Annotated in this window: 59 protein-coding genes and 1 pseudogene (1 of these 60 cut by a window edge); 30 read left to right on the forward strand and 30 right to left on the reverse strand. The window is 63.3% G+C overall.

The annotated features are described in order from the left end of the window. Positions 1-209: 209 nt before the first annotated feature. Complete coding sequence (locus NKH97_RS29630; RefSeq protein ID WP_023809698.1) at positions 210-809, reverse strand: LysE family translocator; 600 nt, start codon at positions 807-809, stop codon at positions 210-212. A gap of 96 nt (positions 810-905) precedes the next feature. Between NKH97_RS29630 and NKH97_RS29635 the strand changes: the two genes are divergently transcribed. After that, positions 906-1775, forward strand: a complete 870-nt coding sequence (locus tag NKH97_RS29635) for a LysR family transcriptional regulator (protein ID WP_352775852.1) — start codon at positions 906-908, stop codon at positions 1773-1775. 71 nt (positions 1776-1846) lie between these two features. Here NKH97_RS29635 and NKH97_RS29640 read toward each other — a convergent pair whose 3' ends face one another. The 3 genes from NKH97_RS29640 to NKH97_RS29650 form a co-directional block, all read right to left on the reverse strand. After that, on the reverse strand, positions 1847-2497 hold the full coding sequence (locus NKH97_RS29640; protein WP_352775848.1) for a dihydrofolate reductase family protein: 651 nt from the start codon (positions 2495-2497) through the stop codon (positions 1847-1849). A gap of 108 nt (positions 2498-2605) precedes the next feature. Next, positions 2606-3448: a protein-L-isoaspartate O-methyltransferase family protein gene (locus tag NKH97_RS29645; protein WP_023809695.1), complete on the reverse strand. Its 843-nt coding sequence runs from the start codon at positions 3446-3448 to the stop codon at positions 2606-2608. A gap of 87 nt (positions 3449-3535) precedes the next feature. Beyond that, the gene (locus NKH97_RS29650) at positions 3536-4900 is read right to left on the reverse strand and encodes an Nramp family divalent metal transporter (protein WP_352556103.1); all 1365 of its coding nucleotides are present in this window, start codon (positions 4898-4900) and stop codon (positions 3536-3538) included. A gap of 234 nt (positions 4901-5134) precedes the next feature. On the opposite strand from NKH97_RS29650, the gene mntR reads away from it, so the two are divergent. Both mntR and NKH97_RS29660 read left to right on the forward strand, forming a co-directional pair. Continuing rightward, on the forward strand, positions 5135-5587 hold the full coding sequence (gene mntR, locus NKH97_RS29655) for a manganese-binding transcriptional regulator MntR (protein WP_352775845.1): 453 nt from the start codon (positions 5135-5137) through the stop codon (positions 5585-5587). A 94-nt stretch (positions 5588-5681) separates the two neighbouring features. Next, on the forward strand, positions 5682-5870 hold the full coding sequence (locus NKH97_RS29660) for a hypothetical protein (RefSeq protein ID WP_352440442.1): 189 nt from the start codon (positions 5682-5684) through the stop codon (positions 5868-5870). 83 nt (positions 5871-5953) lie between these two features. On the opposite strand, the gene NKH97_RS29665 is transcribed toward NKH97_RS29660, so the two are convergent. Continuing rightward, positions 5954-8023, reverse strand: coding sequence for a hypothetical protein (locus NKH97_RS29665; protein WP_352799399.1), 2070 nt, complete (start codon positions 8021-8023; stop codon positions 5954-5956). 218 nt (positions 8024-8241) lie between these two features. Here NKH97_RS29665 and ypfJ point away from each other — a divergent pair, with 218 nt between their 5' ends. The 3 genes from ypfJ (at position 8242) to NKH97_RS33360 (ending at position 11274) form a co-directional block, all read left to right on the forward strand. Further along, a complete protein-coding gene (gene ypfJ, locus NKH97_RS29670; protein ID WP_023809690.1) occupies positions 8242-9162 on the forward strand; it encodes a KPN_02809 family neutral zinc metallopeptidase in 921 nt (306 codons plus the stop codon). Positions 9163-9316: 154 nt separating this feature from the next. Further along, complete coding sequence (locus NKH97_RS29675) at positions 9317-10453, forward strand: TCR/Tet family MFS transporter (protein WP_352775838.1); 1137 nt, start codon at positions 9317-9319, stop codon at positions 10451-10453. A 23-nt stretch (positions 10454-10476) separates the two neighbouring features. Continuing rightward, positions 10477-11274, forward strand: coding sequence for an aldo/keto reductase (locus NKH97_RS33360; RefSeq protein ID WP_502897103.1), 798 nt, complete (start codon positions 10477-10479; stop codon positions 11272-11274). Between the two features lie 47 nt (positions 11275-11321). Here the strand turns inward: NKH97_RS33360 and NKH97_RS29690 are convergent, their stop codons facing one another. The 3 genes from NKH97_RS29690 to carA all read right to left on the reverse strand — a co-directional run bounded on the left by NKH97_RS29690 (position 11322) and on the right by carA (position 13254). Next, a complete protein-coding gene (locus tag NKH97_RS29690) occupies positions 11322-11702 on the reverse strand; it encodes a helix-turn-helix domain-containing protein (protein WP_023809687.1) in 381 nt (126 codons plus the stop codon). Between the two features lie 14 nt (positions 11703-11716). Next, a complete protein-coding gene (locus tag NKH97_RS29695; protein ID WP_023809686.1) occupies positions 11717-11968 on the reverse strand; it encodes a type II toxin-antitoxin system RelE family toxin in 252 nt (83 codons plus the stop codon). Between the two features lie 68 nt (positions 11969-12036). Then, the gene (carA, locus tag NKH97_RS29700) at positions 12037-13254 is read right to left on the reverse strand and encodes a glutamine-hydrolyzing carbamoyl-phosphate synthase small subunit (protein ID WP_031212679.1); all 1218 of its coding nucleotides are present in this window, start codon (positions 13252-13254) and stop codon (positions 12037-12039) included. Between the two features lie 278 nt (positions 13255-13532). Here carA and NKH97_RS29705 point away from each other — a divergent pair, with 278 nt between their 5' ends. Further along, positions 13533-13982, forward strand: coding sequence for a GatB/YqeY domain-containing protein (locus NKH97_RS29705; protein WP_023809684.1), 450 nt, complete (start codon positions 13533-13535; stop codon positions 13980-13982). Positions 13983-14110: 128 nt separating this feature from the next. After that, positions 14111-14425 carry a hypothetical protein gene (locus tag NKH97_RS29710; protein ID WP_352555724.1) on the forward strand — a complete coding sequence of 105 codons (315 nt, stop codon included), beginning with the start codon at positions 14111-14113 and terminating at the stop codon, positions 14423-14425. 109 nt (positions 14426-14534) lie between these two features. Here the strand turns inward: NKH97_RS29710 and NKH97_RS29715 are convergent, their stop codons facing one another. Then, a complete protein-coding gene (locus NKH97_RS29715; protein WP_352799402.1) occupies positions 14535-15440 on the reverse strand; it encodes a LysR family transcriptional regulator in 906 nt (301 codons plus the stop codon). Between the two features lie 102 nt (positions 15441-15542). Between NKH97_RS29715 and pcaD the strand changes: the two genes are divergently transcribed. Continuing rightward, a complete protein-coding gene (gene pcaD, locus NKH97_RS29720) occupies positions 15543-16334 on the forward strand; it encodes a 3-oxoadipate enol-lactonase (RefSeq protein WP_023809681.1) in 792 nt (263 codons plus the stop codon). A 262-nt stretch (positions 16335-16596) separates the two neighbouring features. Next, entirely contained in the window at positions 16597-16842 is a 246-nt protein-coding gene (locus tag NKH97_RS29725; protein WP_023809680.1) for a hypothetical protein, read from the forward strand. 317 nt (positions 16843-17159) lie between these two features. On the opposite strand, the pseudogene NKH97_RS29735 reads toward NKH97_RS29725, so the two are convergent. Continuing rightward, positions 17160-17599, reverse strand: a pseudogene (locus tag NKH97_RS29735) (DUF2267 domain-containing protein). Between the two features lie 189 nt (positions 17600-17788). Between NKH97_RS29735 and NKH97_RS29740 the strand changes: the two are divergent. After that, entirely contained in the window at positions 17789-18466 is a 678-nt protein-coding gene (locus NKH97_RS29740; protein WP_352799403.1) for a hypothetical protein, read from the forward strand. A gap of 87 nt (positions 18467-18553) precedes the next feature. Here the strand turns inward: NKH97_RS29740 and NKH97_RS29745 are convergent, their stop codons facing one another. Next, positions 18554-19471: an NADP-dependent oxidoreductase gene (locus NKH97_RS29745; protein ID WP_128305495.1), complete on the reverse strand. Its 918-nt coding sequence runs from the start codon at positions 19469-19471 to the stop codon at positions 18554-18556. A 483-nt stretch (positions 19472-19954) separates the two neighbouring features. Continuing rightward, on the reverse strand, positions 19955-20938 hold the full coding sequence (locus tag NKH97_RS29750; RefSeq protein ID WP_023809678.1) for a hypothetical protein: 984 nt from the start codon (positions 20936-20938) through the stop codon (positions 19955-19957). A 401-nt stretch (positions 20939-21339) separates the two neighbouring features. On the opposite strand from NKH97_RS29750, the gene NKH97_RS29755 reads away from it, so the two are divergent. Then, entirely contained in the window at positions 21340-22071 is a 732-nt protein-coding gene (locus NKH97_RS29755) for a DNA helicase (RefSeq protein ID WP_352613102.1), read from the forward strand. A 19-nt stretch (positions 22072-22090) separates the two neighbouring features. Here NKH97_RS29755 and NKH97_RS29760 read toward each other — a convergent pair whose 3' ends face one another. Beyond that, a complete protein-coding gene (locus NKH97_RS29760; protein ID WP_352613104.1) occupies positions 22091-23044 on the reverse strand; it encodes a hydrogen peroxide-inducible genes activator in 954 nt (317 codons plus the stop codon). Positions 23045-23307: 263 nt separating this feature from the next. Between NKH97_RS29760 and katG the strand changes: the two genes are divergently transcribed. Next, positions 23308-25506 (forward strand): catalase/peroxidase HPI, encoded by a 2199-nt coding sequence (gene katG, locus NKH97_RS29765; RefSeq protein WP_023809675.1) that lies wholly within the window; start codon positions 23308-23310, stop codon positions 25504-25506. Between the two features lie 181 nt (positions 25507-25687). After that, positions 25688-26245, forward strand: coding sequence for a GNAT family N-acetyltransferase (locus NKH97_RS29770; protein ID WP_352613108.1), 558 nt, complete (start codon positions 25688-25690; stop codon positions 26243-26245). An 8-nt stretch (positions 26246-26253) separates the two neighbouring features. Here NKH97_RS29770 and NKH97_RS29775 read toward each other — a convergent pair whose 3' ends face one another. Continuing rightward, positions 26254-26670: a MerR family transcriptional regulator gene (locus NKH97_RS29775; protein WP_023809674.1), complete on the reverse strand. Its 417-nt coding sequence runs from the start codon at positions 26668-26670 to the stop codon at positions 26254-26256. Positions 26671-26776: 106 nt separating this feature from the next. On the opposite strand from NKH97_RS29775, the gene NKH97_RS29780 reads away from it, so the two are divergent. Continuing rightward, the gene (locus NKH97_RS29780) at positions 26777-28951 is read left to right on the forward strand and encodes a heavy metal translocating P-type ATPase (protein ID WP_352613110.1); all 2175 of its coding nucleotides are present in this window, start codon (positions 26777-26779) and stop codon (positions 28949-28951) included. 6 nt (positions 28952-28957) lie between these two features. On the opposite strand, the gene NKH97_RS29785 is transcribed toward NKH97_RS29780, so the two are convergent. Together NKH97_RS29785 and NKH97_RS29790 are read right to left on the reverse strand one after the other, a co-directional pair. Further along, positions 28958-30142 (reverse strand): MFS transporter, encoded by a 1185-nt coding sequence (locus NKH97_RS29785; RefSeq protein ID WP_352613112.1) that lies wholly within the window; start codon positions 30140-30142, stop codon positions 28958-28960. Positions 30143-30285: 143 nt separating this feature from the next. After that, positions 30286-31950 (reverse strand): Na/Pi cotransporter family protein, encoded by a 1665-nt coding sequence (locus tag NKH97_RS29790; protein ID WP_023809671.1) that lies wholly within the window; start codon positions 31948-31950, stop codon positions 30286-30288. A 387-nt stretch (positions 31951-32337) separates the two neighbouring features. Here NKH97_RS29790 and NKH97_RS29795 point away from each other — a divergent pair, with 387 nt between their 5' ends. The 4 genes from NKH97_RS29795 (at position 32338) to NKH97_RS29810 (ending at position 37708) form a co-directional block, all read left to right on the forward strand. Continuing rightward, positions 32338-32718 carry an RcnB family protein gene (locus NKH97_RS29795; RefSeq protein ID WP_352613114.1) on the forward strand — a complete coding sequence of 127 codons (381 nt, stop codon included), beginning with the start codon at positions 32338-32340 and terminating at the stop codon, positions 32716-32718. A 136-nt stretch (positions 32719-32854) separates the two neighbouring features. After that, the gene (gene dnaG, locus NKH97_RS29800) at positions 32855-34789 is read left to right on the forward strand and encodes a DNA primase (protein ID WP_352775822.1); all 1935 of its coding nucleotides are present in this window, start codon (positions 32855-32857) and stop codon (positions 34787-34789) included. 422 nt (positions 34790-35211) lie between these two features. Then, complete coding sequence (gene rpoD, locus NKH97_RS29805) at positions 35212-37233, forward strand: RNA polymerase sigma factor RpoD (protein ID WP_023809668.1); 2022 nt, start codon at positions 35212-35214, stop codon at positions 37231-37233. A gap of 181 nt (positions 37234-37414) precedes the next feature. Further along, positions 37415-37708, forward strand: a complete 294-nt coding sequence (locus tag NKH97_RS29810; protein WP_352555748.1) for a GYD domain-containing protein — start codon at positions 37415-37417, stop codon at positions 37706-37708. Here NKH97_RS29810 and NKH97_RS33365 read toward each other — a convergent pair. After that, positions 37673-38098, reverse strand: a complete 426-nt coding sequence (locus NKH97_RS33365; protein WP_502897102.1) for a hypothetical protein — start codon at positions 38096-38098, stop codon at positions 37673-37675. The two genes, NKH97_RS29810 and NKH97_RS33365, sit on opposite strands and share 36 nt — an antisense overlap. 11 nt (positions 38099-38109) lie before the next feature. On the opposite strand from NKH97_RS33365, the gene NKH97_RS29820 reads away from it, so the two are divergent. Both NKH97_RS29820 and NKH97_RS29825 read left to right on the forward strand, forming a co-directional pair. Continuing rightward, on the forward strand, positions 38110-39177 hold the full coding sequence (locus NKH97_RS29820; protein WP_352799410.1) for a DMT family transporter: 1068 nt from the start codon (positions 38110-38112) through the stop codon (positions 39175-39177). After that, positions 39178-39546 carry a thiol-disulfide oxidoreductase DCC family protein gene (locus tag NKH97_RS29825; RefSeq protein WP_352799412.1) on the forward strand — a complete coding sequence of 123 codons (369 nt, stop codon included), beginning with the start codon at positions 39178-39180 and terminating at the stop codon, positions 39544-39546. A 66-nt stretch (positions 39547-39612) separates the two neighbouring features. Here the strand turns inward: NKH97_RS29825 and NKH97_RS29830 are convergent, their stop codons facing one another. Further along, complete coding sequence (locus tag NKH97_RS29830) at positions 39613-39870, reverse strand: DUF2798 domain-containing protein (protein WP_023809663.1); 258 nt, start codon at positions 39868-39870, stop codon at positions 39613-39615. Positions 39871-40141: 271 nt separating this feature from the next. On the opposite strand from NKH97_RS29830, the gene NKH97_RS29835 reads away from it, so the two are divergent. Continuing rightward, a complete protein-coding gene (locus NKH97_RS29835; RefSeq protein WP_352799414.1) occupies positions 40142-40843 on the forward strand; it encodes a PadR family transcriptional regulator in 702 nt (233 codons plus the stop codon). 112 nt (positions 40844-40955) lie between these two features. Continuing rightward, entirely contained in the window at positions 40956-41255 is a 300-nt protein-coding gene (locus NKH97_RS29840; RefSeq protein WP_127297413.1) for an HlyU family transcriptional regulator, read from the forward strand. Positions 41256-41647: 392 nt separating this feature from the next. Here NKH97_RS29840 and NKH97_RS29845 read toward each other — a convergent pair whose 3' ends face one another. From NKH97_RS29845 to NKH97_RS29865, 5 genes are all read right to left on the reverse strand, one after another. After that, positions 41648-42271 (reverse strand): outer-membrane lipoprotein carrier protein LolA, encoded by a 624-nt coding sequence (locus tag NKH97_RS29845; protein WP_352799416.1) that lies wholly within the window; start codon positions 42269-42271, stop codon positions 41648-41650. A 49-nt stretch (positions 42272-42320) separates the two neighbouring features. Next, on the reverse strand, positions 42321-42584 hold the full coding sequence (locus NKH97_RS29850; protein ID WP_127297410.1) for a YMGG-like glycine zipper-containing protein: 264 nt from the start codon (positions 42582-42584) through the stop codon (positions 42321-42323). Between the two features lie 116 nt (positions 42585-42700). Continuing rightward, positions 42701-43387 (reverse strand): hypothetical protein, encoded by a 687-nt coding sequence (locus NKH97_RS29855; protein WP_352613118.1) that lies wholly within the window; start codon positions 43385-43387, stop codon positions 42701-42703. A gap of 21 nt (positions 43388-43408) precedes the next feature. Then, complete coding sequence (locus tag NKH97_RS29860) at positions 43409-44611, reverse strand: MFS transporter (RefSeq protein WP_023809657.1); 1203 nt, start codon at positions 44609-44611, stop codon at positions 43409-43411. Positions 44612-44737: 126 nt separating this feature from the next. Beyond that, entirely contained in the window at positions 44738-45196 is a 459-nt protein-coding gene (locus NKH97_RS29865) for an Lrp/AsnC family transcriptional regulator (RefSeq protein ID WP_352799419.1), read from the reverse strand. Between the two features lie 173 nt (positions 45197-45369). Here NKH97_RS29865 and NKH97_RS29870 point away from each other — a divergent pair, with 173 nt between their 5' ends. After that, positions 45370-46104: an AzlC family ABC transporter permease gene (locus NKH97_RS29870; RefSeq protein ID WP_023809656.1), complete on the forward strand. Its 735-nt coding sequence runs from the start codon at positions 45370-45372 to the stop codon at positions 46102-46104. After that, on the forward strand, positions 46101-46400 hold the full coding sequence (locus NKH97_RS29875) for an AzlD family protein (protein WP_023809655.1): 300 nt from the start codon (positions 46101-46103) through the stop codon (positions 46398-46400). The genes NKH97_RS29870 and NKH97_RS29875 overlap by 4 nt, the downstream gene beginning before the upstream one ends. Positions 46401-46455: 55 nt before the next feature. Here the strand turns inward: NKH97_RS29875 and NKH97_RS29880 are convergent, their stop codons facing one another. Next, entirely contained in the window at positions 46456-47091 is a 636-nt protein-coding gene (locus NKH97_RS29880) for an FMN-dependent NADH-azoreductase (RefSeq protein WP_023809654.1), read from the reverse strand. Positions 47092-47202: 111 nt separating this feature from the next. Between NKH97_RS29880 and NKH97_RS29885 the strand changes: the two genes are divergently transcribed. Further along, complete coding sequence (locus tag NKH97_RS29885) at positions 47203-48153, forward strand: LysR family transcriptional regulator (protein ID WP_023809653.1); 951 nt, start codon at positions 47203-47205, stop codon at positions 48151-48153. Here the strand turns inward: NKH97_RS29885 and NKH97_RS29890 are convergent. Beyond that, the gene (locus NKH97_RS29890; RefSeq protein WP_023809652.1) at positions 48092-48712 is read right to left on the reverse strand and encodes a TetR/AcrR family transcriptional regulator; all 621 of its coding nucleotides are present in this window, start codon (positions 48710-48712) and stop codon (positions 48092-48094) included. The two genes, NKH97_RS29885 and NKH97_RS29890, sit on opposite strands and share 62 nt — an antisense overlap. Before the next feature lie 66 nt (positions 48713-48778). Between NKH97_RS29890 and NKH97_RS29895 the strand changes: the two genes are divergently transcribed. Beyond that, positions 48779-49204 (forward strand): VOC family protein, encoded by a 426-nt coding sequence (locus tag NKH97_RS29895; RefSeq protein WP_352799422.1) that lies wholly within the window; start codon positions 48779-48781, stop codon positions 49202-49204. Between the two features lie 6 nt (positions 49205-49210). Here NKH97_RS29895 and NKH97_RS29900 read toward each other — a convergent pair whose 3' ends face one another. Further along, on the reverse strand, positions 49211-50161 hold the full coding sequence (locus NKH97_RS29900; RefSeq protein ID WP_023809650.1) for a S1C family serine protease: 951 nt from the start codon (positions 50159-50161) through the stop codon (positions 49211-49213). Positions 50162-50329: 168 nt separating this feature from the next. Here NKH97_RS29900 and NKH97_RS29905 point away from each other — a divergent pair, with 168 nt between their 5' ends. Both NKH97_RS29905 and NKH97_RS29910 read left to right on the forward strand, forming a co-directional pair. After that, complete coding sequence (locus NKH97_RS29905; RefSeq protein ID WP_023809649.1) at positions 50330-51202, forward strand: S1C family serine protease; 873 nt, start codon at positions 50330-50332, stop codon at positions 51200-51202. Between the two features lie 8 nt (positions 51203-51210). After that, complete coding sequence (locus NKH97_RS29910) at positions 51211-51846, forward strand: helix-turn-helix transcriptional regulator (protein WP_023809648.1); 636 nt, start codon at positions 51211-51213, stop codon at positions 51844-51846. A gap of 6 nt (positions 51847-51852) precedes the next feature. Here NKH97_RS29910 and NKH97_RS29915 read toward each other — a convergent pair whose 3' ends face one another. Together NKH97_RS29915 and NKH97_RS29920 are read right to left on the reverse strand one after the other, a co-directional pair. Next, a complete protein-coding gene (locus NKH97_RS29915) occupies positions 51853-52242 on the reverse strand; it encodes a type II toxin-antitoxin system VapC family toxin (protein ID WP_023809647.1) in 390 nt (129 codons plus the stop codon). Beyond that, on the reverse strand, positions 52239-52505 hold the full coding sequence (locus tag NKH97_RS29920) for a type II toxin-antitoxin system VapB family antitoxin (protein WP_023809646.1): 267 nt from the start codon (positions 52503-52505) through the stop codon (positions 52239-52241). Before NKH97_RS29920 ends, NKH97_RS29915 begins: the two co-directional genes overlap by 4 nt. A 179-nt stretch (positions 52506-52684) precedes the next feature. Here NKH97_RS29920 and NKH97_RS29925 point away from each other — a divergent pair, with 179 nt between their 5' ends. Continuing rightward, complete coding sequence (locus tag NKH97_RS29925; RefSeq protein ID WP_023809645.1) at positions 52685-53551, forward strand: SDR family oxidoreductase; 867 nt, start codon at positions 52685-52687, stop codon at positions 53549-53551. 124 nt (positions 53552-53675) lie between these two features. Here the strand turns inward: NKH97_RS29925 and NKH97_RS29930 are convergent, their stop codons facing one another. Both NKH97_RS29930 and NKH97_RS29935 read right to left on the reverse strand, forming a co-directional pair. Beyond that, complete coding sequence (locus NKH97_RS29930) at positions 53676-54191, reverse strand: TIGR00645 family protein (RefSeq protein WP_352799426.1); 516 nt, start codon at positions 54189-54191, stop codon at positions 53676-53678. A gap of 305 nt (positions 54192-54496) precedes the next feature. Then, positions 54497-55021: part of an OmpA family protein coding region (locus tag NKH97_RS29935; RefSeq protein ID WP_352799428.1), annotated on the reverse strand (this coding region is incomplete at its 5' end). The annotated region continues 1163 nt past the right edge of the window; the window shows 525 of its 1688 annotated nt.

The raw sequence follows: 55021 nt of genomic DNA on the forward strand, positions 1-55021 counted from the left end.
GACCTTGGCTCAATCGCTCTAATCCCACGAAATCTCTCTCGTGTAGATACAAGGTGGCTCGGCGAAGCCGAGACGGAGAGGGGGACTGGCTCGACGGAGATCAAGTTTCAAGAAGTATCCGCCCTACGAAGCCCCCTCTCCGACCGCTTCGCGGCCACCTCTCCCCCGCGTTGCGGGGGCGAGGAACCCAGGTTCTGCAAGGCCGCGCTTTACGCCGTCCGCCACATCGGAATGATCGAGGCGGCCAGCACCAGCGCCAGCACGATGTTGAGCGCGCGCCATTGCCATTCGGTCTTGAGCAGCCGCGCCAGCACCATTCCGGCCACGCACCACAGCGACAGCGAGGCGGCCGCCGCGAGGCCGAAAGTGGCGCCGAGCAGCAGCGCGAGCTGCATCGGCCCGCTGGCCAGCGCCGCGAACGAGGCCGCGGCGCCCAGCCCCATCGCCCAGCCCTTCGGGTTCATCCATTGAATGCCGGCGCCGCCGAGAAAGCTGTTCGGCCTGGCCATGCTCACATCCAGATTGGGCGGTCCGCTGCGGCCGATCTTGATCGCCAGCCAGAGGAGATAGAGCGAGCCGATGACCTTCATGGCCAGTTGCAGCGAAGGCATGGCAAGCAGCAGACCGGCGAGCCCGGCGGCGGCGGCACCCGTCACCGTGGCGAGGCCGGCGGCGCTGCCGACCAGCAGAGGCACGGAACGGCGAAACCCGAACTGGGCGCCGGACGCCGTAGACAGGGTTGTGGCGATGCCGGGCGTGGTGGTGGCGACGATGGCAAACAGGATGAGCGGGAGAATGGGCTCGAGCATGCGGCGTCCTCTGTCAGGGCTGCGATCGTAGCTGCGCGCGAACTTCAGTAAATGCAATGTTTGCCATGGTCGGCATTAGGATGGATAATGCCAGCCATGATCCGAAATCTCGACATGGCGCTGATCCGCACCTTCATCACCGTCGCCGACAAGGCCAGCATGACGGCGGCGGCCAATGCGCTGCACCTGACGCAAGGTGCTGTCAGCCAGCAGGTCAAGCGGCTGGAGGAGGCGCTCGGCTCCTGCCTCTTCGAGCGCGACCGGCGCGGCTTGCGGCTGACGCGCGCCGGTGAACAGCTGTTCGGCAGGGGCAAGCGGTTGCTGGCCTTGAATGACGAGATCTGGGCGGAGATGGCTGGGACACCGGTGGCCGGCCAGGTGCGGCTCGGCGTGCCCTACGACCTTGTCGGCACCTTGCTGGCGCCGGTGCTGAAGACCTATGCCGAGACCTATCCGCAGGTCGAGATATCGCTGGTCTGCGCCTCGTCGCCGGAATTGGCTGCTGCCCTTGCGGCCGGGACCATCGAACTTGCGGTGATCGAGGAACGCGTCGGCCCGTCGGCGGGCGAGTGCCTTGCCATCGACCGGCTGGTCTGGGTCGGCGCCAAGGGCGGCGTTGCCCGCGCCAAGCGGCCGCTGCCGGTGTCGATCGTCGCCGACACCTGCGCCTTCCGCCCGGCGGTGCTGGCGGCGCTCGGTGAGCATGGGCTGGAGTGGCGCACCGTGTTCGAAAACGGCAACATCGACGCGACGACGGCGACGGTGCGCTCCGACCTCGCCGTCACCGCCTGGCTAGCCTCCACGGTTCCGGCGGATCTCGACATATTGCCACCGGAGTCCGGCCTGCCGCCACTGCCGAATTTTGCCATCAACCTGCATCTGCCGAGGCATGGGGTAGGGCCGGCGGCGCAGGAATTCGCACGCCATATCCGCGATGGGCTGGCACGACGGCCGGTGGCGGCTTGAGAGACTTCTCAGAACTTGGGTTCCTCTACCCCGTCGATCGGGGGAGAGGAAAGGGTGCAAAGGCCGTCCTGCTACTTCCAGTTCTTGCGCCGTTCGAGCTCGGCGTCGGACGGCTCCCCTGTGACAAACGACCCAACCTTGATCTCGCCTGATCGTTCGTAGGTCGCCATGATGACGCCGGTGCTGGTTGCCTGCGACTTGATGAGCTTGAAGGCGGCCGGCATCGCGCTGTCGCCGAACAGCCGCTTGCCCTTGCCCAGCAATAGCGGGAAGATCATCAGCCGAATTTCGTCGATCAGCCCGTTGGCGAGCAAAGTCTGGATCAGATCGCCAGATCCCTGGATGAGCAGGTCCGGCCCATCCTCCTGCTTGAGGCGGCGCAACGTCGCGATGATATCGGGTCCGAGCGCTTGCGTGTTCTGCCAGGTGAGGGTGTCAGGCCGATGCGTCGCCACATATTTGGTCGCGGGGTTGAAGGCATCCGCGATCGGATCTTTCTGATACGGCCAGTAGGCGGCGAAGATGTCGTAGGTTCTGCGGCCGAGCAGCAGGGCGAAAGGCTTGGAGAACAGTTCATCCATCGCCGCGGCCCCCGCCTCGTCAACGTAATGGAAGGTCCAGCCGCCGAACTTGAAGCCGCCGGCCGGATCCTCTTCCGGGCCGCCGGGTGCCTGCATGACGCCGTCAAGGCTGACGAATGTCGCAGAGATGATCTTTCTCATTCCAATGCTCCCGTTCTTCGATCCACGCCGTCGTGGCCGGACTTCAGCCCAAGGACGGGCGACGAGCCACCGGTCCGACAGGACATATGAAATTTTGGCAAACCACCATCATTTGCGAGGCCCGGGGTGGAGATCTTCCGACGAGAACCAGACATCGCCCGATATGGCGGTGGCGGTGTCGTCCGGTGCCCTGTCCTGGACCAGCCAGATCGAGCGGCTGCGCGCGGCCTGCTCGCGCGTCGGGATCCTCGACGCTGAGTCTGCGAGCGAGGCGCCGACACAGGGAATGAACCACGATCGCATGAACGGATCGCAGGCGAAGCCTTTTTGCGTGCGGATCACCATCACCGCCAGTGGGACGCGCTCGGCCGGGCGCCAGGGGAAGATCATGCGGCCGCCAGGTCGCAGCGCCTTCAGCCACCCTGCTGGTGGCGCTGCGACGCCAGCATTGACATAGATGATGTCGGATGGCGGCAGGGGCGTCGTCACCGCATCGCCATGGACGACCGTTGCATTGCCATATGCTTCGAGATTTTTGCGCGCCAGATCGGCCAGTTTTTCGTCGAGTTCGAAGCCGGTGACGGTGCCGCCTGGTAAAACCAGCCTGGCCAGCACGGCGGTGTAGTAGCCGGTGCCGGCGCCGATATGAGTGACGGCCTCACCAGGTTTAGGCGCAAGCTTTCCGATCCACATGGCGTGCAGGAAGGGCTCGCCATTGTTGATGCCCTTGTCGTCGTCGAGCGTCACCAGCACGTTCTGATAGATATGAGCCGGGTCGGCGCTCGGCGTCGTGACCTTGCCGTTGCCGGCGATGACCGTCCACGGCCCGGGACCAAGAAACGCTTCGCGTGGCACCTCGGCGAAAGCCGCTTCCAGGCGTGGGTCGGGCGAGCCGGCATTGGCGACCAGCAGCCGCGCGTAGAATTTCCTGATGTCTTCGATCCGGGCCATGCTGCGGGACAACATAGCGCGGATTGCCAATTTGTCGCGAGGCTACCCTCTGCGCAGAGGGTAGTCGATTTCCCGGCGAGGCGGAGCTTAGCCGATCCCGAACAGGGTGTCGTAGAGCAGCTTGAAGTTGAGCCCCAGGATGACTGCGGCGACCACCCAGGCAAGGGCGGCGACGCCGCGCGGAATGGCGAGATTGCCCATCTTCTTCTTGTCGGAGACGAATTGCACCAGCGGGACGACTGCGAAGGGCAACTGCATCGACAGGATCACCTGGCTGAATACCAGCAACTGGCCGGTGCCCTTTTCGCCATAGAGCGCGGTGACGACCACCACCGGGATGATGGCGAGGCCGCGCGTCAGCAGTCGGCGTGCCCAGTTGGGGATGCGCAGGCGCAGAAAGCCTTCCATGATGATCTGGCCAGCAAGCGTCGCCGTCACCGTGGAGTTGAGGCCGGAAGCCAGCAGCGCCACCGCGAACAGGATCGAGGCGATGCCGAGGCCGAGCAGCGGCGACAGCAGCTCGAAGGCTTGGCCGATCTCGGCAACGTCTTGATGGCCGGTGTTATGGAAGGCGACCGCCGACACGATGAGGATCGAGGCGTTGACGAACAGCGCCAGCATCAGGGCGATGGTCGAGTCCGTCGTTGCCCATTTGATGGCATCGCGCTTGCCCTTGTCGGTGCGCTCATAGGCACGGGTCTGCACGATCGAGGAGTGCAGATAGAGATTGTGCGGCATGACGGTGGCGCCGATGATGCCGATGGCGATGTAGAGCATCGCCGGATTGGTGACGATTTCCGACGACGGCACGAACATGGCATGCAGGATCGAGCCGGCCGGCGGGGCGGCGACGAAGATCTGGATGGCGAAGCAGCTGAAGATGATGATCAAAAGCGCGATGACGAAGGCTTCGAGATAGCGGAAGCCCTTGTTCATCAACAGCAGCACGAGGAAGGCATCGAGCGCCGTCAGCATGGCGCCGCCGATCAGCGGAATGCCGAACAGAAGTTGCAGCGCGATCGCCGTGCCGATGACTTCGGCCAGATCGCAGGCGATGATGGCCAGTTCGCAGGCGATCCACAGCACGAAATTGACTGGACGGGGATAGTAGGCGCGGCAGGCCTGGGCGAGGTCGCGGCCGGTGGCGATGCCGAGCCGTGCCGCCAGCGCCTGCAAAAGGATCGCCATCAGGTTGGACAGCATGATGATGAACAGCAGCGTGTAGCCGAACTGCGCGCCGCCGGCGAGATCCGTCGCCCAGTTGCCCGGGTCCATATAGCCGACCGAGACCATGTAGCCGGGACCCATGAAGGCGAACAGGCGACGGAACCAGACGCCCGAGTTCGGCACGGCGATGGAGGAATTGACTTCGCGCAGGCTGGGCTGCTCGTCCTCGTCGGGCCTGGCGAACCGCCATGAGGAACGGGAGGCTGTGGCTTCGGCTTCAGACATGAAGGAGGGCTTTCCGCGGGACTGGACGATGTTGCCTCAAGCTATGCCATGGCTCAACATTATGCAATATGCTATATTTCATTGTCGTTGCTTTTAGGCGGCTGGCGGTCATCGGGTGAAACGGCAATCGGAAGCGCTGGTTGCACCTGTGGCGGAATGCAAATAAACGGCCTGAAGAATCAGAGCCCGTGCTATGAAAGCGTGGACGGGTGATAGCCTCGGGAGGAGCGCGTATTGGCGCCGAAGAACAGACCAGTCCCGCGTGAGCCGCTGCTCGACGCCGAAATTCATTCGGAGGGATTCCGGCAGCAGCGCGAAGCGCGCCGCAGCGCGCTGGTCGAGGATTATGTTGAGCTGATCGCCGATCTGATCGAGGACGGCAACGAGGCGCGCCAGGTCGACATCGCCGCACGCCTTGGCGTCGCCCAGCCGACGGTGGCCAAGATGCTGACCAGGCTGTGCGCCGACGGGCTGGTGTCGCGAAAGCCCTATCGCGGCGTTTTCCTGACCGATGCCGGCCGCAAGGTCGCCGAGGAGAGCCGCATCCGCCACCAGACGGTGGAAGCCTTTTTGCGCTCGCTCGGTGTCAGCACCGAGACGGCGCGCATCGACGCCGAGGGCATCGAGCACCATGTCAGCGCCGAGACGCTGGAAGCCTTCCGCAAGGCCATGACAGCAGTGCGCTGAGCTTCCGCCTGGATTTCCCCAGCCACCGGAACCCTCGCACGCTGAGCACGTTGGGTCTGACATCCGCGCAAGGCGAGCGGCAAGGGAGGAAGCGATGGGCGTTGAACAGGCACCGACCGCAAAGGGCAAGCAGGCTGCCGAGGGACTGAAACAGGCGGCGGCCAGGGATGAGCGCAAGACCGAAGCGGAGACCGGCCATCCGTTGAAAAAGGGCGCGGCTCGTTTCGAGGAACGTTCGAAGAGCTCCGACGGCAAGAGCGCCGGCGCCAAGCAGGAAGATTAGACGTCTGTCAGGTTGACGTCAGCTGTTCTCGGCGAACGCCGTCTGCCGGAACGTGGTGGCGGCGCTTTCAACAAACCGTTCCCTCACTCGCGGACGTCCTGCACCCAGCTGCGCGGGTGGCCGTCGACGCGGAACTGGAAGATGAAATAGGGCGGAATGCAGGTGCCTTTGCCAGCTTTCGCTTCCGCCAGATCGTCATAGCCTGCGGTGCAGATGTAGTCCTCGCGGCAGGGATGCGCCTTGTCGCAGGCTCGTAGGCCGGCGGTCTTGGTAAATTCCTTCGTGCAGAATTTGTGGTCCTTGCCCGACGCGATGCAGTCGTTGAAGCCGGTCTTGGCCAGACGCCCGCACGTTGCTTCGTCGGGAAGCTTGTCGCAGCTTGCCTTGCGCAGCATGCCACCGGGAAAGCCGCCGGTCTTCTGCTGCGGATTGTCGTAGCGCTGGCGCGCGGCGCCATAGCCGGCGAGTTTGACCAGCGGCTTCTTGTCCTTCGCGGAGTCGATGGCGCAGGCCTTGGCGGTGGCCGGCGACAGGCGGCAATACTGGTCGCTGCCCCAGCTCGACATCTTGATCTCGCCGAACTCGACGGGGTCGCCGACCACCGTGCCTGCTTCGCTGACGCAGGTGCCGAAGCCTGGATGGAAGGCGCTTTCGTGGACACCGGCGCAGCGCAGGCCCGCACCGCAGCTCCAGTCCTTGAAACTTGCATCCTCGCCGCGATAGCAGATCGAGCCCCAGCCATTGTAGAGGTCGGTGCCCTTCAGCGCCTCGGCATATCTGGCGTCCGGACGGGCGGCGAAGCTGCGCGTAAAGTCTAGCTGACTGCCGGCGGCGAACTGCTCGACGATGGCGCGGCGGCGCGGCAGGTCGGCGAAGAACACGGCCGAGCCCGGCACGAAGACGGCGTTGCGGCGCGGCTCGCTCACCGGATCTGCGCCGGTGTAGTGGAAACCGGCAATGCCACGCGTCTGATGGCAGCCGGTGCAGCTCATCTCGTTGAGCCGCAAGTTGAAGCCGGCCACCGACTTGATGGTCGAGAGTGTGTTGCCCCTGGCGACATAGTTCTTCAGCGCCTTGTCGATGTCCGCGTCGTCGACCAGCCCGTAGACGATGTTGTTCTGCGACCGGCTGAGACCGCCGGGGGCGACGGAGACGGCGCTCCTGGCCAGGAACTTTTCGTCGATCACCAGCCGGCCATGGTCGAGGTCGTAGATGTTGCGGTCGGTGAGCAGCCATTTGGCGAAGGACGGCTTGTCGGCCAGCACAATGGCGCGGTCGATCTGGTTTTCCATCTTCGCTTCATAGAAGCTGGACGCAGCCGGATCCCATTTGAAGATCTTCAGGAGATATTCGGCATGGCCGCCGAAATCGCGCCGCGTCGAGGCCGACAGCCTGAGCACCTGCATGTTGAGTTCGAGCCGCATGATCTGCGACGAATTCAGCATGGTGCCTGACAGCGGCCCTTCGTCGGAGCGCAGCCAGGCGGCAAGCTGGTCGGGTGGCAGGTCTTTTTTTCCAGCTGCCAGCCAGCGCTGGGCAACATCGGCGCAGGACACGTCAGTGGCGCTTGGCAGGTCCTTCGAGGCGCGCGCTTGTGCCTGCCTGGGTTTGGCGTTGAACACCAGGCTCATGGTCAGCGGCAGGCGCGAGGAAATGCGCTGGCCCGCCTTTCCCTTCACAGGCTTTTCCGCGACCGAATAGTGGAAACGGTAGATCAGCCGGATTTCGCCGCATTCGGTGTGGCCGAGATAGCCGCGGTCCATGCGGTTGACGACGCCGGTCAGGTCCAGCGTCGAGCCGTCGTCATCGATGTATTTCGGATTGAATTTCTGGCTGGTGTCCTTCGACTTCGCCATGGCAGCAACATAGGGGTCGGGGCTGGTCTTCGGCTCGTCGGCTATCTGCCGCTTGACTGTGTCGCGCACCGTGGCCAGCGCCGGCACCGAAAACAGGCCGCGATTGTCGACCTCGCGGGTGAGGCCGAGTGCCGGGCCCAGCAGGCGGCTGATCGACAGGCCACCACGCTCCAGCGCCTGCAAGGTGGCGGGATCGGTGACGGCAACGCTGGAATCGAGCGTGGCGGCACGGGCGGACCCGATGCCGAAACAAGTCAATGCCGTCAGCAACAGCAGGAATTGGCCGATCGTCCGCAAGCGCCCCTCGCTTCCCAGAGAAACGGACATTAACGGTCTTCGATAGTCTCGGCCATGGGGACGATTGCAACGCCGAGCCGCTCGCCGCAACGAGCTTGGCCGCAAGGCGACCCGTATGGCCAAAAAGGCCATCGAAAAATGCTGTGACTTGGCGCAACCATTGGGATAATTGTTTGTTGCCCCGGAACAACGGGGAAGTTGCTGCACGAGGAGTTGCCATGCTCTGGAAGGGCCGTCGTCAGAGTGACAATATCGAGGACGACCGCAGCGACAGCGGCGGTGGCGGACTCGGCGGCGGCGGTGGCCAGTTCCGCATTCCGATCGGCGGCCGCACCGGTGGCGGCGGCAGCATCTTCCTCGTCATCCTGGTGGTGCTGGCCGGATGGTATTTCGGCTTCGATCCGTCGACGATCCTGGGTGGCGGCGACGGCGGCCTGCTGCCGGGCGGCGGCGGCCAGATCACCGACAACAGCGGACAGGACAACGGTGCCACACCGGCCAATGACGAGATGAAGCAGTTCGTGGCCACCGTGCTGGCCGAGACCGAGGACACCTGGTCCGGCATCTTCAAATCTCAGGGCCTAACCTACGAGGATCCGAAACTGGTGCTGTTTTCCGGCCAGGTCCGCTCGGCCTGCGGCTTCGCTTCCGCGGCGGCCGGACCGTTCTATTGTCCCGGCGACCACAAGGTCTATCTCGACATGACCTTCTTCCAGCAGCTCGACCAGCAGTTCGGCGCCTCGGGCGAATTCGCCCGCGCCTATGTGATTGCGCATGAGGTCGGCCACCACGTGCAGAACCTGACCGGCATCATGTCCAAGTTCAACCAGATGCGGCAAAGCATGGGCGAGGTCGAAGCCAACCAGATGTCGGTGCGAATCGAGCTTCAGGCCGACTGCTTTGCCGGCGTGTGGGCGCATTACACCGGGCAGAAAGGCATATTGGAGCAGGGCGACATCGAGAGCGCACTGAACGCCGCCAAGCAGATCGGCGACGACACGCTGCAGAAGAAGACGCAAGGCTATGTTGTGCCGGAAAGCTTCAACCACGGCACCTCGCAGCAGCGGCAGACCTGGCTGGCGCGTGGTTACAAGAGCGGCAAGCTGTCGGAGTGCAACACGCTGAGTGGGCCGATCTGACAGACCGTTTTCGAGCTTCACCTGCCGGCGATGCTGCCGTCAGGGGGTGTCAGGATGAATAGAATCAGCCTGTTCCCACATTGTTCCTTGCGGCGGGCTCGCCTATAAGTGCGTCCGCCTGCGCCTGAGGGCGAGCAGAGGAGCTTGATCCTGCATGATCGACCCTAAAACCGCCAGACGGGGCCTTGCGCTCGTCTTCACCACGCTGCTGCTCGACATTATCGGCTTCGGCATGATCATGCCGGTGCTGCCGGCCTATCTCAGGGAATTGACCGGGGTCAGCATCAGCGGCGCGGCGATCGAAGGCGGCTGGCTGTTCTTCGTCTATGCGGCGATGCAGTTCGTCTTCGCGCCGATCATGGGCGGCTTGAGCGACCGGTTCGGGCGGCGGCCGATCCTGCTCGCATCGGTGCTGACCTTCTCCATCGACAATCTGATCTGCGCGGTCGCCTGGTCCTACCCGATGCTGTTCATCGGGCGTGTGCTGGCCGGCATTTCAGGCGCCAGCTATTCGACGACTTCAGCCTTCATCGCCGATATTTCGAATAATGAGAACCGGGCAAAGAATTTCGGCTTGCTCGGTATCGCGTTTGGCGTCGGCTTCGTCATCGGGCCGGTTCTCGGCGGGCTGCTCGGTACGTTCGGGCCGCGCGTGCCGTTCTATTTCGCCGCCGGGCTCGCCTTCGTGAATTTCCTCATTGCGTTGTTTTTCCTCCCGGAAACGCTCGATGACAAGCATCGCCGCCGCTTCGAGTGGAAACGCGCCAACCCGGTCGGCACGCTGCTCCAGATGCGCCAATATCAAGGCATCGGCTGGATCGGGCTTGTCTTCTTCCTGATGACGCTCGGGCACATGATGTATCCGGCGGTCTGGTCGTTCGTCTCCAGCTATCGCTATGGCTGGAGCGAGCAGCAGATCGGCTTCTCGCTCGGCGCCTTCGGCCTGTGCGGTGCGATCGTCATGGCGACGGTGCTGCCGCGCGTGATCCCGAGGCTTGGCGAGTGGAAGACGGCGGTCATCGGCCTGACATTCACGGCAGCCAGCGCCTTCGGCTATGCCTTCGCGTCGCAAGGCTGGATGATCTATGCGGTGATCGTCGTCGGCTGTCTGGAAGCGCTGGCCGATCCACCGCTGAGGAGCCTCGCCGCCGCCAAAGTGCCGCCATCGGCGCAAGGCGAATTGCAGGGGGCGATGACCTCGATCTTCTCGATCACCTCGATCATCACGCCGCTGCTCTATACGGCGATCTCAGCGCCGCCCGCCCGGATGCCGATCAGGTCGCACGGCTGATCGGCACCGCCGTCGATCTCGGCCTGACCAGCTTCGATCATGCCGACATCTATGGGAACTACGAGGTGGAAGCGGCCTTCGGTGCGGGATTGGCGCGCTGGGAAGGCAAGCGCGACAGCATCGAGCTGATCTCGAAATGCGATATCGTGCTGAAGTCGCCAAACCGGCCGGACAACCGGCTGAAGCACTACGATACCGGTGGCGGCCATATTGTTGCGTCGGTGGAGCGGTCGCTTGCCAATCTCGGCACCGACTATATCGACCTGTTGCTGCTGCACCGGCCCGACCCGCTGACGGATGCCGACGAGACGGCGGCAGCTCTTGCCAAGCTGGTCACATCTGGCAAGGTGAGGGCGGTCGGCGTCTCCAACTTCACGCCGTCGCAGTTCGATCTGCTGGCCTCACGGTTGCCGTTCGCCCTCGCCACCAACCAGATCGAAATGTCGGTGCTGAAAACGGCCGCATTGACCGACGGCAGCCTGGACCACGCGCAGCGCCTTGCCTATGCGCCGATGATCTGGTCGCCGCTCGGGGGCGGCTCGCTGTTCACCGGCAAGGAGGGGCGAGGCGCGGGTGCGGGCAGCGCTTGCTGCGGTGGCCGCCGAGATCGGAGCCGGCGATCTGGCTGCCGTCGCGATCGCCTGGCTATTGCGCCATCCGGCCCGATTGGTGCCGGTGCTGGGTTCGATGAAGCCGGAACGGCTGGCCGCCATGGTCAAGGCGTTGGAGATCAGCCTCGACCGCCAGCAATGGTTCGCCATCCTGGAAGCCAGCGAAGGCCGGCCGGTGGCGTAGGACGAGATACTAGAGTCTTTGTTTGACGCAATTCCCGGACGGAAAACCGTTTCACACTTTTCCCGGGATTGCTCTAGGTTTCGATCCATTCGCCGGGGATATCCAGCGTCTTTGCCAGCATGGCACTGGTCTGCGGCGATGGTTTGCGACGATTGGATTCGAGGTCGGACAGGAAACCCTGGCTGACACCAATAGCAGTCGCCAAATCGGCTTGGGTCAGGTTGCGCCAATTGCGCAGCGCCTTGAGCCGGCTCGAGCCCCGCAGGATATCCATGGTCACGGCAGCGGGCAGGGGCTTTTCCGTTTTGAGCTCGGCCTTCCGTTCATCGTAGATCGCCACATCCGCAGCATCCATGGCTTCTTCAGCGGCATGCAGCAATGCCTCGTAGTCGGCCCTCGGGATGACGACCAGTTCTTCGCCGGTTGAGGTCTTGATGATTTGCGGGGCGTTCATGATGATGTCCTGTCCTATGGCCTGCTATAGGTCGTCGTTTCACGCTTGCCGATGTAGATCGCGAGAATCGTGGTGCGGTCTTCGTCGAATATGACGCGGTAGCGGCCGATACGCAGTCTATAACCGTTCCGGCCGGCAAGACGCTTTACATCTCCACGACCGCTGACGGCGTAAGTGATCAAACCTTCGGAAACCTGCTCGCGGACATCCGCCGGCAGGTTATCGAGATCGCGAGCCGCCGATACTGAAAGGATGATCGTCTTCACAACAAATAATATCGCATTTATCGCTTTGCGTTAAGCGATATTATAGCTAACAGCCGATCCTCAAAGGATCAGGCCCGTTCGGCCAGCAATTCCTCGCCGCGCTTTTCGCGGATCAAATTGACGAAGCGGCGGAACAGGTAGTGCGAATCCTGCGGGCCGGGGGAGGCTTCGGGGTGATGCTGGACCGAGAACACCGGCCGGCCGGTCAGCGTGATGCCGCAGTTCGAACCATCGAACAGCGAGACGTGGGTTTCCTCGACGCCCGATGGCAGCGAGTCGGCATCGACGGCAAAGCCGTGGTTCATCGAGACGATCTCGACCTTGCCGGTGGTGTGGTCCTTGACCGGATGGTTGGCGCCGTGATGGCCCTGGTGCATCTTGGCGGTCTTGCCGCCCAGCGCCAGTGCCAGCATCTGGTGGCCGAGGCAGATGCCGAACACCGGGATGTCGGTCTTCAACAGATCCCGGATGACCGGCACGGCATAGTCACCGGTGGCTTCCGGGTCGCCGGGGCCATTGGAGAGAAAAATGCCGTCCGGCTGCATGGCAAGGATTTGTTCGGCGCCGGTCTTGGCCGGCACCACCGTGACCTTGGCGCCGAGGCCGGCGAGCAGGCGCAAGATGTTGCGTTTGACGCCATAATCGATGGCGACGACGTGCATTGTCGGTTCGGTCTGCTCGCCAAAGCCTTCGTTCCACACCCAGGGCGTCTCGCGCCAGACCGAGGACTGGCCCGACGTGACTTCCTTGGCGAGGTCAAGCCCGATCAGCCCCGACCATGCGGCGGCGCGGCGCTTCAGATCGTCGAGGTCGAACACGCCATCGGGCGCATGCGCGATGACGGCGTTGGGCATGCCCCTTTCACGGATCAGCGCGGTGAGCGCGCGGGTGTCGATGCCCGAAAGGGCGACGATGCCGCGCTTCTTCAGCCATTGGTCGAGACCAGCGCCGGCGCGGTAGTTGGACGGGTCGGTGACATCGGCCTTGAACACGGCGCCAACGGCGCCGGCGCGGGCGGCCGGATTGAGGTCCTCGATGTCCTCGTCATTGGTGCCGATGTTGCCGATATGCGGGAAGGTGAAGGTGACGATCTGGCCGGCATAGGACGGGTCTGTGAGGATTTCCTGGTAGCCGGTGAGTGCTGTGTTGAAGCAGACTTCGGCGACGGCGGAGCCGGTGGCGCCGAGGCCGCGACCTTCGATGACGGTGCCGTCGGCCAGCACCAGAAGGGCGGTCGGCTTTTCAGTGGTCCAGGCGGGCGTCGAGGCGGCGGTCATCTCGGCCATGGCGGCACTCCTATCGGGCTGCCCGCTGCAACCGGCCCGGCGGGCCATCTGCGCGGCAAACGGCGCGAAGCGGCGATTTTCGCGGCCTCCACGCAGTCAAATTTCCGTTCATGCAAGGCCCAGTACATAGGGGAAGGGGGCAGAGCGGTCAATGATCATGCGAAATGCCGCCATGTTTTATTTCGCCTAGCAAAATCAGTGGCTTGCCCCGGCATATCAGGGTTTGCCTTGGCTCGCCCCCGGCGCTATTGTCCGCGCCGATCGAAGGAGAATGTACCATGCGCGGCAAAATCGCCGAATCCCTGAAGAGCGCGATGAAGGCGCAGGACAAGCACCGGCTGCCGACATTGCGGCTGATCCAAGCGGCCATTCACGACCGCGACATCGCCAATCGCGGTTCGGGCAAGGAGCCGGCCAGCGATGAGGAGATCCTGCAGATCCTGGCCAAGATGGTGAAGCAGCGCGAGGAATCGGCCAAAGCCTTCGACGACGGCAAACGGCCGGAACTCGCCGCGCAGGAGCGCGGCGAGATGGAGATCATCCGCACCTTCCTGCCGACGCAGTTGGACGATGCGGCGGTGACGGCTGCGGCGCGCGAGGCGATCGCCGCGACCAGTGCGGCCAGCCAGAAGGACATGGGCAAGGTGATTGCCGCACTGAAGCAGAAATATGCCGGCCAGATGGATTTCGGCAAGGCGAGCGGCATCGTCAAGGGTCTGCTGCAGTAGGGTGCTGCTCATCTCGTCGCTTGGGTGGCCGACCGGGCGCTCCCGGAACCCAGATCCGTCCGGAAGTCCAGGAGTTGGAACTCGGATACCGCCGAGATGTTTATCCGTCATGCAATTGGAGAGATGTCATGACTGAGAACGAAACCCGCTATGAAACCGGTGCGACGAAATATCCGGCAAAGACCGATGCCGACGCTTCCGATGAATTCTCCCAGGATGCGGCCGCCAACAAGAAGCCCGCCGGCGGCATCGGGCTCACCCGCCGGGTGGGCGAAGTGGAAGACCGAACCCGCCAGTCGGACGGACAAAACCCGCCAAGGCAAGGCACGCCGAGCGCCGCAACCGAAAAGACGTCCGGGGCCGGCCCCGCTATCGCGGAGCGTTCAAAGGACGCCAAGGCTCCGAAGAGCGGCCGCCAGCCTGGAGCGTATGTCAAGAAGTGATCGCTGGACGGGACCCGAGGTCCTAGCATTGCACGGCCGGTCATTAACGACCGATTTACACTTGCGCCTTTCGCGACTGGTTGGTCGGTATCTGTCCGGGCCTCCTCGGCTACAATGCACGGCGCAATGCCGGCGCTTCCTGCTGGATATGATCCCACAGCCGGTTGGCGATCGGCCCATGCGGCCGGTCGCGGCGCCGCGCCACCACCAGTTCGTCGGTGCGGCCCGGCAGATGGCGGCCGGCAATGGATTGCAGGCGCCCGTCATGCAGTTCTTCCTCGATCAGGAAGCGGGGCAGGTGGCCCCAGCCAAGGCCCTGCAGGATTATCTCCTTCTTCATGCCCTGGTCGGCGACGAGGCATTGCGGCGCGCCTTCGATCAGCGAATAGTTTTGTTGTGGCGAATGGCGGGCGCTGTCGCGCATGACGCATTGGGTGAGTGCCTGCATCTGGTCCAGGGTGATCGGCTGCTCGATACGCTCGGGCAGAAAGCCCGGCGCCACCACGGGAATGAAGGACACCTTGCACAGATCGACCCATTCCACCCGCGCATCGCCCTTGTCGACCCAGTGCAGGATCAGATCGGCTTCGTCATCGAATAGACGCTCCCATGGGCCGCCGACCGCTTCGAAATGCAGATGCAGGCGGGTGCCGGGGCACTGTGCGAAGAACCGCCCGAGCATGCCCAGCACATGCGGGCGCGGGCACAGGTCGCCTATCACCACGTGGATCTCGCTTTCCTCACCCATCGCCAACTGGGCGGCATGGACGCGCAAACCATCCAGCTCGCGCAGCAGCGATAGCGCTCGGCGGTGGAACGACAGCCCTGCCTCGGTCGCACGCACGCGATAGCCGCTGCGGTCCAGGAGGCAAAGGTCGAGCTGTCGCTCCAGCTTGGCGACGGCAGCGAACACCGCCGGATGCGAGCGATGCAGCACGGCCGCCGCAGGCTGAAAGCCGCCGGTGCGAATCACCGCATCGCAGCATTGAAGGTCGTGGAGAGTAAATTCGGTCATGTCGGTTTTTATTACAAAGATTGTCCCATCTTTGTAATATCAACAAAATTATCCCTCGGCTACGTTTGGCCTCATTCAAACGTTCCAGAAGGAATTTTCATCATGAACAAGCTGAATTTCGTCACGACGGGCGACGGCACGCGCATCGCCTACCGCTTCGACGGCGAGGCAAGCAAGCCGGTGCTGGTGCTATCGAATTCCATCGGCACCACGCTGCACATGTGGGACAGGCAGGTTGGCGAGTTGTCGAAGCATTTCCGTATCCTGCGCTACGATTTTCGCGGCCATGGCGGATCGAGCGTTCCTGTCGGCGCCTACTCGCTCGACCGGCTTGGCCGCGACGTCATCGAACTGCTCGACGCGCTCGACCTGCAACGCGTACATTTCCTTGGCCTGTCGCTTGGCGGGTTCGTCGCGCAGTGGCTCGGCATCCACGCGCCCGAGCGGATCGACCGGCTGATCCTGAGCAACACCTCGTCTCATCTCTCGCCGGCAAGCTATTTCGACGAGCGGATTGCCGCGGTGCGGCAGGCACCGGACATGTCGGAAACCGCCGAGACGTTCCTGAGCAACTGGTTCCCCGCGTCGATGGTTGCCGCCAACGAGCCCGTGGTCGAAGAGTTTCGCACCATGCTGCTGGCTATCGACCGGCAAGGCCTGGCGGGCCTGTTCGCGGCGGTTCGCGACGCCGATCTTCGCCGTACCGTAGCACTGATACCGCGACCGACGCTGGTGATCGCCGGTCGGCACGACACGGTGACAGCAGCCAGCCACGGCGAGATGATTGCCGCGGCGGTGCCCGGCGCGAAGCTGGTCGTGCTGCCCGCGGTCCATCTGTCGAACATTGAGTATCCGGCAGAGTTCATCCAGGCTGTGGTCGATTTCCTGCGCTGAGCTGGAGCGCGACGGAAAGGCGTCCGGCGCCAGTCCGGTGGTCGCCGAACGTTCGAAGGAGGCCATGGTTCAGAAGAGGGGCGGCGGCCTCGGTCAACGTGAGCGCCTAAGCCGAACCGAGCCCATCTGGCGAAAAGCGTCTTCAACGCTTTTCGGAACGATCCCGTCACCTTGCCATTATCAGCACGAGGGCAGGCTCGGACCCGACCTTAGAGGTGGCCGGTGACTTTCGAGCGCCAACACGAACACGCCGGAGGAAGCGATGACTGGACGCAAAACCCACGATCAACAAATTCGCATCATTGAAGAGCGGGAAAACACAAAGAACGCCGGCAAGGATTTCGATTCAGAGGCGGATCTGAAACGATCAGCGGCGGAACGCGAAGCGCTGCGCAAGGGATCGGACATGAGAACCGACACACCGGACCTCGTCGATCCGGACGACCGCAACATCCTTCGCGGCAAAAATCAGGAAAGCGTCCATCACAAAAACCGTCCTGACGACTAGATGAGCACCGATCCTGGAACATTTGTCATAGATTGGAGGCAGCCCATGGCACGCGGGAGCAAGAAACACATCGGAGCAGGTTCGCAGGGAAAGGGTTCCGGGACAGGCGCCATGACCGTAACGCCAAAGGACAAGCTCGAAAACAAGGTTCTGTCCAATCGCGACAAGGCACAGCATTCCAAAGAACGCGGTTTGGACTCCAGGCAGGTCGCGACAGAGCAGCATCAGGATCATGCCGCCACCGTTTACGGGACTGACGCCCTGCTGGACGCCAGCCTCGGCGCGCCGCTCGGAGGCCGTCAGAGTCGTTGCCGTCGCTATTTGACGCCGAGGCTCTCGGGCCAGAGCGCCTGGATTTCCTTCGGCAGCGCATCGCGCACCTTGGCCGACTGGCCCAGATCAATATGCCGTGCAAGAACTCGGAACACCGAGCGTGCCGCCTCCTCGGGATCGACGGGGCGGATCGATTTCAATTCCTCGCCGATGTGCTGCGAGAAGTTTTCAAGGGAGCGCGTTTTGTCCGGCTCGGCTGCGGGCCGGTAGTGGTCGTAATAGGCGCCGCGCACCAGGATCGGCAGTTCCGCCCCAAGTTTGGCCGCAAGCCCGATCTGCAGCCTGTCCCTTACGGTCCGTAAGACCGCGCCCAATATGTGCCATGCATCCGCCGATCCGGACCATGATCGTCCATGATCTCGTCGAGCCAAATGTTGGTCGTCTGCAGCGTCCTGTCAAAAACATCCAAACCGGTAGCGCTCATCATCGCCTCCTCATCAAATTCATGTCTGGTTTCGAAACGATGCTTGGGGACAATCGTTTCGCTATCTGTCTACAAAATTGGCTCGGTCTGTGATCCGGCTCTGCTCCGGGATCACGGAACCGCTCTTTGTTGCGCTGGAACCCCTTCCGAAGCAGTTCGTTCCTTGGGTGGGCGGCTTTGAGGAGTTGATTGGGTGGGGGGAGCGCGTCCCGCAACAGGTTTTTTGCGATGCCTGCAAGGAAGACAAAAACCGATGAAGGCGAGAACCGGCAGCAACTCCTGCAGATGATGACCACGGAGCATTTGGTGCTGGGGACCGCCAGGGCGGCGACGACTCAGGAGGCGAATCAGCGCGCAAATTTGTTCCTGACTTCGGTATCCAGCGCCACGATCGCCCTTGCCTTCGTCGCCCAGGTGACAAGGATGGGGCTTCCTTTCATGCTGTTCAGCCTGATCCTGTTGCCATGCCTCTACTTCATCGGGCTGGTGACATTCGTCAGGGCTGTGCAGGTGGCCATCGAAGACATGGTCCACGCCCGCGGCATGGCACGCATCAGGCACTACTACACCGAGCTTACTCCCTCGATGGCGCGCTATCTGGTTCACTCCACTCATGACAACCAAACGGCTCTGCTGGCCGATGTCGGCCTCAAGCCAAGGCCCTGGCAAGCGTTCGCCGGAACCGCAGGAATGGTGAATGTCGTCAACGGTGCCATCGCCGGTGTCTTTGCCGGCGTGATGCTCAAGGTTGTCATTGGCTCGACAGTCAGTCTTGCCGTGACTGTTGGCATTCTAGCCTTTGCGGTGAGCAATTGGTGCCTCTGCAACATCACACGCGCAGTTGGGCAAGCGCGGAGCACAAGCTGAAGGTGCTGTTTCCGAACCTGCCGGACAGCGACGGCGAGGCGCGGATCGGATAACCCGTTCGAGAGGGACTGCAGAAGCACCAACTCGCTAGGCGGAAACCTCAAGCACGATCTTGCCACGCACATGCTCATTTTCCAGCCGTTCTTCCGCTTTGGCGACCTCTCCAAGAGGGTAGGTGGCTAGCACGAAGGGGGTGACCTTGCCGGCGTCGATGAGGCGGCCGATCTCGGCAAGGTGCGCCGCATTCGGCTCGGCCAGATAGGAGACGCCACGCGCCCGACGCAAGTTTGCCTTTTCCTGCGACGGTTGGGAAAGAGTGGAAACGAGCGTCCCGCCTGGCTTGAGCACATCCCAGGAACGGTCCTGCGTGTCGCCCGCGATAAGGTCGAACACCAGGTCGACCGCATTGACGACCTCTTCGAAACGCTGATTCTTGTAGTCGACCGTCTGATCGGCGCCAAGCTCACGCACGAAAACGACGTCCTCGGCGGAAACGGTTGTCGCGACGAACGCGCCCGCGGCCTTGGCCAGTTGGATCGCCAGATGACCGACGCCGCCGGCGCCGCCATGGATGAGAACCCGTTGCCCGGATTTGAGGCCGCCATGGTCGAAAAGGCCCTGCCATGCAGTGATGCCGGCAAGCGGCACCGCCGCGGCTTCGACATGGCTTAGACGATCCGGTTTCGCAGCCGCCTCCGTCGCCTTGACCACGACATATTCGGCATTGCCGCCCCGGTCATGACCAAGCATCGCAAATAACGGGTCGCCCTTCTTCAACGTATGCGCCCGCGTACCGCATATTTCCACCGTGCCGGACACGTCGCGCCCGAGCGTGATCGGCAGGGTTTCGCTCACCGACCCTTCGCGGGTCTTGTAGTCGATCGGATTGACGCTTGCGGCGCGGACCCTGAGCACAACCTCGTCGTCAAGCGGCTGAGGCGAGGGGACTTGATCGATCGAAAGGACCTCAGGTCCGCCAAAAGCGTGGATGCGGACTGCTTTCATGTCGGCATACCTCCTATTGTTTGGCTGTCGGCGACGGTGTCTGCATGTCGTCAGCGGCTGTGCAGCCCAGGTTGCGGAGGCAGCCACACCGGCTTCCCAGCCGGGCAACGCCGCCGCAAGGACGGCATCCTGCTAGGCCGTAGACTGCGTCGGCGGGTTCTGATTCATATAGCGGCAAGGCTGTAACCAGACTTGCTGGCCTTCTAACTGGGTAGCAGGCCGTTGGTTCCAACCACCACAATCGGCTGAACGTGGTGCCGGAAATTCTTTCCTCGGCCAGAGCATTCAGCCAGTCTTGATCCATCCGGCCCTTATGCACACAGCTGTTTCGAGTTGCGACATCGAGGAGAGAGGCGGGGCACCGGAGCTACCGGCGCGCTGGCCTTGGAGATCGGATTGAATCATTGATGGTGGGTCGCAGGGCTGCCGATCAATGCGGTTCGCACGCCGAACATAAAGCGGCGCGGCGGTGCGATGCGGACTTCAAGACGCTTCGCAGATCGGCAGCGGCTGCGGCGGCGGTGCCGGGTGATCCTTCCTGTATTGGGCGATGATCGGCTCGAGGGTCTTTCGCGGCCAGAATTTAGGTGTGCCGATTTCCTTCAGGCAGGACGCGTTCCAGTAGGCGCCCGGCTGTGAATGGTTGGCTGCGACCGCGGCGATGTCGCGCGATTCCGGGTAGATATAGAGCGTCGTCGGATTGTCCTTGACCATGGTGATGATCTGCTGCGCATCCGCCGGCGACCAGCTGGTGCAGCCATTGCTGCGGCCGCCGGCATAGTCCACCAGTTTGCCGAACGGCACGAAGCCGTCATGGTCGGCATGCGAACTTTTCGGGTTTTTGCGCAGGCATAGGCCGTGCAGCACCTGGGCGGCATGGCCGCCGATCACCCGCTGCCTGGCATTCGCGGCCTCGCCTTCGCCGTCGAACTGGATGAAGGTGCGCTGGAAAACCGCGTCCTGTTTCGCAACGGTGCGGTAATAGCCCTTGAACGAGGTTTTTGCCTCGCGGGTGATATAGCCGCCGCCGGCCGTCAACGACGAATCCATCGCATTGCCGAAATTCTTCGCGCACCGCTTGCTGTTCGAAAAATCGACAACGCCTTTCAAATCCCGGCCGCTGCCATGACCCGACGAAATCGCGCGAAACGACTGGCTGGCTTCGCAGATGACGTAATAGCGGCGCCCCAGAACGCCATCGCCCAGATCGCTGGGGCGCGTCGCATCCATGGCGAAGTAGCAGGGGTTCTTGACTGCACCTTGCGCGACCTTCTTCCGGTAAAGCGCGCGGGCTCGTTCGAGGACAATTTGTGAGATCTGGCCGTCGCTGTTGCCGATGTGAGCCTGCAGCCAGGCCGGAACGTCAGATGGTGCGGCAAAGGATCGAGCCGACATCGTCAAGGCAATGGCGGCGACGAGGAGGCTGAGGATCGGGACGATACCCAGAGGGACGAATCTCAACCGCACTGGATCAACTCCTGCCAAAGCCATTTCCTTGCGGTGTTGCCGCCGGGAATCGATCATAAAGGGTCTCGCATTATCAGGCGAAACACATCTTGTTTAGCGCACCCTTTGTTAACGCGTGCCCTCCGCAAGTCCGCACGAAGAGCCATGAAGGAGATCGACGCGCGCAAATGCTCCTACGCCGGGATGCTGGCTCCAGGCTTGCAGCGGGCTCCCCGCATCTTTGAATGTCTGCGATTTTCGATACGCAGGGATTGAGCTATCATCTGATTCTGGCGCAGCCCACGCCTCCTCCCTCCGCCGGGAAAGCATCGTTCATGCAGGGCTTTCCGATCAGCGAACCGACTGTTCGAGCGCCAGGCATAAGGAGGGATTGCGGAAACTGCTCGCACCAGGAGGTTTGCATGAAGTTGTCCGCGCCGGTCTATTATCTGAAGCGTCAAGCCAGGCTGTTGTCCCGCGAGGGCAAGATTGCGCTCCACGAAGCGCTCGATCGTGTTGCGGCACGGGAAGGTTTCAGCAGTTGGAGCCTGCTTGCAGCCGAGGCAGCCGAGGCAGCCGAGGCGGCCGAGGTGGCACCTGCCGGTGTACTGTTTGCGCAACTGGCGCCCGGCGACCTGGTTCTGGTCGGTGCGCGACCCGGCCACGGCAAGACGCTGATGAGCCTCGAACTCGCGATCGAAGCCATGAAATCAGGCCATCGCGGCGTGTTCTTCACGCTGGAGTATACGCAACGAGATGTGCTCGACCGGTTTCGCGCCATCGGGGCGGATCCGGCGCGGTTCAACGACCAGTTCGTGTTCGACAATTCCGACGCCATCAGCGCCGACTATATCGTCAAGGCATTGGGCTCGGTGCCGCGCGGCACGCTGGTGGTGATCGACTATCTGCAACTGCTCGACCAGAAGCGGCAAAATCCGGACCTGATGGCGCAGGTTCGCACGCTGAAGTCGTTTGCCGGCGACAAGGGATTGATCCTCGTCTTCATCTCGCAGATCGATCGGTCATACGATCCGGCGAAGAAGCCATGTCCCGATATCAGCGATGTGCGGTTACCGAACCCTCTGGATCTGTCGCTGTTCAACAAGACCTGTTTTCTGAACAAGGGTGAAATCCGGTTCCACGCGGCAGGCTGACGATCCGGTCAGTCTGCCTTCATTGGGCCGCTGCCGGCAGCTTCAGAGGCTGTGCAACCGATGCCGAACTGTGCTGCGCGCGCAATGCTTCGGCCGCCTGGCGAACCACTTCGGATATAAGCAGCAGCTGTTTGGCGATCGGGCTTGTCTTGCGCCAGATCATGCCGATCGTCCGCGATGGTTGGGGATTGGCGAAGTGGGCGATAGAGACTGCCGCGGAGCGCGTCTCCACCGGCACGGCCATTTCGGGGATCAAGGTGACGCCGACGCCGGCGCCGACCATCTGCACCAGGGTCGACAGCGAGCTGCCGTCCAGCAACTCGCGCGGCCGTGCCGAATGCATGTTGCAGAACGACAGCGCCTGATCGCGAAAACAATGGCCCTCCTCGAGCAGGAGCAGCCGCATCTCGCGCAGCATTTCGCGGTTGGGCACCGGCTTTCCCTCATCCTCGCCGGGCCGGACCAGCACGAAGTTCTCGGCAAACAGCACGATTTCCGTCAGCGAGGGTTCCGACACCGGCAAGGCAACGATGGCCGCATCGAGCCGGCCGTCGGCCAGTTCCTGGATCAGCTTCTGCGTCTGCGTTTCGCGCACGTGGATATCGAGCCCGTCATGCATGCGGGCGAGGTTGCCGATGATGGCAGGCAGAAGATAGGGTGCGATCGTCGGGATCACGCCGATGCGCAACCGTCCCACCAGCCGGTCGCGCGAGGCGCGGGCCAGATCCGTCAGCTCGTCCACCGAGCGCAGGATGTCGCGGACGCGCAAGGCGAATTCCTCGCCGAAATTGGTCAGCCGGACCTGGCGTGGGCCTCTTTGGAAAAGCGCCGTGCCAAGCGTTTCCTCCAACTCCCGGATCTGCACCGAGATGGCGGGCTGCGAGATGGCGCAGGCATCCGCCGCGCGTCCGAAATGGTTGTGCCGCGCCAGTGCCTCGAAATAACGCAACTGCTTCAGCGTCAGGTTTGTCATAATGTCATCTTATCGCTGTAATCAGGAAATCCAACTTAAATTAATCAGACGGCTTTGCTATACGAGTCGCAACGAAGATGAGGAGCAGCCGGGACCGCCTGGTGAGGCGCATGCCCGCAGCAACAGGACATCCAACATATTCGGTCGCGTATCGGGCATATGGTCATCGCGCCAGCCATGAAACGGACCGCCTCCAGGGACATTTCTATGTCCCTGTCACCCAGCAGTTGAACAGCTCAACACAGCCACGATCGGAGAAGAACATGGACGCACAGACCGATGATCCCAGCGCCGGCAAATGCCCCGTTGCACACGGATCCTCCAGCAGGAGCAACCGTGACTGGTGGCCCAACCAACTCGATCTTGGCGTTCTCCATCAGCAATCGAACCTTTCGGATCCGATGGGCGAAGAGTTCGACTATGCCGAGGAATTCAAGTCGCTCGATCTCGATGCGGTGATCAAGGACCTGCACCAGGTGATGACGGATTCGCAGGATTGGTGGCCGGCCGACTTCGGCCATTACGGGCCGCTGTTCATCCGCATGGCCTGGCACAGTGCCGGCACCTACCGCATCGGCGATGGCCGTGGTGGCGCCGGGGCAGGCCAGCAGCGTTTCGCACCGCTCAACAGCTGGCCGGACAATGCCAATCTCGACAAGGCGCGCCGGCTGCTGTGGCCGGTCAAGCAGAAATATGGCCGCAAGATTTCCTGGGCCGACCTTCTGATCCTCACCGGCAACGTCGCGCTGGAATCGATGGGTTTCAAGACCTTCGGCTTCGCCGGCGGCCGCGCTGACGTCTGGGAGCCCGAGCAGGACGTCGACTGGGGTTCGGAAACCAAGTGGCTCGACGACAAGCGCTATTCCGGCGACCGTGAACTTCGCGGCCATCTCGGCGCCGTGCAGATGGGGCTGATCTACGTCAATCCGGAAGGGCCGAACGGCACGCCGGATCCGCTGGCCTCGGCCCGCGACATTCGCGAGACCTTCGCCCGCATGGCCATGAATGACGAGGAGACCGTGGCGCTGATCGCCGGTGGTCACACCTTCGGCAAGACGCACGGTGCCGGCGATGCGTCGTTGGTTGGCGCGGAGCCAGAGGGCTCGATCATCGAGGCGCAAGGCCTCGGCTGGTCGAGCAAGCATGCTTCCGGCATTGCCGGCGACGCCATCACCTCGGGCCTCGAAGTGACCTGGACCACGACGCCGACCAAGTGGAGCAATAATTTCTTCGACAATCTGTTCGGCTTCGACTGGGAACTGACCAAGAGCCCGGCCGGCGCCCATCAGTGGACGCCAAGGGGTGGCGCCGGGGCCGGCACCGTTCCGGATGCGCACGATCCGTCAAAGCGCCGCGCGCCGGCGATGCTGACCACCGATCTCGCGCTGCGGGTAGATCCTGCCTACGAAAAGGTGTCGCGGCGCTTCCACGAGCATCCGGAGCAATTCGCCGACGCCTTCGCCCGCGCCTGGTACAAGCTGACCCATCGCGACATGGGTCCGGTCGCCCGCTATCTCGGCCCGCTCGTGCCGAAGGAAGAGCTGATCTGGCAGGATCCGATCCCGGCCATCGACCACGAGCTGGTCAGCGAGCAGGACATCGCCTCGCTGAAGGCGAAGATCCTGGCATCGGGCCTTTCAGTCTCCGAATTGGTCTCGACTGCGTGGGCCTCGGCCTCGACGTTCCGCAATTCCGACAAGCGCGGTGGCGCCAACGGGGCACGTATCCGACTGGCGCCGCAGAAGGATTGGGACGTCAACCAGCCGGCGGAACTGTCGAAGGTGCTTGCCAAGCTCGAAGCCATTCAGAAGGAGTTCAACGCGGGCAGCAAGAAAGTCTCTCTTGCCGACCTGATTGTGCTTGGCGGCGTTGCCGCGGTCGAGAAAGCCGCGAAGGACGGAGGCCATGAGGTGAAGGTGCCGTTCACGCCAGGCCGCATGGACGCCTCGCAGGAGCAAACGGACGTGCATTCCTTTGCCGCGCTCGAGCCAAAGGTCGACGGCTTCCGCAATTACGTCAGGGGCAAGCAGCCGATGTCGGTCGAGGCCATGCTGGTCGACCGGGCGCAGTTGCTGGCGTTGACCGCGCCGGAATTGACGGTGCTGGTCGGCGGTCTGCGCGTGCTCGGCGCCAATACCGGCGGATCGAAGCACGGCGTGTTCACCGACAGGCCGGGCACTTTGACCAACGACTTCTTCGTCAATCTGCTCAGCATGAACACGGTCTGGGATCCGGCCGCCGGCTCTGTTCCGGGTTCGGAAGAGGTGTACGAGGCGCGCGACCGCAAGACCAAGGCGGTCAGGTGGACCGGCACCCGTGCCGATCTGATCTTCGGCTCGCACGCCCAGTTGCGTGCGCTTGCCGAGGTCTATGGCTCCGCGGATGCAAGCCAGAAATTCGCCAGGGATTTCGTGGCGGCATGGACCAAGGTGATGAACGCCGACCGCTTCGACATCGCCTGACTTCGCATAAGGGTACTCCCGCGCGCCTGCGCCGGAGCTCCAGTCCTCCCAAGGACATAAGATCGGGGCCGCGTTTCCAGCGATGGAAACGCGGCCTTGTCGTAAGAGGCTGCTCCTTGGTGGACCGTGCCTTGCCGGGCAATGCTGCTATTTATCGGCGTAGCGTCTCCGCCGGTGCACCATGATCGAAATCGTCAAACCCGCGCTTGAACATCTGCCATCCTACAAGGTGGCGCTCGAGCGCGGCTGGTCACCGGACAATGTGCGGCTGATGGAAGCGACGCGCGAGCAGCTCGCGGCCATCGAAAAGGATCCCGTGGCCTTTCTTGCCGACCTCGACAATCCCCAGGCCAAGGGCGGCCCGATCAGCTTGCCCGACGGCAAAAAAGTGCCGCGCCTGCCGGGCTTCCGCCGCTGGATCTGGGATGGCGAGGCGTCGGGCTCGATCGGCTTTCGCTGGCAGAAGGGCACGGCGGAACTGCCGCCGCATGTGCTCGGCCATATCGGCTATGCGGTGGTGCCGTGGAAGCGGCGGCGCGGCTACGCCACCGAGGCGCTGCGGCTGATGCTGGACGAGGCGAGGGCGGTCGGCCTGGCTCACGTCGAGATCACCGCCAAGCCGGGCAATCCGGCCTCGCACAAGGTGATCCTGGCCAATGACGGCAAGCTCGTCGAACGCTTCTTCGAGGACGCCGCCTATGGCGGGGCGGAAAGCTTGCGGTTCCGGATCGAGCTGTAGGATGTGTCTCAACCATGCTCATCGGCGCACAGCGCATGATCCGACAGCGCGCGGATGACGTAGCAGTCGCCGACCGTCTGGCCATTGCAGCACGTGGCGATGCGTTCGAGCTCGGCCTCGAGTCGCTTCAACTGGGCAATCTTTTCCCGCACCGAGATCAGTTGCTCCTCGGCGATCTTGTCGGCGTGGCCGCAGGGCTGCTCGGGGTGGCCGCTCAAGTCGATCAGGGAGCGGATGTCGTCAACGGCGAAGCCGAGGTCGCGGGCGTGGCGGATGAAGGCCAGCCGCTCCAGCTCCTGCCTGGAATAGCGGCGCTGGTTGCCTTCCGAACGCTCGGGTGCGGCGACAAGGCCCATCTGCTCATAATAGCGGATTGTCGGCACCTTGACCCCGGTGCGACGCGAGAGATCACCGATCGAAAACATGAAATTTCCCCTTGAAGCTCTAGTGACTAGAGCAATTATAGTGCCTGACATCAGCATTCAAGACCCATGCGGCGACGCCGCGCGGGCAAGACAGGCAGGTAATGTGATGACGACGCCGCTCAAGCAGGAAACGATCGGGCAGACACGGTTCAAGATCGGCGGCATGGACTGCGCCTCTTGCGCGGCCAAGATCGATACGGCGGTGCGTCGTCTCGACGGCGTCGCCGATGTCTCGGTTTCGGTGACCGGCGCCAGCATGACGGTCAGCCACAGCGGTTGGCTCAACGACGACAAGGTGCTGCGGCAGGTGGCGCGGCTGGGCTACGGCATCGTCAAGGCGGAAGGCGGGGCCGATGGGCGTGCTTCAGTGGCCAAGGATCATGATCATGCTGATCATGATCACAGCGATGCGGCGCCGGGGCAGGCGTGGTGGCGCTCCCGCCGTGCCGTGCTGACGCTGGCCTGCGCGGCAGCGCTTCTCGCCGCCTACGGCATCGGCCATCTTCTTCCTGCGGCCGAGCGCTGGGTCTTCCTTGCCGCCCTGCTGGTCGGCCTAGTGCCGATCGCACGGCGAGCGCTGATGGCGGCATTGGCCGGCACGCCGTTCTCGATCGAGATGCTGATGACCATCGCGGCGATAGGCGCCGTGATGATCGGGGCTACGGAAGAAGCCGCCGCCGTGGTGGTGCTGTTCCTGATCGGTGAACTTCTGGAAGGTGTCGCAGCCGGCCGGGCGCGGGCGAGCATCCAGGGACTTGCCGATCTGGTGCCGAAGACGGCCTTGGTCGAACGCGCGAGCGGCACATCGGAAGTTCCTGCCGAACGGCTCGGCGTCGGCGACATCATCCTGGTGCGGCCGGGCGACCGCATTCCGGCCGATGGCGAGATCATCGAGGGGTCGAGCGAAATCGACGAGGCGCCGGTGACCGGCGAGAGCACGCCCAAGCGCAAGGGCGTTGCGGACGTCGTCTTTGCCGGCACGATCAGCACCGACGGCGTGCTCAAGGTGCGGGTGACGGCTGCCGCGTCTGACAACACCATCGCCCGAATCGTGCGGCTTGTGGAGCAGGCGCAGGAAGCCAAGGCGCCGACTGAACGCTTCATCGACCGCTTCTCAAGATACTACACCCCGGCGGTGCTGGCGGTCGGCGCGCTGGTTGCCCTGTTGCCGCCGCTGCTCATTGGCGGCGACTGGAACGAATGGATCTACAAGGGCCTGGCGATCCTGCTGATCGGCTGCCCCTGCGCGCTGGTCATCTCGACGCCGGCGGCAATCGCCGCGGGCCTTGCGGCCGGGGCGAGGCGCGGCCTGTTGATGAAGGGCGGCGCGGTGCTGGAAGGCTTTCGCCGGATCACGGCGGTCGCCTTCGACAAGACCGGCACGCTGACGGCAGGCAAGCCCGTGGTCACCGACATTGTGGCGTATGGAAGGGATGAACGCACCGTGCTGGCGCTGGCGGCAGCGCTGGAGCAGGGCTCCAGCCATCCGTTGGCGATGGCGATCCTGGACCGGGCCAAGGCCGACAAGGCACCGGTGCCGCCGGCTCTGGCGGCCAAGGCGATCTCGGGCAAAGGTGTCGAGGGCAGCGTCGGTGGCGTCGCCGTCTTCCTCGGCTCCGGTCCGGCGGCGGGCGAACGCGCCGACATGACGCAAGTGCAGCGCCTTGCCGTCGACAGCCTCAACGGGCAGGGCAAGACCGTCTCGGTGCTGGTCGCCGACGGCGTGGTGGCAGGGCTGATCGCCCTGCGTGACGAGCCGCGACCGGATGCGGCGGTCGGCATTGCGGCGCTGAAGGCCGAAGGCATCCGCACGATCATGCTGACCGGCGACAATCGCCGCACGGCGCAAGCCATTGCCGCTTCGCTCGGCATCGAGGCGCGGGCGGAGCTGTTGCCTCAGGACAAGCAGCGCATCATCGGCGAATTGCAGCGCGAAGGGCTGAAGGTCGCCAAGGTCGGCGACGGCATCAACGACGCACCGGCGCTCGCCGCCGCCGACATCGGAATCGCCATGGGCGGCGGCACCGATGTGGCGCTGGAGACCTCGGATGCGGCAATCCTGCGTGGCCGCATCACGGACGTCATGCGGATGGTGAGGCTGTCGCGGGCGGTGATGGCCAATATCAGCCAAAACATCAGTGTGGCGCTCGGGCTGAAAGCGGTGTTCCTGGTCACCACCATTGCCGGCATCACCGGCCTGTGGCCGGCGATTCTGGCCGACACCGGCGCCACCGTGCTGGTCACCGCCAACGCCATGCGCCTGCTGCGCTGGCGCGGGTGAAGTGGTCTATTCCGCCGGAGCCGTCAGCGGCGGCGTGGCGTTGCTGCGCCCTTCCCAGACATAAGATGCCAGCGCCACCGCGACGGCGACCAGCATGGCGATGGCGCCCAGCAGCGGCAGGCTGCGGTAGCCATAGCCGCTGTTCAGCATCGCGGCGCCCAACGACGCGGCCAGCGCGATGCCGACATTGAAGCCGGACGGAATGAGCGACGAGGCGAGGTTCGAGGCGTCCGCCGTCCAGGCCAGGATGCGGGTCTGGATCGGTGTGCCGATGGCGAAGTTGAGGCCGCCCCAGACGACGATCGCCACAACCATCGGCAGGGGATAGGGGCTGACGGCGTAGATGACGGCCAGCGTCACCGCCTGCAGGGCCAGCATGGTGATCAATGACGGCATCAGCTTCCAGTCGGAGAGCTTGCCGCCGAGGAAGACTCCCAGGGTGGCACCGACGCCATTGAGCAGCAGCACCCACGGCACCAGGTTCTCGTCGAGCCCGGTGACCTCCAGCAGTGTCGGGGTGATGTAGGTGAACAGGCCGAACTGGCCGATCATCAGCATCAGCATCAGGATCAGCGAGGTCCAGACCTGCTGGCGGGCCAGCACACAGACCTCGCGGGCGAAACCGGCGGGCCTGACCGACGATCCGGTGGTGCGCGGCAACAGGGCTGCCATGGCCAGCGTTGCCGCCACGCCGAGCGCGCACATCACCCAGAAGGTGGCGCGCCAGCCCCAGATGTTGCCGATCGCGGTGCCCGCCGGCACGCCGATGACGTTGGAGACGGTGAGGCCGGACAGGATGACGGCGACAGCCATGCCGCGCTGGTCCTCGCGCACGAGACCGACGGCGACGACCATGGCGACGCCGAAATAGGCGCCATGCGCGACCGCCACGGCAATGCGCAACAGTAGCATCGAGGTGAAGTCGGGCGCCAGCGCGCAAGCCGCCTGGCCGATGGTGAAGGCGATGGCGAGGCCGAGCAGCAGGCTTTTGCGTGACAGCGACTTGGTGGCGAGCGCCAGCAGCGGGCCGCCGATGGCGATGCCGCCGGCATAGCCGGAGACGAGGTAGCCGGCCGAGGGGACCGAAACGCCAAGACCTTGCGCCACCTGCGGCAGCACGCCGGCAATCACGAATTCGGTGGTGCCGAAGGCAAAAGCGGCAATGAACAGGGCTATAAGCGGAAGCGACATGGCAAGGCCTTAGCTGGACGGCCTCAAACCACGGATGGGCTTTGCGGGCAATGAAGAAATTTTTGTCGCGAGTTTAGGTTTTCTTCAGTGAGCGAGGCGGTGAAGCGCCAATCTCCCTCCTTGTGGGGGAGATCGGCTGCTTCTCAGCTCGCCTTCAACCGCGACCCAGTGAGCAGACCGCGCTCTTCGAGCACCGGATAAGCCATCGAGGCCAGCAGCGAATTGATCTGCTTCAGGTCGCGGATGGTATCGAGATGAATCGAACTGGTCTCGACGCTTTTGGCGGTGCCGTCGCGCAGCCGCACGAAATGGCTGGCGCTGGTTTCCTTCTCGCGGTCACGCAGCTGGTCCTTTTCCAGCACCAACTGGCGGGCAGTCTCGGGATCGCGCGACACCAGCACATTGAAGGCAAGCCGCGCATTGGCCAGCACCGAGCCATGGAAGGCGCACAGCTCGGCCCAGCCCTCGTCGGTGAATTCCAACCCGCGCTCGAATTTCTTCTTCACATGCACCAGCATGTTGCGCACGATGATGTCGCCGACCTGCTCGAGCTTGACGCAGGCGCCGATCAGTTCCTGGCAGCGCAGCGCTTCGTCCTCGGTCAGCGGGTTCCTGGTCAACTTGGCGAGGTAGAGCTTGATCGCGGCGTGCTTGCGGTCGACGCGGTCGTCGAGTGCGGCCAGCGCCTTGATCTTGTCGGCATCGGCACTTTCATAGAGTTCGATGATGCGCTTGAGCATGATCTCGATCGTCTCGCAGACCCGCACCACCTCGCGGGTGGCATTGGCCAGCGCCTGGCTCGGCACGTCGAGCGCGCTTTCGTTGAGCGCGGACAGTTCGACGACGTCAAGCGAGGCGGCCGGCACCGGCTTGGTGCCAAGTGCGACGATCTTCTCCGAAGCGCGGTAGACGAACCCTGCCAGCGGCAGGCCGGCGAGCAGGATCAGCACGTTGAACAGGATGTGGGCATTGACGATCTGGTCCGCCGCCGTCGAACCGAGAAAGGCGAAGTGCGGCCTGAAGATCATGACCAGGATCAGCATGACCAGCGAGCCAAGCCCGCGCATCAGGAGGTTGCCGATCGGCACGACGCGCACTTCGGGGCTCGACGAGCGGGTCAGCATCGGCGCGATGATCGAGGAGCCGAGGTTGACGCCAAGGATGAGAACGACGCCGAGTTCGGGCGTGATCAGGCCGCGGCCTGCCAGCGTCGCCATCAACAGCACCGCCGCGATGCTCGATTGGAACAGCCAGGTGATCAGCGCCGCCAGCAGATAGGCGGTGATGGAATCGGTCGAGAAGTAGTTGATGATGACCGGCATGAGCTGGCTGTTGCGCAGCGGCTCAGACGCCTGGCCGATCATCTCCAGCGACAGGATCAAAAGGCCGATGCCGACCAGAATGCGGCCGGTCTGGCGCCAGTCGCGCCGCTCGGTGGCCATGAACATGACCGTGCCGGTGATCAGGCACAGCGGCACCAGCAAGGTGAGGTCGAAGGTCAGCAGCTTGACCACCAGCGCAGAGCCGATCTCGGCGCCGCGCACTGCCAATTGGCCCGCGGCGCCCGAGACGATGCCAGAGCCGGCGAAGGAGCCGACCAGCAGCGTGACGGCTGTGGAACTCTGCAGGGCGATGGCAAGGCCGGTGCCGGCCAGCACCGCCATGATCGGATTGCGCATGGTGGCGCGCAGGCGGTGGCGCAGCACGTCGCCATAGGCGCGTTCAACGCCGGTCTTCACCATGCGGGTGGCAAACAGCATCAGCGCCACGGCGCCGGCCAGATGCAGAAGGACGACGGACCCGCTCATTTCGCCCCCCGCATGCAAACAGGATGCGCGTCCTGTTTGGCGTGGCGATCAGAAGGGAAAACGAGGGTACGAATCATGTTCATGGCGGTGACTTATAATAACTCGAATATTTTAGCCGGATAATAAAATCTTGTCGATTTCAAGGGCCGTTGCAGCGCGACGGGCGGTGTCGGAAAATGGACGGACGCGCAAATGGTTGCATTGCGGGGCGGGCTCGAAGCAACGGATAGGCAGAGTTAGCAGCGCGACCGGCTCCTGCCTTTGCGATTATGTTCAGCTCTATTGGGTAAATAAAGGAAATCATTACACAATTGTAATGCAGGCGTTCAGCTTCGGTTCATCGGTGGCCCGCTATTCCTCTGGCATCGACAACCAAGGAGACTTCTTTTGAAACGCATTGTCCTTTCCGCACTCGCTTTCTCGATGCTGGCCGCTACGTCGCTCACCGGCCAAGCCGCACCGCTGAATGCACCGAACGCTCCGCAGTCGAATTACAGCCAGGTCGACTGGCAAAAGCCCACCAACAGGGATGTCAAGAAGCGCTTCATCCAGAAGCGCGTCATCCATAAGAAGGTCATCGTGAAGCGCAACAACTGGCGCAACGGCCATAAATATTCAGGCTGGAGACAGCACCAGCCGATCCGCGACTATGGCCGCTACGGCCTGCATCGTCCCGGTCGCGGCCAGGAATGGATCCGCGTCGGCAACGACTATGTGTTGGTCGGTGTGCTCTCCGGCGTCATTTTCGGCGTGCTTGCCGCGCATTAAGCGGTCCCCAGGCGGATATTGGAAAGAGGCGGCCCGCAACGGCCGCCTCTTTTGCCTGTGGAAACCGGGTATGGCCCGCATTAAGGGTCGTCGGATTTCATGGGTATGATTATATAATCGGGAAACGAGTTCCCCGATGCGCTTTCCACCCGCCTTCCTCGACGAGATACGCGACCGCGTGCCGATTTCATCGGTTATCGGCCAGCGCGTTGCGTGGGACAGGAAGAAAACCAACGCGCCGCGCGGCGACTATTGGGCCTGTTGTCCGTTCCACGGCGAGAAGAGCCCCTCCTTCCACTGCGAGGACAAAAAGGGCCGCTACCATTGTTTCGGTTGCTCGGTCTCGGGCGATCATTTCAAGTTCCTCACCGAACTCGACGGGATGAGCTTTCCCGAGGCGGTTGAGAAGATCGCCGACATGGCCGGTGTGCCGATGCCGGTTCGCGATGCGCAGGAGGAGCGGCGCGAAAAGGAACGCGCCAGCCTGACCGACGTCATGGAGATGGCGACCGCCTTCTTCCAGGAACGGCTACAGGGGCCGGAAGGCGCCAAAGCCCGCGCCTATCTCAGAGACCGCGGGCTGACGCCGGCGACGCAGCAATCGTTCCGGCTCGGTTTTGCGCCCGACAGCCGCAATGCGCTGAAGGAGCATCTCGCCGCCAAGGGCGTGCCCAAGGCCGACATCGAGGCTTGTGGACTGGTGCGCCACGGCGACGACATCCCGGTTTCCTATGACTGGTTCCGCGACCGCATCATGTTCCCGATTCCGGATTCCCGGGGCAAGATCATCGCGTTCGGCGGCCGTGCGCTGCAGCCGGACGCGCTGGCCAAATACATGAACTCGCCTGACACCGAACTCTTCCACAAGGGCAATGTGCTCTATAATTTCGCCCGCGCCCGCAAGGCCTTGGCCAAGGGCGGCACGGTCATCGCCGTCGAAGGCTATATGGACGTCATCGCACTGGCGCAGGCCGGCTTCGAGAACGTCGTGGCGCCGCTCGGCACCGCGCTTACCGAGAACCAGCTCGAACTGCTCTGGCGCATGGCGCCGGAGCCGATGCTGTGCTTCGACGGCGACAAGGCCGGGCTGAAGGCAGCGTGGCGGGCCGCCGACATGGCGCTGCCGTCTGTGCAGGCCGGGCGCTCGGCGCGCTTCGCGCTGCTGCCGGAAGGCAAGGATCCCGATGATCTGGTCAAGGCCGAAGGACCGGATGCGTTTCGTCGCGTTCTGGCCGAGGCGCGGCCGCTGGTCGACCTTTTATGGATGCGTGAGACGGCGGGCGGCGTCTTCGATACGCCGGAGCGGCGGGCCGAGCTCGAGAAGACGCTGCGCGAACTGACCAGCCGCATCCGCGACGAAAGCCTGCGCTACCACTACCAGCAGGAGATGCGCGAGCGTGTGCTGAGCTTCTTCGGCTCGCAGCGCGGCACCAGGCAAAGTCGGCAAGACTGGAAACAGGGCCAAGGCAAGATGGCCGCGCCCGGCGGGCAGTTCGCCAAGGCCGGCAGCGGCCGCATGGCGATCACCGAAAGCCTCGGCCAGTCGGCTTTGGTCAAACGCGGCGGCGAAGGGATGTCGGTGCGCGAGGCGACGATCATCGTCGCATTGGTCAACCATCCGGCGCTGATCGACGAGAATTTCGCTCATATCGAGTTCCTCGATCTCGCCAACTCCGATCTGAGGCGGCTGCATGGAGCGATTCTCGACGCGATGGCGCACGACATGGCCAATGACCGGCAGGCGGTGATTGCGACGATCGAACGCGCCGGCTGCGCCGAGATCTGGGAGCGGGCCGTTGGGCTGATCCGGCGGATGCGGCAATGGCCGGCGCTGGAGACCGCCGCCCTTGAAGATGCCCGCGATGCTTTCAGCCAGGCGCTGCACTTGCAGCGCAGCGCGCGCACCTTACATAAGGAACTGAAACAGGCGGAAGCGGCGCTCGCCACCGATCCCACAGATGAAAACTACCAGCACCTGATCGAAATTCAGGCGCAATTCCAGGATGTGCAGGCCACGGAAGCGCTGATCGAAGGGTTTGGCGTCTCCTCGGGCAGGGCGGGGCGAGCTTAGTTGGAAGCGAGTGAATTGAGAAAGCGTCGTTGCGCGTCCAAATGGCGCGTAACGGGCTAAGTCGGGTAATTGATTCGCTTTTTTCATGCGAATCATGCGAGAGGCGCTTGACCTTCTGGCAGATTGGCGGAATCAGGACGATTCGAAACGTAACCCGAACCCGCGTCACGGGAAAACAAGCGATGTGAGGTACTGGTCACTGGACAGGCAGCCCGCCTGCCACAGATATCAGGGTTAATCTGGACTTAATGCATGTCGCCCAAAAGGGGAAACCCGATTTGGGCAACGACATACACCAAACGAAACGAGTTGATGCAGTTACTGGCCCGGTGAAGCGCGTTTCATAAGCGAGCGCATCCGATTTGACTGGTCCGACAGCTTACGCGGCTTTGAAGTTCGGCCGCTAGGAGAAGATAAAGACTATGGCGACAAAGGAAAAGGAAGAGGTCGAAACCGAACGCGAAGGCGCCACCGATGGCCCTCTGCTCGACCTTTCCGATGATGCTGTCAAGAAGATGATCAAGGCCGCCAAGAAGCGCGGCTATGTCACCATGGACGAGCTGAATTCGGTGCTGCCCTCGGAGGAAGTGACCTCCGAGCAGATCGAGGACACGATGGCGATGCTGTCCGACATGGGCATCAACGTGGTCGAGGACGACGAGCAGGGCGAGGAGCCCGAGGCCACCGACACCGCCGCCGATGCCGAGGAAGACGCCAACGAGCTGGCCGAGCAGACCGGCACCGCGGTCGCCGCCACCACCACCAAGAAAGAACCGACCGATCGCACCGACGATCCGGTGCGCATGTATCTGCGCGAGATGGGCTCGGTGGAGCTCTTGTCGCGCGAGGGCGAAATTGCCATCGCCAAGCGCATCGAGGCCGGCCGCGAGACGATGATCGCCGGCCTGTGCGAAAGCCCGCTGACTTTCCAGGCCATCATCATCTGGCGCGATGAACTCAACGAATCCAAGATCCTGCTGCGCGAGATCATCGATCTCGAAGCCACCTATGCCGGCCCCGAGGCCAAACAGGCGCCGGTGGTCGAGCGCGTCGAGGAAGCCAAGGTCGAGGACAAGCCGCGCCGTTCGCGCGACGACGAAGACGACATCACCAATGTCGGCGCCGATACGCGTGGGCTGACGGATGACGACGACGAAGACGAGGACGAAGCCAGCCTGTCGCTGGCCGCGATGGAAGCGGAACTCCGCCCGCAGGTGATGGAGACGCTCGACGTTATCGCCGACACCTACAAAAAGCTGCGCAAGCTGCAGGACCAGCAGGTCGAGAACCGTCTGGCCGCCGCCGGCACGCTGTCGCCCAGCCAGGACCGCCGGCTGAAGGAGCTCAAGGACCAGCTGATCAAGGCGGTGAAGTCGCTGTCGCTCAACACGGCGCGCATCGAGGCGCTGGTCGAGCAGCTCTACGACATCAACAAGCGCCTGGTGCAGAACGAAGGCAAGCTGCTCAGGCTGGCCGAAAGCTACGGCGTGCGCCGCGAAGAGTTCCTGAAGGAATATCAGGGTTCCGAGCTCGACCCGAACTGGACGCGCTCGATCGGCAATCTGACATCGCGCGGCTGGAAGGAATTCACCAAGAACGAGAAGGATGCGATCAAGGACCTGCGCGCCGAGATCCAGAACCTCGCCACCGAAACGGCGATCTCGATCCTGGAATTCCGCAAGATCGTCAACCAGGTGCAGAAGGGCGAGCGCGAAGCGGCGATCGCCAAGAAGGAAATGGTCGAAGCCAATCTGCGCCTCGTCATCTCCATCGCCAAGAAGTACACCAATCGCGGCCTGCAGTTCCTCGACCTGATCCAGGAAGGCAATATCGGCCTGATGAAGGCGGTCGATAAGTTCGAATACCGCCGCGGCTACAAGTTCTCGACCTACGCGACATGGTGGATCCGGCAGGCGATCACGCGTTCGATCGCCGATCAGGCGCGTACCATCCGCATTCCGGTGCATATGATCGAGACGATCAACAAGATCGTGCGCACCTCGCGCCAGATGCTGCACGAGATCGGCCGCGAGCCGACGCCGGAGGAACTGGCCGAAAAGCTTGCCATGCCGCTCGAAAAGGTGCGCAAGGTCTTGAAGATCGCCAAGGAGCCGATCTCGCTCGAAACGCCGGTCGGCGACGAGGAGGATTCGCATCTGGGCGATTTCATCGAGGACAAGATGGCGATCCTGCCGATCGACGCGGCGATCCAGGCCAATCTGCGCGAGACCACCACGCGCGTGCTGGCCTCGCTAACGCCGCGCGAGGAGCGTGTGCTCAGAATGCGCTTCGGTATCGGCATGAACACCGACCACACGCTGGAAGAAGTCGGCCAGCAGTTCTCTGTTACCCGCGAGCGCATTCGTCAGATCGAAGCCAAGGCGCTGCGCAAGCTCAAGCACCCGAGCAGGTCGCGCAAGCTGCGCAGCTTCCTGGATAGCTGAGACTTACCGATGCAAAGAGTTCAAGGGCGCCGATGGCGCCCTTTTTTGTTGTGGGACGCACTCTTGCGCCGCAGGCCCTTCAGGAGGATAATTTCCGTGTCGGATGCATTTTCTGGGCGACAACCCGGATGCCCGCCCCGGCGAAGCCGCCGTGCTCCGTGGCCCCGGAGGGAGGTGTGCCATGACAAGCTACATCGTGCTGATGAACTGGACGGAGCAAGGTGCCAGGAACGTACGCGAGTCACCGAAGCGGCTCGACGCCGCCAGGAGGCAACTGGGAGACATGGGCGGATCGTTCAAGGGGTTCTACCTGACCATGGGCGAATACGATATGGTGGCTGTGGTCGAAGCCCCCGACGACGCGGTGCTGGCGCGCTTCTCGCTGATGCTGGCGGCAGCGGGCAATGTCAGGACGCGGACGCTGAAGGCCTTTCCCGAATTAGCCTACCGCGAGATCATCACCTCGCTCGGGTGAAGGAATCGGCAGGGTTTCTCGAAGTCGCTGGTTGGTGCCGGCCTGGTGGCGCTTTGCCGCAAGACGGGGCGCTTCGCCGTGATAGAACGCGGCCGGGGAGATCGCGATGAAGAAGGTTTCGATATTGGTCGCCAGCTTTGCCGCTTTGTCGTCGCTGCCGTTTTCCGCCGCGCCGGCGCGCAAAAACCGGTCGGCATGGCCAATCCGGCGTCCGTCCATTGTGGCGAGATCGGCGGGCGCCTGGTGATCAGGAAGGACAAGGCCGGTAATGAATATGGATTCTGCGGCTTGCCCGATGGGCGCCTTTGCGAGGAGTGGGCGCTGTTTCGCGACAACAAGTGCGTCGGGCCGAAGGCGGCCATGCGCCGCAAGTGACACACCTGCCATCATAGGGTGAGATCATGTCCGAACCGCATTCCCATTCGCATCTGTGGCCCGGCGTGCCACTCGCGCTTGGCTCGGCCGTCCTGTTCGGGGCGACGCCGCCGCTCAGCAAGCTGCTGCTCAATGGCGTCAATCCCTTCATGCTGGCCGGGCTGCTCTATCTCGGTGCCGGTCTCGGGCTGGCTCTGTACCGCCTGCTTCGGGGCAGGCAGGCCGCGGCCGGGGAGGCGCAACTGACCGCTGGGGATATTCCCTGGCTGGCGCTGGCGATCGGCATGGGCGGCATCATCGCGCCGGTGCTGCTGATGTTCGGCTTGACCCTCAACACGGCGTCCAGTTCGGCGCTGCTGCTCAACCTGGAAGGGCTGGCGACGATGACGATCGCCTGGCTCGTCTATCGCGAGAATGTCGACCGGCGCCTGCTTTTCGGCGCGTTCGCCATTCTGGCGGGCGCCGTTCTTCTGTCGTGGCAAGGTGAGGGCGTCGCCTTCAACCGTGGCGCCCTGCTGGTGGCGGGGGCTTGTCTGGCCTGGGGGATCGACAACAATTTCACGCGCAGGATCTCCGCCACCGACCCGGTGGTGATCGCGATGCTCAAAGGGCTGGTGGCGGGTGTCGTCAATGTCGGGCTGGCGCTTGCCGGCGGTGCTTTGTTTCCCCCGGGGTCGGTCATTGCAGCGACCGCGGCAGTCGGTTTCTTCGGCATTGGGGTCAGCCTGGTGATGTTCATCGTGGCGCTGCGTCATCTGGGTACCGCCCGGACAGGGGCCTATTACTCGCTCGCTCCCTTCATCGGCGCGCTGCTGGCAATCGCCATCCTGGGTGACGCCGTCACGCTCAAGCTTGCGGCCGCCGGACTTCTGATGGGTGTTGGCCTGTGGCTGCATCTGTCGGAGCGCCATGAGCATGAGCACGACCATGAGGAACTGGAGCATAAGCACAGCCATGTGCATGACCAGCACCACCAGCATCATCATAATGATGGGCCGGCGGACGAGCCGCATTCGCACTGGCATCGGCATGCGCCGATGCGACACCGGCATCCGCATTATCCCGACCTGCACCACAGGCATGGCCACGGATAAATGCTGACCGTCTGGTACAACACGCGCTGCCCGGTCTGCGATGCCGGCATAAGCAGGCAGAAGCGGCGGCTGATCGAAGCGGTCAAGGCCGGGCGGATCGAGTTCCGAGACATCAATTTTGAACCGGCAGCGCTTGCCGGACATGGCGCGTCGCTTGAGGATATCCGCCGCCGGCTGCACGCCACCGACGTGGCGGGCAGGCTGCTGGTCGGCGCCGACGTTGCCATCGCCGTGTGGAAGGTCACGCCGGGCGAGGGCTGGCTGGTGATGGTGTTCGGCAATCCGGTTGCCTTGCCGCTGACACGCTTTGCCTACGACGGCTTCGCCGATCTTCTCTATGCTTGGAACCGGCGCAAGGGCCGCTGGTAGCCGTTCGTCATTGATGACCAGAAGCGCAAAGGTCCGGAGGACATCTCCGGGCCTTTTTCGTGCGAGCTATCGGCTGGCCGGCTCGCAGAGCGCGCCCACGATGCGGCGTACCACGGGCAGCACCAGCAGCAGCGTCGGAAACGCCACCAGCCAGGACAGCCCCCAGGCGGTCAGCCAGATGGACGGCAGCTCGGGGTGGAAGCCAAGGCTTTTCAACGTCGAGATGAACGAGACGATGAAGGTCATCAACAGCGACAGCACCAGCGGGCTAAGAACAGCGGCATAGCGCGCAGGAAGCTTCCTGCGCTGATGTCTTGCAGTCATTTTGAGAGTTTCCCTGAAGTGTCCGGTCCGTCGCATTGGCATCCATTCGCCGGTGACCGGCTGAATTGCCCGGAAGGACCGGGGTTGGATGCGTTGCTTGACGTCAGACGCTTACGGAGCAGCCGAGGCGCTCGCGGGCCTTCTAGCGGTACGTTCCGGTGAAAGCAAGCCTCTGGCGCCGCATTCAGATACATCGTAAGATATATCTTGACTCTCTCGATTGGCTCGCATAATTAAGATATATCGTAAGATACAGCTCAAGGAGCAATCAATGCACAAACATTTTGGGAACAATCATTTCGGCGAGCGCATGTTCATGCACATGGCCGGCAAATTCGGCGGCAAATTTGGTGGCAGAGGGGGCGGCGGTTTTGGCCCGTTCGGGCATGGCGGTCGCGGTGGCGGGCGGGGCGGCCCGGGCGACATGTTCCGCGCCGGGCGCATGCTGGCCGACGGCGACCTCAAGCTGATCACGCTGTCGCTGCTGGCCGAGGCCCCGCGCCACGGCTACGACATCATCAAGGCCTTGGAAGAGCGCACCAGCGGCATCTACAGCCCGAGCCCGGGCGTGGTCTACCCGACGCTGACCTTCCTGGAAGAGGCCGGCTATGCCGCCTCCGCCGCCGACGGCAACAAGAAGGTGTTTTCGATCACCGAAGCTGGCCAGGCGCATCTCGCCGATAACCGCGAGATGATCGACGGCGTGCTCGACCATCTCGAGCGCTTCGGCCGCAAAATGGCGAAGGCGCGCGACTGGTTCGGCTGGAACGACGAGAGCGATGAGGGCGGGCGTCGTGGCGGCCGGGGTAGCGGCGGGGATCGTTCGGAAGCGCGCGACGAATTCCGCGCAGTCCGCCACCGGTTGCGCGCGGCTCTGGGCGACTTCGTCGACGCCCCGGCCGACAAGCAGGCCGAGGCGATCGCCATCCTCGAAGCCGCCGCCGAGGCTCTGGAAGCGCTGTCGCACAAGTAAGCTCGTCCAGCCGACCGGACGCAGCCCTTGCCCGCTGGGCCAAGGACCGATAGTGAAATTCATCCCGCGTCACTCTACATGGTGCGGGATGAATGCTGTTGGAGGAAGCCCGATGTCTTTTCTGAAGCGTCTTTTCGGCGGTGGCGCCAGCGGAGCCGAAACGGCTGGGCCAACGAGCGCAGCGCCGGCCAAGCAGGTCGAGCACAAGGGCTTCCTGATCAGCGCCATGCCCTACAAGGCGGATGGCCAATACCAGACCTGCGGCGTCGTCTCCAAGGAGATCGACGGTGTGGTGAAGGAACACAAATTCATCCGTGCCGACCGTTTCGCCGGGCTCGACGACGCCGTCGACATCTCGATCAAGAAGGGCATCCAATTGGTCGACGAGCAGGGCGACCGGATTTTTGGGTAGATCACCGCCAGCAGGTCACTGCCTAACCATGCAGGCCTTTGCGCCACGATGGACCTCTCGGTCCGGGTTGACGTACGACCGCCGGCGGATCAACTCGTCCTGGCGGGATCGATCGTCATCAGGCGGGTCCTGGCCTCGATCAGATGCCTTCTCGCGGCCCTTATCCGGCCGCACAATGCCAAGTTAAGAGCGACGCCGCCTTCCTCGTCCAGCAAGTCATTCGCGCGCTTCAGAGAGCGCTCGGCTCTCCTTATACGCAGTCTGGCGTTGGCCGCTTCGATGCTGTGAATGTCAATCATTGTGCCGCGTCCTTTGCGGTTCCGGTCCCTTCATGGACTAAACCGCCGCGGATCCTATTGGTTCCGGCGCTGAGACTATGGCTGCGGTTTCGGCTATTTCGTTGTGGTGTTGAATTCACGGTTTGCCGCATAATCGATAACGAAGGTGCCCTCGGGAGCGCGAACGCCCTGCCTCACATTTGAGATGGTCACCGTCGTGGTAAGTCCCTTCTCGTCGGTGAGGCTCCATCTGCGCAGATCGAGCGATTTTCTGTCGAACACCATGGAGATGTTCGAATTGCCGAAAGCCGATCTGTCGGCCAGCTTGACGGTAATCTGAGCGCCGTCTTCTCTGATGCTTTTGACGCGACTGCCGGAGAAGTCGACCTTGTTGTCGAGCAGCAGCTTAAGCGGCGTCTTCGAGAGAGCATAAAGCCGCGATGTCTTCAGTCTTGTGTTGTAAACCATCAGGGATTTGCCATCCGCGATCACGCTGACCCCAGATTGGCCTGCATAGTTGAACCGGATCTTGCCTGGGCGTTGGAGAAAAAACCTGCCGTGTTTTCTTTCCGCTTTCGGGCCTGATTGCACGAAATCCCCTGACATGGATTTCACCGATGAGAAGTGATCGGCAATCGTCTTTGCTTCAACCGGCGCGGCCGGAGCCCCGGCATTCACCGCGGCAACGCCGATAACGGCACACAAGAAACCCAGCAGCTTTTTGATCCGATAGGCCATTCGATTAACCCCCAGCAGACGCGTGATCGAAGGAGATCACGCGTTGAGATCAGTAGCCGTTCGGGCACCGCGCGACGTAAACCCGGCCGTACCGATCGCGATATCTGCACTGGCCGGCTTCGCTGGCGTGGCCGATGACGGCCCCTGCTATCGCACCAACCGCACCGCCAACAACCGCCCCTTCCACAGGGTCTCCGGCCACCGCGGCGCCTACGGCCGCGCCACCCAAGCCGCCGACGGCGGCGCCTTGTTCGGTACGGGAGCACGCCGAGAGCGGAATGAGCAGGCTCAAAATGAGCAGCGTCTTTTTCATTGGTTCTCTCCTGGGGCTACTATTAGCCAAAGCTTAAATGCTCAAGAGAGCTTTTCGATCCATCGACCGTTGCCTGCCATTCAAGCCTGGCCGTGGCGGAGCCACGCGCCTTCGGCTCAAATGCCTGCGATCGCCAAAAGCCAGGCCAGGATGTCGAGCAGCAGAAACAGCAGCGCAATCTGCAGCGCCACCCGCAGCCGCTGGATAATTCGCCAGTTGCCGGCCATGTCCGCCTTGATGCGAAGGGCAAGCGCGCGGCGCATGGCCGACATCGTCGTCGGCCTGTCGCCGTCGACATATTGATCAAGCAGCTCTTCCGGATCGAAGCGGAATGTATATTGGTGGTAGGGCCAAAGCATGAAGACGATCAACCCGCCGATGCCGAACAGCAGGGCCACCGCGGTCCAGTCCCAGAGCCCAAGCCCATTGGAAAGGGCCGCACCGCCGAGCAATGAGTTTGCGAATGCGGTGGCAAAGACAAGGCTGCCGGCGCGGGTGCTCATGTTCTCCACAAGGGTCTGCTGTTGCGTGAGACCTCTCACCGCCTCCTGATAAATGAATGCAAGACGCGGATCGTCGTCGGCAACAGCGCTTGCGGCAATTCTGTTGCTTTCGCTTCCACTCGGATGTTCCGCCATCAGGGTGTCCTCTCTGGCGTGGACTGGATGCGCGAGCTCAGTCGAGATCCCACGGTGCAAATGTTGTCCGTGGACTGCCCCGCGCAAGGGGGGGAACGGATGAAACAGGGGACAGGATCCGTGGCGAACCGAACGGGCCAGGCTGATTGCGCGCCTGGCCAGCAAGGTTTGGGAAATCGACCCGGGCTAAGCCGGCTGCAACTCCCTGCGCGGCAGTGGCGGGAACGCGATGGCGATGCCGACCGCGCCGAGCCCGATAAGAGCCGAGCCGATGAACAGCCAGGAATAGTTGGCGTAGGCGTCGAACACCATGCCGCCGGCAAGCGGTCCCAGCGCCATGCCGAGGCTGGACAGCATGGTGGCGGCGCCGAACACGGTGCCGAGGATGCGCTGGCCGAAATATTCGCGCGCCAGCACCGCATAGAGCGGCATGACACCGCCATAGGTGGCACCGAAGATAACGGCCAGCATGTAGAACTGCTCAAGCTGGCTGATCGACAGATAGGCGGCAATGACGATCGCCTGGATCGCCAGGCCCGCGATCAGCACCGGCTTGACGCCCAGCCTGTCGGCCAGCACGCCGTAGAAGAGCCGGCCGCCGAGGCCTGCCAGGCCTTCGACACTGTAGATCGAGACCGCTGCCATGGGGGCGACGCCGCACAGCATGGCATAGCTGACCATGTGGAAGATCGGCCCGGAATGCGCCGCGCAGCAGGCAAAGAAGGTCAGCCCCAGCACGATGAATTGCGGCGAGCGCAGCGCCTGGCCGACCGTCAGGCCGGCACCTTCGGCAACCGGCGCGGAGCCGGGGTCGACTAAGACGGGCTTCGGCGGCTGGCGCACCAGCAGCACCGCCGGCAACAGCAGCACCCAGGCGGTAATGCCGATGTCGAACATGGCGGTGCGCCAATCATAGGCGGAGATCAGCCAGCGGGCGAGGGGCGAGATCGTCATCGGCGCCACGCCCATGCCGGCCGAGACCAGTGAGACGGCAAGGCTGCGGTTGGTGTCGAACCAGCCTGTGGTCAGCGCGATCATCGGCGCGAAAAAGGCGCTTGCCGCGAGACCGACCAGCACGCCATAGGTGACCTGGAAGCTCAGCAGCGAACCGGCGCGGCTGGCCAGCACCAGCGCCAGCCCGAGCAGCACCGCGCCGATCATCACGACGATGCGGGCGCCAAAACGGTCCGATATCGCGCCCCAGGCGAAGCCACCAAGGCCCATCACCAGGAAGTTGAGCGTCATGGCGCTCGAAATGCCGGCGCGCGACCAGTTGGTGTCGACCGCCATCGGCTCGAGAAAGATCGCCAGCGAAAACATCGTCCCGATGGCGACGCAGGACATCAGCGCGCCAGCGGCGACGATGACCCAACGATAGGAAAGGCTCATTCAAATCTCCCATGCCTAAGGGCAGCGCTGCGCGCTGCTTGCACCCGAAGGACGCCGGCACCGGGTTCGATCCTACAATCCGGTTGCATTTTTTATCCAGTTTGACGTGACGCCGTTTTCAGTAGCTCAGATCGGCAGTTCCGACGTGTATTTGATCGTCTGGCTGGGGACGTCGGTCTTGACGTTCTGCACGCCCTTGATGCGGCTCAGATGCTCCGACTGGAAGCGGCGGTAATCGTCGATGCCGGCCGCCACCACACGCACCATGGCGTCGCAATCGCCGAGCATCAGGTAGCACTCCATCACCTGCGGCAGCTTGGCGACTTCGGTGGCGAAATGCTCGATCGTGTCCTCGTCCTGCGTTTTCAACCAGATGCGGGTGAAGAAGGTCAGGCCCTTGCCGATGCTGGCGGGGTTGAGCACGGCGACGTAGCGGTCGATGACACCGGCCTCCTCCGGCAGCTTCACGCGACGCAGGCAAGGCGATGGCGACAGCCCGACCTCATTGGCCAGATCGTTGTTGGCCATGCGGCCGTCGCGCTGCAGCGCCCGCAGGATCCGCTTGTCGATCTCATCAAGTTTCATGGCTCTGGATTCCATCTATTTATGGCTTTGTAGCGCCAAATGCCAAATTCTGATGAAACACAACAATCTTCGCAACCAAATTGTGAGCCGGTGCCGCTATGTTTGCGGCCGACATCACAAGAGTCCAGAAGCAACCCGGGAGCGGCGGCCGCGAGGCGCGCCAGGGGAGACGCATGAGCATTTCACAGGCAGTCGAGGCGGCGGGCAATGGTTCGGGATCCGAGTTCCGCCGTGGCGTGGCGTCCTGCGCGCCGGTGCTGTTCGGCACCATCCCCTATGCGCTGGTGCTTGGCGCCCAGGCCACGCAGAAAGGCTTAAGCACGGTCGAACTGTCTGCCATGACAGGGCTGAACTTCGCCGGCGGCTCGGAATTCGCGGCGATCCAGTTGTGGACGTCGCCGCCGCACGTCGTGCTCATCGTCGCCATCACCTTCCTGGTCAACAGCCGTCACCTGCTGATGGGTGCGGCACTGGCGCCATTCCTGCGCCACCTGCCACGACGCAAGGTGTTTCCGGCGCTTTTCTTTATGTGCGATGAAAGCTGGGCGCTGGGCCTGGCCGATGCCAAACAGCGCGCTGCCGCCGGCATCACGCCGGCCTTCAGCCCGCGCTACTATATGGGCGCGGCGCTGGCGATGTATCTCGCCTGGGTGTCCTTCACCACGCTGGGTGCCTTGCTCAGTCCGATGCTCGGCGACGTCGGGACCTATGGTTTTGACATGGCGTTCCCGGCCGTCTTCCTGGTGCTGATGCGCGGCATGTGGACGGGTATGGCGGCGGCGCGGCCCTGGCTGGTCAGCCTGATCGTGGCAGCACTGGTCTATCTCTTCGTTCCCGGCGCCTGGTATGTCGCCGCCGGCGCGGTATCGGGGCTGGTCGCGGCTTGGCTGATGGCGGGTGATGCATGATCGACGCAATGACCTTTCTCACCATCGTGCTGATGGCCGGCGTCACTTACCTGACGCGCATCGGCGGCTATGTCGTGCTGCGCAACCGCACACTCAGCGCGCGTGCCACGGCGGTCATGGGAGCCGCGCCTGGTTGCGTGCTGATCTCTGTCATCGCACCGGCCTTCGTGTCGAAGTCCCCGGCGGATATTCTGGCGCTGGCTGTTACTCTGGTAGCCGCCACGCGGCTTTCCATGCTGCCGACCGTGCTGATCGGAGTCAGCGCCGCTGGTCTGCTGAGGCACCTCATCGGCTAGAACGAAAAAGGCAGGCGCGCACGCCTGCCTTTCGAAGCGGACAAATTTTGGCTCTTTACGCGGCAGCCGCGACACCCTGGCTGGCGGCCACCACGGCATCGACCTTGGCGGTCGCCTTGGCGAGCGCTGCGGTCACCGCGTCAGGACCCATGCCGACGCCTTCGATGCGGATGACATCGACGTCGGTCATGCCGAGGAAGCCGAGCACGCCGCGCAGGTAGGGAATGGCGTGATCGAACTGCACGGCCGCACCTTCGGAGTAGATGCCGCCCGAAGCCAGCACGATATAGACCTTCTTGCCGGTGACGAGACCCTTGGGGCCGTTCTCGCCATAGGCAAAGCTCTTGCCGGAACGAGAGATGTGATCGACCCAGGACTTCAGTGTCGAGGAGATGTTGAAGTTGATGAAGCCTGTGGCCAGGATCACTGTGTCGGCGGCAAACAGCTCGTCGAGCACCACATCGGAGACGCCGACGACTTCAGCCTGGCGCGCAGTGCGGGCTTCCGCCGGCACGTAGATGCCGCTGGCGTAGTCGGCATCGATATGCGGCAGCGGGTTGGCGACGAGGTCGCGCACGACGAGCGTGTTCGACGGATCGGCGGCGACGAGCTTTTCAGCGAATTCGGTAGCGATGCGGGTCGAATGCGAGGCGGCGCCCCGCGGGCTTGAGGTGACAAGAAGAATGGACATTTTGGGCTCTCCAGCGGTTGGAATGATTTGTCCCACCAGATATGGGGCTTTCGATCCATTCAATAAACTGGTATATTTTCTATACGATCCATCTATAAGTTAGATATATCGATGCAGCCCAACCCGACGCTCGATCAACTTCAGATCTTTGTGACAGTCGCCGAAGCCGGCAGCTTCTCGGCCGCCGGCCGCAAGCTCAACCGGGCACAGTCCGTGATCAGCTACGGCATCGCCAATCTCGAGGCGCAGCTGGGGCTGAAACTGTTCGAGCGCGAGGGCACGCGCGAGCCGCAATTGACCGAGATCGGCCGGGCGATGCTGGAGGATGCGCGGCGCATGATCGGCGTGCTGCAGCGCATCCGCTCCCGCGTCGACGGCCACCACCAGGGGCTCGAGGCCGAAGTCGCGCTGTCGGTCGATGCGGCGCTGCCGTCGCCGGTGCTGGTGCGGGTGTTGAAGGCATTCGAGGTGCAGTTTCCGACCGTGATGCTGCGCCTGCATATCGGCACGCTCGGCCTGATCCCCGATCATGTCGTCAGCGGGCAGGCCGACCTTGGCATTGGCGGCCTGCTGGGCGATGTCGATGTGCATCTCGCGCGCATCGGCTTCATGTCGATCGTGCTGGCCGCCGCGCCCAGCCATCCGCTGGCCCTGCTGCCGAAGCCGGTGGCGATCGAGGATGCGCGCGAACACACGCAGCTTGTCGTCACCGACCAGTCGGAGCGTACCAAGGGGCGCGACTTCGGAGTCTTCGCCTACCGTACCTGGCGGCTGACGGATGTGCGCACCAAGCATATGCTGATGCGCGAGGGGCTGGGCTGGGGCGGGCTGCCGCGCTGGCTGATAGCAGACGACCTGGCGAGTGGCCGGCTGGTCGAAATCGACCTCGAATCCTTCAGGGAGGTGAGTTCGCCGCTGTTTGCCATGCACCGCAACGATCGCAGCCCGAAGCCAGCGGCCGCCTGGCTGATCGACCAGTTCAAGCGCCAGCTCGGCTGCTTCAACGAGTTCGAACCGGGCGAGGTGCCTGAGGAAGAGACAGGCCATCGATCAGTGCTATGAGCACCGCGCGGTAGTCCTGAGCTGACGCACCGGCCTCGATGGCCAGGGCGGCACGATCGAAGGCGGAGCCGAGCAGTGCGGTCAGCGCGTCGGCCGGCAATCTCGTCATCGTTTGCGCCCGCATCGCCGCGACCAGCCCTTCGCGCAGCGAGCGGTTGCCATGGCGGTTGTCGATCGCGTCCATGGCGGCGCGGCCAAGCACGGCCGGGCCGTCGAGCAGCAGCAGGCGCGTGCGGCCTGGCGTGCGCATGGCGGTGAGATAGGCGTCGGAACCGGCAATCAGTGCGTCGCGGGCATTGAGTGATGGCGCCGAGGCGCGCTCGATCTCCTCGGCGACCGCTGCCGCCTCCTGGTCGACCACGGCGGCAAACAGCGCCTGCTTGTCGGCGAAGTGATGGTAAAGCGCGCCGCGCGTGACGCCGGCGGCAGCGGCGATCTCCGGCGTGCCGGTCTCGGCATAGGATTTTTCCGTAAACAGCTTTCGCGCCGCGGCAATCAGGTCGGCGCGCGTCGCCTCGGTACGGTCACGGTTGGAACGGCGCGCGGAATCGCGTTGCATACATGCAGCCTGTATGTTAATTCAATTTACATGCAGACTGTATGTTAATTGACGGGAGAAGGAAAGATGAAGACGACGAGCTATTACCCGGTGCTGATGACCGGCGACGTCGCCGGCACGACGGCGTTCTATGTCGAGCATTTCGGCTTCCAGCCGCTGTTTGAAAGCGACTGGTATGTGCATCTGCAATCGGTGGACAACAAACGCGTCAATCTCGGCATCGTCCAGGGCGACCACGAGACCATCCCGAAGGAGGGGCGGGGCCGCATATCGGGCCTGCTGATCAATTTCGAGGTTCGCGACCCGGACGCGGTCTATGAGCGGATCCTTGCCGCCGGCCTGCCGATCCTCCAATCCTTGCGCGACGAGCCCTTCGGCCAGCGCCATTTCATCACCAAAGACCCCAATGGCGTGCTGATCGACGTCATCAAGCCGATTCCGCCGAGCGAGGCGTTTCTGGCGCAGTACGCCGAGGGGGCTGCGGAACGGTGACCGTCCTCAGCCCGCCCTTGCCACCGGCGTCACCGTCACCTGGCTGACGCCGGTGCGGCGCACCACGGTGCATTGTGTCTCGCGGCCGATGCGCTCGGCGTCGAGCACGCGCACCAGGTCGTCGACGCCGGTGACCGGGCGGCCGTCTATTGCGGCGATGATGTCGCCCTCCTTCAAGCCGGCCTTGGCCGCCGGGCCGTCCTTCTCGACGCTGCGCAGGCGAACCGCCGTGCTGGTCGAGACTTGCGACAACAGGGCAGCGCGTCGCGGCAGATTGACGGTGTCGGCCGAGACGCCGATGAAGGCGCGGCGCACGCGGCCGAAGCGGATGATCTCCGAAATGACGAAATTGGCGGTGTTGGAGGCAACCGCGAAGGCGATGCCTTGCGCGCCATGGATCATGGCGGTGTTGACGCCGATGACCTCGCCGGCCGACGACACCAGCGGTCCGCCGGAATTGCCGGGATTGAGCGCTGCGTCGGTCTGGATAACGTCGTCGATCAGCCGGCCGGTGGAGGCGCGCATCGAGCGGCCGAGCGCGGAGACGACGCCGGAGGTGACGGTCCATTCGAAACCGAGCGGGTTGCCGATTGCAATGGCGATCTGGCCGCGCCGCAGCCGCTTGGAATCGCCCAGCGGTGCGATGTCGGCAAAGCTGCCGTCGGCGCGCACCAGCGCGATGTCGGTGTCGGGATCGCGGCCAAGCACGCGGCCTTCGCGGGAGGCACCGTCCGGCATCGACACGCGCACCGTCCTGGCGTCGCCGACGACGTGGAAATTGGTGACGACCAGCCCGTCCGGCGCGATGACGAAGCCGGAGCCATGGCCGCCCTGACCGCCAACGCGCTCGATGCGGCAGACGGCCGGACCGATGCGGTCGACGGCGTCGGCAACCGTCGTCGAATAGGCGTCGAGCAGCGTATCATCGGTTTGGAATTTGGCGACGGCGAGGGCCATGGGAGGGCTCCGTGTGTTCAGGCTTGATCGTGACTATATGTGCGGAGCGGCTGGAACCGCAGCGACCTGACCAGATGGCCAGTCAAACCGGCAACTAGCCGTCAGGCGAGTACCCGCGGACGCGCTGTCGAGCGATATCTGGGGCATGGATGAACCCAGGAGACCATTATGAGCGATTTCAATCTGAGCGCGTTTTCGCAAGCCGTCGCCGATCTCGCCGCCAAGGCCGCGCCGGCAACGGCTGGCTTCGCCACGCATCATCACCGCACGGCAAGCGCCTTCCACTGGCGCGACGGCTATTTCGTCACCGCTGAAGAGGCTGTCGAGGCCGGCGAGGAGATCGAACTGGTGTTGGCTTCGGGGGAAACGGTGAAGGCCGAGCTGGTTGGCCGCGACCCTTCTACCGGTGTTGCCCTGCTGAAGCCGGCGGAGGCCGTCAGCGCCGCGCCGTTGGCCAAGGCCGATGCGGTGCGGCCGGGCAACATCGCCATTGCCATCGGCAGCAGTGACGGTTCCGCTTTGGCTGTTTCAGGCTCGGTGGGCGAAGTCGGCCCGGCCTGGCGCTCGATGCGCGGCGGCACCATCGACCGGCGCATCAATCTTGCCGTCGGCGCGGGCGGCCGTTTCGAGGGCGGCCCGGTTCTCGACGCCAAGGGTGCGCTGATCGGCATGCTGTTGTTCGGACCGCGCCACCGGGCGCTGATCATGCCTTACGAGACGATCGAGCGGGCGGTCGCGACCTTGCGCGAAAAGGGCCATGTCGCGCGCGGCTATCTCGGCGCCGGCCTGCATCCGGTACGCGACCGCGACGCGCACGGCGCGATGGTGATGAGTCTCGATGACGATGGTCCCGCGAAGGCCGCCGGTCTCTCTCTTGGCGATATCATCGTGGCGTGGAACGGCGAGGCGGTGCACGGCCCGCGGGACCTGATCCGCAGGCTCGGACCCGACAGTGCCGGCGCTTCGGTGACGCTCGGTGTCGTGCGCGGCGGCGAACAGCGCGATGTCGCGCTGACAATCGGCGAAAAGCCGCTGAGCTGAGAGGATCCATGGACACGCTCACCAGCGACCGGATCATGCATGACGGTGCCGTCTCGCGGCGGCTGGTGGTGCTGATTGCGCTTGGCGATGCGTCACGCGCCGAGCGCCTGGCGGCCTCGCTGGCCGCGAGCTATGACCTGCTGCCGGTCGTGGCTGGCGGTGGAAGAGCCGACGTCGCCATCGTTGACGACAGCATTGGTGATGGCGTGCCGGCCCTCATTCCACGGGTGCTGCTGACCGGACGCGCTGGCGGCGAGTGGCCCGTCGGTGAGGTGCTGGCCGTGATGTCCGCTGGCGCGGACGATTTGTTGATCGCCGCGGCGGCGCGGCTGGCCGCGGCCGGCTATTGCGTCTCGGGCGAGCGCGGAAGCGGACGCCATGAGGATTTCCGTGCCGGCGATGGCGAGCCGTTCGAGGAGGAAGCCTCCGACGAGCATGCCGCCCGGCCTTCGCTGTCGCCGCGTGAGGCGGAAGTGTTGGCGCTGCTGGCCGAGGGCGCTCCAAACAAGGTGATCGCGCGGCGGCTCAACATTTCGGTGCACACCGCGAAGTTTCATGTCGCCGCAATCCTGATCAAGCTCGGTGCCGCCAACCGCACAGATGCGATTGCCATTGCGATGCGCCAAGGGCTGGTGCTGGTCTGATCCCGATCACACCGCCGCCTCGATATCGGTGAGGTGGAAATCATCACCCTTGAACAGGAGCGGCATGGCCTCGAGCCGCGCCGTGGCGTAGGCGATGCAGTCACCGAAGTTCAGCGCCGCCGGGTGCCGACCCTTGCCGTAGCGCAGGAAGGCTTGACGGGCGACAGCTGCATGATCGGCGGTGAGGGCGACGGTCTCGATCGAGGCGGTGTGTAGGAAGCTGTCGAGGCGATCCAGGATTTCATCTTGCTTGCCGCCGGCAAGAACCATCGTCGTTTCAAGAAAAGTTGGCGCGGCCAGCAGGCGTCTCTTGGCCTGCGTGATCGCCAGCACGAAACGTTCGTGACCTGGCTCGGCGCGCAGAATGGCGACCAGGGCCGAGGAATCGATGATCATTTCGTCGGGATTCCGAACTCGTCGTATCCAAGGATTTCGTCGTCGGTCATCGCATTTTCGCGTTTGGGGATTTTTCCGGCGCTGTCGGAGATCGCCATCAACCGCTGAAACAGGTCGCTGGCTTCGTCGCGCGGCACCAGCCGCTCGCGTGCAACCTCGCGCTCGAGACTTTGGCGGATGGCCTCCGTCACCGAGACGCGCCGGCGGCGGGCAAGTTCGCGCGCCAGTTGCTCGACTTCCAGATTCTTGATCGATAGCGCCATTCTATATCATACCTATCCATATAGAATATATTACCCAGGCGGCGATAAATCCAATAGGTTTGTAGTGCTGGCCAACGACAGCCTCCGCAACGTCACCGTGGCCTCCCGCAGCAAGCTCTTGATGTCCGAGGCCCTCACAGGCAAGGATCGCGCAGCGAGACAATGCAGGCGGAGGAAAAATGTCGCTCAAGGGAAAGACGCTGTTCATCTCCGGCGGGTCGCGCGGCATCGGGCTGGCGATCGCGCTGCGCGCCGCGCGTGACGGCGCCAATGTGACGATCGCGGCCAAGACCGCCGACCCGCATCCGAAGCTGCCGGGCACGATCTATACGGCGGCTGAAGAGATCGAACAGGCCGGCGGCAATGCGCTGCCTGTGCTGTGCGACATCCGTGAGGAGGCACAAGTGGCCGAGGCGGTCGCCAGGACCGTGGAGAAATTCGGCGGTATCGACATCTGCGTCAACAATGCCAGCGCCATCCAACTCACCGGCACGCTCGAGACCGACATGAAGCGCTACGATCTGATGCATCAGATCAACACGCGCGGTACCTTCCTGGTCTCGAAAATGTGCATTCCTCACCTGAAGTTGGCGCAAAATGCTCACATCTTGAATCTGGCGCCGCCGCTCGACATGAAGGCCAAGTGGTTCAGGAATCACGTCGCCTACACGATGGCCAAGTTCGGCATGTCGATGTGCACGCTGGGCATGAGTGCGGAGTTCGCCAAGGACAGCATCGCCGTCAATTCACTGTGGCCGATTTCGACCATCGACACGGCGGCGGTGCGCAATCTGCTCGGGGGCGCGACGGTGGCGGCGATGAGCCGTTTGCCCGACATCATGGCCGACGCCGCGCATGCCATCTTCATGCGCCCCGCGCGCGAGACAACAGGTAATTTCTACATCGACGAGGAGGTGCTGCGCGCCGAGGGCGTCAGCGATTTTTCAGCCTATGCGCCAGGTGCGACCGGGCCTCTGGCCGGCGATTTCTTTGTCCCTGATGAGGTGTTTGCCCGCACGGACAGCAAGATCAAGAGCATCTACTAGATCCGCGTTATTGTGAGCGTCGAGCTAAGCCATCCGCCGTGGCTGAGCCACGGCAAAGCCTCGCGCAAACAAAGCATAGGGCGCCAACCCTGCCGGGATGATTCAAGGTCCGGCAGGCGCTTGCTTACGCCTCATCCTTCTTGCCTTTGCTGAGGCCCATCAGCCGGTCGATATAGGCGAGCATGAGGGCCGAGACGACGAAGGCGAGGTGGATGATGGTCAGCCACATCAACTGGTCGGTCGTGTAGGTCGACGAGTTCAAAAACACCTGCAAAAGGTGGATGGACGAGATGGCGACGATGGTCGAGGCAACCTTGACCTTCAGCGAACCGACATCGATGGTGCCCAGCCAGTGCACGCCACCCTCCTGGTCGTCGAAGCGGCTGACGAAGTTCTCGTAGCCCGAGATGATGACCATCACCACCAGCGAGGCAACCAGCGCGGCAACGATCAGGCCGAGCATCTTGAGGATAGTGTCGGTGTCACCGAGCGTGAACGCCAGGGTAATGAACTCATAAAGCTTCTTGCCGAAGGACAGCGCATAGACGGCCAATGCAAGGGCCAGGCCTATATAGAAAACGACGAGCAGCCAGCGCGACGCGAGGATGATCGATTCGATGGCGAGTTCGAGACGCTTCATAGAATGATTCCGGCTGGTTATCTCTCGGACAATGGCCGTATTCGGCCAGGTCGCCACCGTTTGCAACACAAAAAACCCCGCCAAACAACGTCCGGCGGGGCTTAATGCGTCCCGCTGGAGTCGGGACGGGGCAGGGAACGCCCAGCGCCGAATCTGGGGTGGCTGCGCCCGCGATTCAATGAGCCGTGTCTAATCCCCGAACAATTCTTGTTGAACCCGGCGCGTTGATCCACCCCCGGCAGTGCCGGGGATGGATGCTTCTCGTGCCGATTCCGCAAACCAGGTCATGGTTTTGAAATCATGACCTAATTGTTGCTGGCGACCGGTGCCACCAGCGACGTGATGCGGCGAATGCCAACGCGCCGGTTCTCGCGGTTCGGCGCCGACGTATTGACCTTCAGATACTCCTCGCCATAGCCCTGTGTCGTCAGGTTCTCCGGCGGGATGCCGAAGGCGTTGGTCAGCGCCTCCGCCACCGATTCCGCGCGGCGATCTGACAGGGCGAGGTTGGCTTCAGGCGAGCCGACGGCGTCGGTGTGACCCTCGATCAGGAAGGTCTCGGCCGGGTTCTTCTTCAACAACTTCTCCATTGCGGTGGCGACGCCCTCGAGCTTCTGCACCTCGGTGTCGGAGATCGAGGCCGAGCCGAATTCGAAGCTGAGCGTGTCGAGATCGACGCGCCGTGCGATGTCGCGCACGCGGGCCGAACGTTTGACCTCGTCGATCGAGTAGAGGCGCTGGACCTTCTCCACCGGTGGCTGTTCGAGGAAGGTGTAGTAGTCGTCCGGATCTTCGACATCCTCGGAGTCCAGAATGTATTCCTCGCGCGG

It is taken from the genome of Mesorhizobium sp. M0870, from assembly GCF_040319775.1.
Lineage (GTDB): Bacteria > Pseudomonadota > Alphaproteobacteria > Rhizobiales > Rhizobiaceae > Mesorhizobium.

Excerpts from the sequence above, each read along its gene's own strand:
- NKH97_RS29630 (WP_023809698.1), bottom strand. The coding sequence starts at position 809 with ATGCTCGAGCCCATTCTCCCGCTCATCCTGTTTGCCATCGTCGCCACC.
- NKH97_RS29635 (WP_352775852.1), top strand. The coding sequence starts at position 906 with ATGATCCGAAATCTCGACATGGCGCTGATCCGCACCTTCATCACCGTC.
- NKH97_RS29640 (WP_352775848.1), bottom strand. The coding sequence starts at position 2,497 with ATGAGAAAGATCATCTCTGCGACATTCGTCAGCCTTGACGGCGTCATG.
- NKH97_RS29645 (WP_023809695.1), bottom strand. The coding sequence starts at position 3,448 with ATGGCCCGGATCGAAGACATCAGGAAATTCTACGCGCGGCTGCTGGTC.
- NKH97_RS29650 (WP_352556103.1), bottom strand. The coding sequence starts at position 4,900 with ATGTCTGAAGCCGAAGCCACAGCCTCCCGTTCCTCATGGCGGTTCGCC.
- NKH97_RS29660 (WP_352440442.1), top strand. The coding sequence starts at position 5,682 with ATGGGCGTTGAACAGGCACCGACCGCAAAGGGCAAGCAGGCTGCCGAG.
- ypfJ (WP_023809690.1), top strand. The coding sequence starts at position 8,242 with ATGCTCTGGAAGGGCCGTCGTCAGAGTGACAATATCGAGGACGACCGC.
- NKH97_RS29675 (WP_352775838.1), top strand. The coding sequence starts at position 9,317 with ATGATCGACCCTAAAACCGCCAGACGGGGCCTTGCGCTCGTCTTCACC.
- NKH97_RS29690 (WP_023809687.1), bottom strand. The coding sequence starts at position 11,702 with ATGAACGCCCCGCAAATCATCAAGACCTCAACCGGCGAAGAACTGGTC.
- carA (WP_031212679.1), bottom strand. The coding sequence starts at position 13,254 with ATGGCCGAGATGACCGCCGCCTCGACGCCCGCCTGGACCACTGAAAAG.
- NKH97_RS29705 (WP_023809684.1), top strand. The coding sequence starts at position 13,533 with ATGCGCGGCAAAATCGCCGAATCCCTGAAGAGCGCGATGAAGGCGCAG.
- NKH97_RS29710 (WP_352555724.1), top strand. The coding sequence starts at position 14,111 with ATGACTGAGAACGAAACCCGCTATGAAACCGGTGCGACGAAATATCCG.
- NKH97_RS29715 (WP_352799402.1), bottom strand. The coding sequence starts at position 15,440 with ATGACCGAATTTACTCTCCACGACCTTCAATGCTGCGATGCGGTGATT.
- pcaD (WP_023809681.1), top strand. The coding sequence starts at position 15,543 with ATGAACAAGCTGAATTTCGTCACGACGGGCGACGGCACGCGCATCGCC.
- NKH97_RS29725 (WP_023809680.1), top strand. The coding sequence starts at position 16,597 with ATGACTGGACGCAAAACCCACGATCAACAAATTCGCATCATTGAAGAG.
- NKH97_RS29745 (WP_128305495.1), bottom strand. The coding sequence starts at position 19,471 with ATGAAAGCAGTCCGCATCCACGCTTTTGGCGGACCTGAGGTCCTTTCG.
- NKH97_RS29755 (WP_352613102.1), top strand. The coding sequence starts at position 21,340 with ATGAAGTTGTCCGCGCCGGTCTATTATCTGAAGCGTCAAGCCAGGCTG.
- NKH97_RS29760 (WP_352613104.1), bottom strand. The coding sequence starts at position 23,044 with ATGACAAACCTGACGCTGAAGCAGTTGCGTTATTTCGAGGCACTGGCG.
- katG (WP_023809675.1), top strand. The coding sequence starts at position 23,308 with ATGGACGCACAGACCGATGATCCCAGCGCCGGCAAATGCCCCGTTGCA.
- NKH97_RS29770 (WP_352613108.1), top strand. The coding sequence starts at position 25,688 with ATGATCGAAATCGTCAAACCCGCGCTTGAACATCTGCCATCCTACAAG.
- NKH97_RS29775 (WP_023809674.1), bottom strand. The coding sequence starts at position 26,670 with ATGTTTTCGATCGGTGATCTCTCGCGTCGCACCGGGGTCAAGGTGCCG.
- NKH97_RS29780 (WP_352613110.1), top strand. The coding sequence starts at position 26,777 with ATGACGACGCCGCTCAAGCAGGAAACGATCGGGCAGACACGGTTCAAG.
- NKH97_RS29785 (WP_352613112.1), bottom strand. The coding sequence starts at position 30,142 with ATGTCGCTTCCGCTTATAGCCCTGTTCATTGCCGCTTTTGCCTTCGGC.
- NKH97_RS29790 (WP_023809671.1), bottom strand. The coding sequence starts at position 31,950 with ATGAGCGGGTCCGTCGTCCTTCTGCATCTGGCCGGCGCCGTGGCGCTG.
- dnaG (WP_352775822.1), top strand. The coding sequence starts at position 32,855 with ATGCGCTTTCCACCCGCCTTCCTCGACGAGATACGCGACCGCGTGCCG.
- rpoD (WP_023809668.1), top strand. The coding sequence starts at position 35,212 with ATGGCGACAAAGGAAAAGGAAGAGGTCGAAACCGAACGCGAAGGCGCC.
- NKH97_RS29810 (WP_352555748.1), top strand. The coding sequence starts at position 37,415 with ATGACAAGCTACATCGTGCTGATGAACTGGACGGAGCAAGGTGCCAGG.
- NKH97_RS33365 (WP_502897102.1), bottom strand. The coding sequence starts at position 38,098 with ATGATGGCAGGTGTGTCACTTGCGGCGCATGGCCGCCTTCGGCCCGAC.
- NKH97_RS29820 (WP_352799410.1), top strand. The coding sequence starts at position 38,110 with ATGTCCGAACCGCATTCCCATTCGCATCTGTGGCCCGGCGTGCCACTC.
- NKH97_RS29825 (WP_352799412.1), top strand. The coding sequence starts at position 39,178 with ATGCTGACCGTCTGGTACAACACGCGCTGCCCGGTCTGCGATGCCGGC.
- NKH97_RS29830 (WP_023809663.1), bottom strand. The coding sequence starts at position 39,870 with ATGACTGCAAGACATCAGCGCAGGAAGCTTCCTGCGCGCTATGCCGCT.
- NKH97_RS29835 (WP_352799414.1), top strand. The coding sequence starts at position 40,142 with ATGCACAAACATTTTGGGAACAATCATTTCGGCGAGCGCATGTTCATG.
- NKH97_RS29840 (WP_127297413.1), top strand. The coding sequence starts at position 40,956 with ATGTCTTTTCTGAAGCGTCTTTTCGGCGGTGGCGCCAGCGGAGCCGAA.
- NKH97_RS29845 (WP_352799416.1), bottom strand. The coding sequence starts at position 42,271 with ATGGCCTATCGGATCAAAAAGCTGCTGGGTTTCTTGTGTGCCGTTATC.
- NKH97_RS29850 (WP_127297410.1), bottom strand. The coding sequence starts at position 42,584 with ATGAAAAAGACGCTGCTCATTTTGAGCCTGCTCATTCCGCTCTCGGCG.
- NKH97_RS29860 (WP_023809657.1), bottom strand. The coding sequence starts at position 44,611 with ATGAGCCTTTCCTATCGTTGGGTCATCGTCGCCGCTGGCGCGCTGATG.
- NKH97_RS29865 (WP_352799419.1), bottom strand. The coding sequence starts at position 45,196 with ATGAAACTTGATGAGATCGACAAGCGGATCCTGCGGGCGCTGCAGCGC.
- NKH97_RS29870 (WP_023809656.1), top strand. The coding sequence starts at position 45,370 with ATGAGCATTTCACAGGCAGTCGAGGCGGCGGGCAATGGTTCGGGATCC.
- NKH97_RS29875 (WP_023809655.1), top strand. The coding sequence starts at position 46,101 with ATGATCGACGCAATGACCTTTCTCACCATCGTGCTGATGGCCGGCGTC.
- NKH97_RS29880 (WP_023809654.1), bottom strand. The coding sequence starts at position 47,091 with ATGTCCATTCTTCTTGTCACCTCAAGCCCGCGGGGCGCCGCCTCGCAT.
- NKH97_RS29885 (WP_023809653.1), top strand. The coding sequence starts at position 47,203 with ATGCAGCCCAACCCGACGCTCGATCAACTTCAGATCTTTGTGACAGTC.
- NKH97_RS29890 (WP_023809652.1), bottom strand. The coding sequence starts at position 48,712 with ATGCAACGCGATTCCGCGCGCCGTTCCAACCGTGACCGTACCGAGGCG.
- NKH97_RS29895 (WP_352799422.1), top strand. The coding sequence starts at position 48,779 with ATGAAGACGACGAGCTATTACCCGGTGCTGATGACCGGCGACGTCGCC.
- NKH97_RS29900 (WP_023809650.1), bottom strand. The coding sequence starts at position 50,161 with ATGGCCCTCGCCGTCGCCAAATTCCAAACCGATGATACGCTGCTCGAC.
- NKH97_RS29905 (WP_023809649.1), top strand. The coding sequence starts at position 50,330 with ATGAGCGATTTCAATCTGAGCGCGTTTTCGCAAGCCGTCGCCGATCTC.
- NKH97_RS29910 (WP_023809648.1), top strand. The coding sequence starts at position 51,211 with ATGGACACGCTCACCAGCGACCGGATCATGCATGACGGTGCCGTCTCG.
- NKH97_RS29915 (WP_023809647.1), bottom strand. The coding sequence starts at position 52,242 with ATGATCATCGATTCCTCGGCCCTGGTCGCCATTCTGCGCGCCGAGCCA.
- NKH97_RS29920 (WP_023809646.1), bottom strand. The coding sequence starts at position 52,505 with ATGGCGCTATCGATCAAGAATCTGGAAGTCGAGCAACTGGCGCGCGAA.
- NKH97_RS29925 (WP_023809645.1), top strand. The coding sequence starts at position 52,685 with ATGTCGCTCAAGGGAAAGACGCTGTTCATCTCCGGCGGGTCGCGCGGC.
- NKH97_RS29930 (WP_352799426.1), bottom strand. The coding sequence starts at position 54,191 with ATGAAGCGTCTCGAACTCGCCATCGAATCGATCATCCTCGCGTCGCGC.